This is a genomic window from Kitasatospora sp. NPDC085464, assembly GCF_044541955.1.
In the GTDB taxonomy this organism is placed as follows: domain Bacteria; phylum Actinomycetota; class Actinomycetes; order Streptomycetales; family Streptomycetaceae; genus Kitasatospora.
Map to the genome: position 1 here is coordinate 1 of NZ_JBITTM010000039.1, position 56,471 is coordinate 56,471.

The 56,471-nt window shown below is 74.5% G+C and carries 46 protein-coding genes and 2 pseudogenes (1 of these 48 running past the window's edge); 24 read left to right on the forward strand and 24 right to left on the reverse strand.

Annotated features, from left to right (window positions below):
• Nucleotides 1-141 precede the first annotated feature (141 nt).
• The 4 genes from ACIGG8_RS30430 to ACIGG8_RS30445 all read right to left on the reverse strand — a co-directional run bounded on the left by ACIGG8_RS30430 (nucleotide 142) and on the right by ACIGG8_RS30445 (nucleotide 6,368).
• Nucleotides 142-1,152, reverse strand: coding sequence for a helix-turn-helix domain-containing protein (locus tag ACIGG8_RS30430; RefSeq protein ID WP_396551930.1), 1,011 nt, complete (start codon nucleotides 1,150-1,152; stop codon nucleotides 142-144).
• Nucleotides 1,153-1,218: 66 nt separating this feature from the next.
• Nucleotides 1,219-2,295 (reverse strand): alpha/beta hydrolase, encoded by a 1,077-nt coding sequence (locus tag ACIGG8_RS30435; RefSeq protein ID WP_396551931.1) that lies wholly within the window; start codon nucleotides 2,293-2,295, stop codon nucleotides 1,219-1,221.
• Between the two features lie 192 nt (nucleotides 2,296-2,487).
• Nucleotides 2,488-3,468: a helix-turn-helix domain-containing protein gene (locus tag ACIGG8_RS30440; RefSeq protein ID WP_396551932.1), complete on the reverse strand. Its 981-nt coding sequence runs from the start codon at nucleotides 3,466-3,468 to the stop codon at nucleotides 2,488-2,490.
• A 161-nt stretch (nucleotides 3,469-3,629) separates the two neighbouring features.
• Entirely contained in the window at nucleotides 3,630-6,368 is a 2,739-nt protein-coding gene (locus tag ACIGG8_RS30445) for an ATP-binding protein (RefSeq protein WP_396551933.1), read from the reverse strand.
• Between the two features lie 278 nt (nucleotides 6,369-6,646).
• Here ACIGG8_RS30445 and ACIGG8_RS30450 point away from each other — a divergent pair, with 278 nt between their 5' ends.
• From ACIGG8_RS30450 to dnaE, 4 genes are all read left to right on the forward strand, one after another.
• Nucleotides 6,647-8,707: a phosphocholine-specific phospholipase C gene (locus tag ACIGG8_RS30450; protein ID WP_396551934.1), complete on the forward strand. Its 2,061-nt coding sequence runs from the start codon at nucleotides 6,647-6,649 to the stop codon at nucleotides 8,705-8,707.
• Nucleotides 8,708-8,899: 192 nt separating this feature from the next.
• The gene (locus tag ACIGG8_RS30455; protein WP_396551935.1) at nucleotides 8,900-10,102 is read left to right on the forward strand and encodes an MFS transporter; all 1,203 of its coding nucleotides are present in this window, start codon (nucleotides 8,900-8,902) and stop codon (nucleotides 10,100-10,102) included.
• Nucleotides 10,103-10,193: 91 nt separating this feature from the next.
• Nucleotides 10,194-10,928 (forward strand): class I SAM-dependent methyltransferase, encoded by a 735-nt coding sequence (locus tag ACIGG8_RS30460; RefSeq protein WP_396551936.1) that lies wholly within the window; start codon nucleotides 10,194-10,196, stop codon nucleotides 10,926-10,928.
• Nucleotides 10,929-11,025: 97 nt separating this feature from the next.
• Nucleotides 11,026-14,592, forward strand: a complete 3,567-nt coding sequence (gene dnaE, locus ACIGG8_RS30465; RefSeq protein ID WP_396551937.1) for a DNA polymerase III subunit alpha — start codon at nucleotides 11,026-11,028, stop codon at nucleotides 14,590-14,592.
• A gap of 66 nt (nucleotides 14,593-14,658) precedes the next feature.
• Here dnaE and ACIGG8_RS30470 read toward each other — a convergent pair whose 3' ends face one another.
• The 3 genes from ACIGG8_RS30470 to ACIGG8_RS30480 all read right to left on the reverse strand — a co-directional run bounded on the left by ACIGG8_RS30470 (nucleotide 14,659) and on the right by ACIGG8_RS30480 (nucleotide 16,871).
• Complete coding sequence (locus ACIGG8_RS30470) at nucleotides 14,659-15,060, reverse strand: TIGR03618 family F420-dependent PPOX class oxidoreductase (protein WP_350521001.1); 402 nt, start codon at nucleotides 15,058-15,060, stop codon at nucleotides 14,659-14,661.
• A 93-nt stretch (nucleotides 15,061-15,153) separates the two neighbouring features.
• Complete coding sequence (locus ACIGG8_RS30475) at nucleotides 15,154-15,789, reverse strand: MBL fold metallo-hydrolase (RefSeq protein ID WP_396551938.1); 636 nt, start codon at nucleotides 15,787-15,789, stop codon at nucleotides 15,154-15,156.
• The gene (locus tag ACIGG8_RS30480; protein ID WP_396551939.1) at nucleotides 15,786-16,871 is read right to left on the reverse strand and encodes an S-(hydroxymethyl)mycothiol dehydrogenase; all 1,086 of its coding nucleotides are present in this window, start codon (nucleotides 16,869-16,871) and stop codon (nucleotides 15,786-15,788) included. The genes ACIGG8_RS30475 and ACIGG8_RS30480 overlap by 4 nt, the downstream gene beginning before the upstream one ends.
• A gap of 649 nt (nucleotides 16,872-17,520) precedes the next feature.
• Here ACIGG8_RS30480 and ACIGG8_RS30485 point away from each other — a divergent pair.
• On the forward strand, nucleotides 17,521-18,741 hold the full coding sequence (locus tag ACIGG8_RS30485; RefSeq protein WP_350521004.1) for a cytochrome P450: 1,221 nt from the start codon (nucleotides 17,521-17,523) through the stop codon (nucleotides 18,739-18,741).
• Complete coding sequence (locus ACIGG8_RS30490) at nucleotides 18,738-18,995, forward strand: ferredoxin (protein WP_396551940.1); 258 nt, start codon at nucleotides 18,738-18,740, stop codon at nucleotides 18,993-18,995. Before ACIGG8_RS30485 ends, ACIGG8_RS30490 begins: the two co-directional genes overlap by 4 nt.
• Nucleotides 18,996-19,298: 303 nt before the next feature.
• Here ACIGG8_RS30490 and ACIGG8_RS30495 read toward each other — a convergent pair whose 3' ends face one another.
• Nucleotides 19,299-20,174: a PhzF family phenazine biosynthesis protein gene (locus ACIGG8_RS30495; RefSeq protein WP_396551941.1), complete on the reverse strand. Its 876-nt coding sequence runs from the start codon at nucleotides 20,172-20,174 to the stop codon at nucleotides 19,299-19,301.
• Between the two features lie 59 nt (nucleotides 20,175-20,233).
• Nucleotides 20,234-21,328 (reverse strand): DUF5937 family protein, encoded by a 1,095-nt coding sequence (locus tag ACIGG8_RS30500; protein WP_396551942.1) that lies wholly within the window; start codon nucleotides 21,326-21,328, stop codon nucleotides 20,234-20,236.
• 101 nt (nucleotides 21,329-21,429) lie between these two features.
• On the opposite strand from ACIGG8_RS30500, the gene ACIGG8_RS30505 reads away from it, so the two are divergent.
• The 5 genes from ACIGG8_RS30505 to ACIGG8_RS30525 all read left to right on the forward strand — a co-directional run bounded on the left by ACIGG8_RS30505 (nucleotide 21,430) and on the right by ACIGG8_RS30525 (nucleotide 26,218).
• Nucleotides 21,430-22,806 (forward strand): MFS transporter, encoded by a 1,377-nt coding sequence (locus tag ACIGG8_RS30505; protein ID WP_396551943.1) that lies wholly within the window; start codon nucleotides 21,430-21,432, stop codon nucleotides 22,804-22,806.
• Between the two features lie 27 nt (nucleotides 22,807-22,833).
• Nucleotides 22,834-23,400 (forward strand): hypothetical protein, encoded by a 567-nt coding sequence (locus ACIGG8_RS30510; RefSeq protein WP_396551944.1) that lies wholly within the window; start codon nucleotides 22,834-22,836, stop codon nucleotides 23,398-23,400.
• A gap of 171 nt (nucleotides 23,401-23,571) precedes the next feature.
• The gene (locus ACIGG8_RS30515; RefSeq protein WP_396551945.1) at nucleotides 23,572-24,375 is read left to right on the forward strand and encodes an MBL fold metallo-hydrolase; all 804 of its coding nucleotides are present in this window, start codon (nucleotides 23,572-23,574) and stop codon (nucleotides 24,373-24,375) included.
• A gap of 7 nt (nucleotides 24,376-24,382) precedes the next feature.
• On the forward strand, nucleotides 24,383-24,814 hold the full coding sequence (locus tag ACIGG8_RS30520) for a nuclear transport factor 2 family protein (protein ID WP_396551946.1): 432 nt from the start codon (nucleotides 24,383-24,385) through the stop codon (nucleotides 24,812-24,814).
• Nucleotides 24,815-24,952: 138 nt separating this feature from the next.
• Entirely contained in the window at nucleotides 24,953-26,218 is a 1,266-nt protein-coding gene (locus ACIGG8_RS30525) for an FAD-dependent oxidoreductase (protein WP_350521012.1), read from the forward strand.
• Nucleotides 26,219-26,264: 46 nt separating this feature from the next.
• Here the strand turns inward: ACIGG8_RS30525 and ACIGG8_RS30530 are convergent, their stop codons facing one another.
• Nucleotides 26,265-27,281 (reverse strand): right-handed parallel beta-helix repeat-containing protein, encoded by a 1,017-nt coding sequence (locus tag ACIGG8_RS30530; protein ID WP_396551947.1) that lies wholly within the window; start codon nucleotides 27,279-27,281, stop codon nucleotides 26,265-26,267.
• A 163-nt stretch (nucleotides 27,282-27,444) separates the two neighbouring features.
• Here ACIGG8_RS30530 and ACIGG8_RS30535 point away from each other — a divergent pair, with 163 nt between their 5' ends.
• Together ACIGG8_RS30535 and ACIGG8_RS30540 are read left to right on the forward strand one after the other, a co-directional pair.
• Nucleotides 27,445-27,861 (forward strand): DUF3592 domain-containing protein, encoded by a 417-nt coding sequence (locus tag ACIGG8_RS30535; protein ID WP_396551948.1) that lies wholly within the window; start codon nucleotides 27,445-27,447, stop codon nucleotides 27,859-27,861.
• Between the two features lie 111 nt (nucleotides 27,862-27,972).
• A pseudogene (locus tag ACIGG8_RS30540) lies at nucleotides 27,973-28,131 on the forward strand (short-chain dehydrogenase); the annotation flags it as partial.
• Here ACIGG8_RS30540 and ACIGG8_RS30545 read toward each other — a convergent pair.
• Entirely contained in the window at nucleotides 28,109-29,218 is a 1,110-nt protein-coding gene (locus tag ACIGG8_RS30545) for a Clp protease N-terminal domain-containing protein (protein ID WP_396551949.1), read from the reverse strand. The pseudogene ACIGG8_RS30540 and the gene ACIGG8_RS30545 sit on opposite strands and share 23 nt — an antisense overlap.
• A gap of 168 nt (nucleotides 29,219-29,386) precedes the next feature.
• Here ACIGG8_RS30545 and ACIGG8_RS30550 point away from each other — a divergent pair, with 168 nt between their 5' ends.
• Together ACIGG8_RS30550 and ACIGG8_RS30555 are read left to right on the forward strand one after the other, a co-directional pair.
• Nucleotides 29,387-30,397 (forward strand): S1C family serine protease, encoded by a 1,011-nt coding sequence (locus tag ACIGG8_RS30550; protein WP_396551950.1) that lies wholly within the window; start codon nucleotides 29,387-29,389, stop codon nucleotides 30,395-30,397.
• 112 nt (nucleotides 30,398-30,509) lie between these two features.
• Nucleotides 30,510-30,884, forward strand: a complete 375-nt coding sequence (locus tag ACIGG8_RS30555; protein WP_396551951.1) for a hypothetical protein — start codon at nucleotides 30,510-30,512, stop codon at nucleotides 30,882-30,884.
• Nucleotides 30,885-31,129: 245 nt separating this feature from the next.
• Here ACIGG8_RS30555 and ACIGG8_RS30560 read toward each other — a convergent pair whose 3' ends face one another.
• Nucleotides 31,130-31,546 carry a hypothetical protein gene (locus ACIGG8_RS30560; RefSeq protein ID WP_396551952.1) on the reverse strand — a complete coding sequence of 139 codons (417 nt, stop codon included), beginning with the start codon at nucleotides 31,544-31,546 and terminating at the stop codon, nucleotides 31,130-31,132.
• Between the two features lie 6 nt (nucleotides 31,547-31,552).
• Nucleotides 31,553-32,116 carry a universal stress protein gene (locus ACIGG8_RS30565; RefSeq protein ID WP_396551953.1) on the reverse strand — a complete coding sequence of 188 codons (564 nt, stop codon included), beginning with the start codon at nucleotides 32,114-32,116 and terminating at the stop codon, nucleotides 31,553-31,555.
• 266 nt (nucleotides 32,117-32,382) lie between these two features.
• Here ACIGG8_RS30565 and ACIGG8_RS30570 point away from each other — a divergent pair, with 266 nt between their 5' ends.
• Nucleotides 32,383-32,730, forward strand: a complete 348-nt coding sequence (locus tag ACIGG8_RS30570; RefSeq protein ID WP_350521020.1) for a GntR family transcriptional regulator — start codon at nucleotides 32,383-32,385, stop codon at nucleotides 32,728-32,730.
• A complete protein-coding gene (locus ACIGG8_RS30575; RefSeq protein WP_396551954.1) occupies nucleotides 32,727-33,749 on the forward strand; it encodes a DUF1648 domain-containing protein in 1,023 nt (340 codons plus the stop codon). The genes ACIGG8_RS30570 and ACIGG8_RS30575 overlap by 4 nt, the downstream gene beginning before the upstream one ends.
• Before the next feature lie 111 nt (nucleotides 33,750-33,860).
• On the opposite strand, the gene ACIGG8_RS30580 is transcribed toward ACIGG8_RS30575, so the two are convergent.
• Nucleotides 33,861-35,069 carry a hypothetical protein gene (locus ACIGG8_RS30580; protein ID WP_396551955.1) on the reverse strand — a complete coding sequence of 403 codons (1,209 nt, stop codon included), beginning with the start codon at nucleotides 35,067-35,069 and terminating at the stop codon, nucleotides 33,861-33,863.
• 191 nt (nucleotides 35,070-35,260) lie between these two features.
• Between ACIGG8_RS30580 and ACIGG8_RS30585 the strand changes: the two genes are divergently transcribed.
• Together ACIGG8_RS30585 and ACIGG8_RS30590 are read left to right on the forward strand one after the other, a co-directional pair.
• Nucleotides 35,261-36,010, forward strand: coding sequence for a hypothetical protein (locus tag ACIGG8_RS30585; RefSeq protein WP_396551956.1), 750 nt, complete (start codon nucleotides 35,261-35,263; stop codon nucleotides 36,008-36,010).
• 169 nt (nucleotides 36,011-36,179) lie between these two features.
• Nucleotides 36,180-37,019: an SAM-dependent methyltransferase gene (locus ACIGG8_RS30590; RefSeq protein WP_350521024.1), complete on the forward strand. Its 840-nt coding sequence runs from the start codon at nucleotides 36,180-36,182 to the stop codon at nucleotides 37,017-37,019.
• A 55-nt stretch (nucleotides 37,020-37,074) separates the two neighbouring features.
• Here the strand turns inward: ACIGG8_RS30590 and ACIGG8_RS30595 are convergent, their stop codons facing one another.
• The 4 genes from ACIGG8_RS30595 to ACIGG8_RS30610 form a co-directional block, all read right to left on the reverse strand.
• A complete protein-coding gene (locus tag ACIGG8_RS30595) occupies nucleotides 37,075-37,803 on the reverse strand; it encodes a response regulator (protein ID WP_396551957.1) in 729 nt (242 codons plus the stop codon).
• On the reverse strand, nucleotides 37,800-39,026 hold the full coding sequence (locus ACIGG8_RS30600) for a sensor histidine kinase (RefSeq protein ID WP_396551958.1): 1,227 nt from the start codon (nucleotides 39,024-39,026) through the stop codon (nucleotides 37,800-37,802). The genes ACIGG8_RS30595 and ACIGG8_RS30600 overlap by 4 nt, the downstream gene beginning before the upstream one ends.
• A 369-nt stretch (nucleotides 39,027-39,395) precedes the next feature.
• Nucleotides 39,396-40,037 (reverse strand): maleylpyruvate isomerase N-terminal domain-containing protein, encoded by a 642-nt coding sequence (locus tag ACIGG8_RS30605; protein WP_396551959.1) that lies wholly within the window; start codon nucleotides 40,035-40,037, stop codon nucleotides 39,396-39,398.
• Between the two features lie 64 nt (nucleotides 40,038-40,101).
• The gene (locus tag ACIGG8_RS30610; protein WP_396551960.1) at nucleotides 40,102-41,637 is read right to left on the reverse strand and encodes an MFS transporter; all 1,536 of its coding nucleotides are present in this window, start codon (nucleotides 41,635-41,637) and stop codon (nucleotides 40,102-40,104) included.
• Nucleotides 41,638-41,853: 216 nt separating this feature from the next.
• On the opposite strand from ACIGG8_RS30610, the gene ACIGG8_RS30615 reads away from it, so the two are divergent.
• Nucleotides 41,854-43,920, forward strand: a complete 2,067-nt coding sequence (locus ACIGG8_RS30615) for an MDR family MFS transporter (protein ID WP_396551961.1) — start codon at nucleotides 41,854-41,856, stop codon at nucleotides 43,918-43,920.
• Nucleotides 43,921-44,021: 101 nt separating this feature from the next.
• On the opposite strand, the gene ACIGG8_RS30620 is transcribed toward ACIGG8_RS30615, so the two are convergent.
• From ACIGG8_RS30620 to ACIGG8_RS30630, 3 genes are all read right to left on the reverse strand, one after another.
• Nucleotides 44,022-44,807: a hypothetical protein gene (locus tag ACIGG8_RS30620; protein ID WP_396551962.1), complete on the reverse strand. Its 786-nt coding sequence runs from the start codon at nucleotides 44,805-44,807 to the stop codon at nucleotides 44,022-44,024.
• Nucleotides 44,808-45,026: 219 nt separating this feature from the next.
• Nucleotides 45,027-47,789 carry an SdrD B-like domain-containing protein gene (locus ACIGG8_RS30625; protein WP_396551963.1) on the reverse strand — a complete coding sequence of 921 codons (2,763 nt, stop codon included), beginning with the start codon at nucleotides 47,787-47,789 and terminating at the stop codon, nucleotides 45,027-45,029.
• A gap of 488 nt (nucleotides 47,790-48,277) precedes the next feature.
• A complete protein-coding gene (locus ACIGG8_RS30630) occupies nucleotides 48,278-49,315 on the reverse strand; it encodes an aldo/keto reductase (protein WP_396552003.1) in 1,038 nt (345 codons plus the stop codon).
• 119 nt (nucleotides 49,316-49,434) lie between these two features.
• Between ACIGG8_RS30630 and ACIGG8_RS30635 the strand changes: the two genes are divergently transcribed.
• Nucleotides 49,435-50,181 (forward strand): TetR/AcrR family transcriptional regulator, encoded by a 747-nt coding sequence (locus ACIGG8_RS30635; RefSeq protein WP_396551964.1) that lies wholly within the window; start codon nucleotides 49,435-49,437, stop codon nucleotides 50,179-50,181.
• A gap of 65 nt (nucleotides 50,182-50,246) precedes the next feature.
• On the opposite strand, the gene ACIGG8_RS30640 is transcribed toward ACIGG8_RS30635, so the two are convergent.
• The 3 genes and pseudogenes from ACIGG8_RS30640 to ACIGG8_RS30650 form a co-directional block, all read right to left on the reverse strand.
• Nucleotides 50,247-50,858: an SUKH-4 family immunity protein gene (locus ACIGG8_RS30640; protein WP_396551965.1), complete on the reverse strand. Its 612-nt coding sequence runs from the start codon at nucleotides 50,856-50,858 to the stop codon at nucleotides 50,247-50,249.
• A 674-nt stretch (nucleotides 50,859-51,532) separates the two neighbouring features.
• A pseudogene (locus ACIGG8_RS30645) lies at nucleotides 51,533-52,084 on the reverse strand (TerD family protein); the annotation flags it as partial.
• 155 nt (nucleotides 52,085-52,239) lie between these two features.
• The gene (locus tag ACIGG8_RS30650) at nucleotides 52,240-53,448 is read right to left on the reverse strand and encodes a cytochrome P450 (protein WP_396551966.1); all 1,209 of its coding nucleotides are present in this window, start codon (nucleotides 53,446-53,448) and stop codon (nucleotides 52,240-52,242) included.
• Between the two features lie 69 nt (nucleotides 53,449-53,517).
• On the opposite strand from ACIGG8_RS30650, the gene ACIGG8_RS30655 reads away from it, so the two are divergent.
• The 3 genes from ACIGG8_RS30655 to ACIGG8_RS30665 all read left to right on the forward strand — a co-directional run.
• Nucleotides 53,518-54,777: a pyroglutamyl peptidase gene (locus ACIGG8_RS30655; RefSeq protein WP_396551967.1), complete on the forward strand. Its 1,260-nt coding sequence runs from the start codon at nucleotides 53,518-53,520 to the stop codon at nucleotides 54,775-54,777.
• A gap of 243 nt (nucleotides 54,778-55,020) precedes the next feature.
• A complete protein-coding gene (locus tag ACIGG8_RS30660; protein ID WP_396551968.1) occupies nucleotides 55,021-55,890 on the forward strand; it encodes a hypothetical protein in 870 nt (289 codons plus the stop codon).
• An 81-nt stretch (nucleotides 55,891-55,971) separates the two neighbouring features.
• Nucleotides 55,972-56,471: the beginning of a restriction endonuclease gene (locus ACIGG8_RS30665; RefSeq protein ID WP_396551969.1), read on the forward strand. The gene runs 577 nt beyond the window's last position; only the first 500 of its 1,077 coding nucleotides appear in the window; its start codon is at nucleotides 55,972-55,974; its stop codon lies off the right edge, out of view.

Consider the following 56,471-nt stretch of genomic DNA (forward strand, 5'->3'; position numbering starts at 1 on the left):
GGGCGCCCCCCCCGCGCGGGCGCCCCGGGCCCACCCCCCGCCCCCCCCCGGCCCCCCCCGGGGGCCCCCCGGCCCCCCCCCCCCCCCGCGGCCCCCCGCCGCTTCGGGTCCGGCCCGCCGCTTCGGGTCCGGCCCGTCGGGTCAGACCGCGATGCCGTAGCCGGACGCGCGGGCCCCCGGAGCGGTGCCGGCGCCGGCACCCGCCCCGGCGTAGGCCTGCCACTCGCGCGGCGAGAGCCCGTACACGGCCCGGAACGCCCGGCTGAAGTGACTGGCGCTCACGAAGCCCCAGCGGCTCGCCACCGCCGCCACGGTGGCCCGGCCGCCCGTCCGGCGGGCGAGGTCGCGGCGGCACATGTCCAGCCGCTGGCGCTGGATCCAGCGGGCCAGCGTGACCCCCTCGAAACGGAAGAGCTTGTGCAGGTACCGCACCGACACGTGGTGGGCGGCCGCGATCCGCTCCGGGGAGAGGCCCGGGTCCCCGAGGTTGCGCAGGATGTGGTCCTTCACCCGGGCCAGGACGGCCAGGGCCGCCTCGGGGGCCTCCGCCAGGGACAGGCCGCGGCGCTCGTGGGCGAGCACCGCGAGCAGGTCGAGCGCCGTGGTGGCGAGCCAGCACGCGAGCTGGGGCTCCATCGAGCCGGCCGACCGCGAGAGGCACTCCAGGTACGCGGCCACCAGCCGGGCCGTGCCGTCGGCGCTGTCGAAGACCGTCGTGGTCAGCACCTTCAGGTCCTCGTCCGAGACGCCCACGGCCGTACGCGGCCAGTGCAGGGCGGTGAAGGCGAAGGCCTCCGGCAGCTCCTTGGCGAACGGCCGTCCGGCGTCGGAGACCGCGAACGTACCGGGCCGCAGCACCACCCGGTGGCCGTCCTGCTCCAGGCGGGCGGTACCGCGGTGCTGGAGTGCCAGGGTGAGGTGGTCCTCCCCGCCGCGGGCGATCAGCCCGGCGCTTCGCTCGACCCGCTGCGGCCCGGCCTCCACCAGGGAGAGCTGCACGTCGCCCACGCGGTGGCTGGTGATCGTCGCGGGTGCGGGCGCCCGGTCGAGCAGCGCCACGTCGAGCGGGATGAAGGTGCGGGAGACGGCCTCGTGCCAGTACTCGGCGCGGTCGTCGGACGGAACGTCGGTGGTGTCGAGAACGACGGGCATCAGTGCTCCTCGGAGGGGGTCTGTCCGGTGGGGGTCTGTCCGGTGGGGTGCGTCGGGCGGCGGGTCTCACCACGAACGGCTGTGCAGGGCCATGTGCACGGTGTCGACGACCTGGATCAGCGCGGCCCGGGCGGTGCCGGTGGGGCAGTGCCCGGCGAGCAGCAGGAAGCCGTGCACCACGCCCTGGTAGCGCGTGGCCACCACCGGAACGCCCGCCGCGCGGAGCCGGGCCGCGTAGGCCTCGCCCTCGTCGCGCAGCACGTCGGCCTCGGCGGTGACCACCAGTGCCGGGGGGAGCCCGGCGAGCCGGTCCAGCGGGGCGCGCAGCGGCGCGGCGGTCGGTTCGGCCCGCCCCCGCGGGTCGGGCAGGTAGTCGTCCCAGAACCGGCGCATGTGGTCGCGGTGCAGGAAGTAGCCCGTCGCGTAGCGATGGTAGGACGGGGTGTCGAAGTCGGCGTCGGTCACCGGGTACAGCAGCACCTGGTGGAGCAGCGGGACGTCCCCGTGCTGACGGGCCAGCAGGGTCAGCGCCGCCACCAGGTTGGCCCCCGCGGACTCGCCGACGGCGACGATGCGGCGCCCGTCCAGCCCGATCCCGTGGCCGTGCTCGTGGATCCAGCGGGCCACCGCGAGGCACTGCTCGACGGCCACCGGGTAGCGGGCCGCGGGCGCCCGGGCGTAGTCGACGTACACCACGGCGGCGTCGGTGCCCAGGGCGAACTCCCGGACCAGCCCGGCGTAGCAGGCGGCGTCGCCGAGCGACCAGCCGAGGCCGGGCAGGAACAGCACCACGGGGCTCGGCCCGACGGTGCCGGCGGGTCTGGTCACCTGGACGTGCACCCTCTCGGTCGGTCCGCAGGGCAGGGCGAGCCACTCCGTCGAGGTGCCGTGCGGGTCGTCCGGGTCCGGCTCCCCGTCGGGGCCCCAGTCGAGCCCGTCGTCCGGGCCGCCGTACGGCCCGTCGCCCGGTACCCCCGCCGGGCCGACCGGGCCGGCCCCGCCGACCGCCGGGCCGTCCGGGGTGAGGAAGGAGAGGTCCGGCAGCGGTTCCGTCGCGGAGCGGCCGGCCCGGGCGTCCAGGAACTCCTGGAGGGCCCGGTCGAGCACCGGGCGCGGGTCGGACAGGGGGGTGGGGTCGGACAACGTCTTCGCTCCTGGCTTCGATCAGTGGGGCCGCACGGCATCGCGTGCGTCGCGGCGGGTGCCCGGGTGCGTCGGGCGGGCGGCCCCGCGCACCTCCCCCGGGGGTGCGGCGGCGCCCCGCTCGACCGTACTGCCGGGGCGGTGGCCGCGGTGGACCGGCCCGGGCCGTGCGGCGGCCGGCCCGGCGGCTCGTCAACCGGCGGCACCGCCCGGGGCCTCCCGCCGCTCGCGCCACTCCCGGGGGGAGACGCCGTACGCGGCGCGGAAGCTCCGGCTGAAGTGCGCCGGATTGACGAAGCCCCAGCGCTGGGCCACCGCCGAGACCGTGGGCGCGGTGCGGCCGCGGCGGGCCAGCTCGCGGGCGCACGCCTCCAGTCGGCGCTGCTGGATGAGCCGGCTCACCGTCACCCCCTCCCCCTCGAAGATCCGGTGCAGGTAGCGCACGGAGATGTGGTGGGCGTGCGCGATCCGCTCGGGCGCCAGCTCCGGTTCGGCCAGGTGCTGCTCGATGTACTCCCGCACCCGGCGGACCAGGTGCGCGTTCGGGGTGTCCGCCTCGCCGGCCGGACGGGCGTCGGCCAACTGGGCGACGAGGGTGCTCAGCAGGTCCGCGACGCTGCCGGCCAGCCGGTCGCCGACCGGGGCCGGGTAGGAGTGCGCGGAGGCGGCGAGGACGGCGAGGAACGGCAGGAGCACCGGTCCGCAGCCCTCCGTGGGGCCGAGGGCCGTCGCCGCCGCCTGGCGCAGGTCCCGCTCCGGCACGCCCAGCAGTCGGCGCGGCAGGTGGAACAGGTGGGTGCGGAAACGCTCCGGGTAGTCGACGGCGTACGGACGCGCCGTGTCGTACACCACCAGGCCGCCCGGGGACACCTCCGCCCGACGCCCGTCCTGCTCCAGGACGGCCCGGCCCTCCTCCTGCACGCCGACCCCGATCTGCGGCTCACCGCCCGGGGCCCGCTCGATCAGCGCCGCCGTGCGGGAGAACCGGGCGGCGTCCGCCTCCAGCGTGGAGACCCGCACGTAGCCGAGCCGGTGGGAGACCAGCAGCCCGTCGAACGGCCGCGGGGTGAGCGGGTGCACCTCGACAGGGACGACCGTCCGCGACACCGCCCCGTTCCAGTACGCCGCCTTGTCCTCGTCCGCGACCGAAGCGGTCGTCACCCGCACGCCCATCTGCCCGCCCCTTCCGCCGAATCCTCGCGATCCCAGCCTGGGGCGGGTGGGCGGCGGACGGTTAGGTCATCTGACTGCTCTTTCCGGCAGTACCCCGCGGGCCCGCCGGGGCACCCGGGGCGGCGCCGGAACGGGCCCGGCCGGGCGGGCGTCAGCGCAGGTCAGACGCTGTCGGGTGCGGTGTCGAGCGCGTGGGCGAGCGCGGCCCGGGAGGTGATCCCGAGCTTCGGGAAGATCTTGTAGAGGTGGGCCGCGACGGTACGGGGCGACAGCTGGAGCCGACGGCCGATGTCCTTGTTGGTCAGACCGGTCGCGGCGAGCCGGGCTATCCGCAGCTCCTGGCCGGTGAGGCCGGACGGCGCCTCGGCCGGTGCCCCGGGCGGCGGCGCCACCGGGTCGCCGGCGGCCCGCAGCTCCGCCTCGCAGCGCTGTGCCCAGGGCTCCGCCTGCAGGCGGCGGAACACGTGGTGGGCGGCGCGCAGCGGCTCCCTGGCGCCGGGCCGGTGACGGCGGCGCAGCCACGAGCCGTGGGCGAGCCGCAGCCGGGCGAGGTCGAACGCCCACCGCTCCGCGCCGGGGACGGCGTACACGGCCCGGTAGGCGGCGTCGGCGTCGGCGTCCTCGGCGGCCAGGGCGGCGGCGGCCGAGCACAGGAAGGCGTGGCGGTCGGAGATCTCGGCGGAGCGGGCCGCCCGCCCGGCCTCCAGGTGGGCCCGGGCCTCCTCGTGCCGGCCGGTGTGCACGGCGGCCGTGACCAGGTCGAGGACCAGCGCGTGGTGCCAGGGCGGGCCGCCGGGCAGCCGACCGGGCGGGGTGATCTCGCAGAAGTGCGCGTACGCCTCCTCGTGGCGCCCGTGGGCGAGCGCGGCCAGTCCGCGCAGGTGGGTGAGGCGGTCGAGGACGTAGCGCATCCGGGCCCGGGCGGCGGTGGGCCGGATGGCCCGTTCGACCTCCCGCAGGCCGGCCTCGTCGCCGCGGCCGGCCAGGTAGTGGGCGTAGTACTGACGGAACATCAACGCGTTGGTGTGGTAGCCGAGTTCGTCGGCGATCTCGGCCTCGCGCAGGCAGACGGCGGCCTGGTCCCAGTGGCCGAGCAGGAAGTCCTGGTGGCACTTGGCCTTGGCGATCGAGCCCTGGGTGGCGAAGCCGTGCAGTCCGGTGAAGCGGTGCCACAGGTCGCTGTCGGGGCAGTCGAGCGCCGAGGCGGTCCACAACAGCAGCCAGGCCGCGCCGGCCTCCTGTTCCTCGGTCATGCCCTCGGCGACGGCCCGGAGGGTGGCGGTGGTGTCCGGGCCCGGGTCGGTCCAGGCCCGCAGGCACAGCCGGCCGGCCTCCGAGACCTCGCCGCGGTGCCGTTCCAGGGCCCGCCAGGCCCAGGGGTCGTCGGTGTAGGTGGCGGCCAGGAGCAGTTTGAAGTAGACCTGCTCGGTCAGCCCGCCGAAGGTGTCGGCGCCCGGGGCGGTGAGCGCGTCCAGGGCGGCGGGCAGCAGCGCGGCGGAGGACTCGAAGTCCACGTGGTGGCTCTGGTCGGCGTAGACGACCGCGTACGCGAACAGCGGGGCGGCGTCCTGCGGCACGCTGCTGCTCTTCAGCTCCTCCACCAGGGCGGCGGTGTGGCGCAGTTGCCCGCCGCGGGCCGACATCACCGCGGCCCAGGCGAGTCTGCGGACGCGGTCGCAGGAGCTGGGGCTGAGGACGGCGGCGCGTTCGAGCAGCAGGGCGCCCTCCGCGTCGCCGCCGCGGCGGGCGAGGTCGCGGCCGGCCTCCTGCAGGCGGCTTGCGAGGCCTTCGTCGGGCAGCAGGGCGGCGGCGGCCTCGTGGACCAGCCGCCGGGGGTCGTCCGGTGCGAGGGCCTCGGACAGGGCGCGGTGGGCCTCGCGGCGCGCGGTGTCGGAGGCCGCGGCGACGACGGCGGTACGGACCAGGGGGTGGCGGAAGACCAGCTGGCCGGCCGGGTCCAGCCGGGCCAGGCCGGTGGCCTCGATCCCGTCCGGGATCTCCCCGGCGTCGCCGTCCGCGGCGGCGCGCAGCCAGCCGCCGTTGGTGAAGTCCGGGCCGGTGGCGAGGGCACCGAGCAGCAGGTAGCGGCCGACCTCGGGCGTCACCGCGTCCAGCCGGTCGGCGAACATCCGCTCCAGCTTCTCCCCGAGCGGCAGCCGTTCCGGCAGCGGGGCGGTCCCGCGCTGCTGGGCGGCCTCCAGCTGGCGCGGCAGTTCCACCAGCGCCAGGGGGTTGCCGGCCGCCTCCGTCAGGACGCGGTCCCGGGCGGCGGCCGCGAGTTCGGGGTGGTGGGTGCCCAGCAGCAGGGCCGCGTCCGTCCGGGGCAGGGCCCGGACCTCGACGGCCTCGGCCGACCAGGTCTGGGCGGCCGGTCCGTCCGGCCGGGTGGCGCCGACGATCACCACGGGCAGGTCGGCGCAGCGCCGGTGGAGGAAGGCGAAGACGGTCGCGCTCGACGAGTCGACCCAGTGCAGGTCGTCCAGGAGCAGCAGCACGGGGGCGGTGCGGACCGCCTCCTCCAGCAGTGTCAGGGCGGCGGCGCCGACGGCGAAGCCGCTCGGGGTTCCGGCGCGGATGCCGAGCGCGCTCTCCAGGGCCTCCCGCTGGTGGGCGGAGAGGAAGGCGGAGCGCTGGAGCAGCGACCGGAAGGCCTGGTGGAGCGCGCCGAAGGCGAGGTCCGTCTCCGCTTCGGCGCCGACGGCCCGCAGGACGGTGAAGCCGCGTTCGCGCGCGGCGTGCTCCACCCAGGACAGCAGGGTGGACTTGCCGACGCCGGGCTCGCCGCGCAGCAGCACGGTGCACCCGCTGGCGCCGTCCTCGGCCTGCACCAGGGCGGCGGTGAGGAGCTCCGTCTCCCGCTGCCGCCCGACCACGGCCGGTCCCCGGCTGTCGTGCACCACTCTTCTGTTCCCCTCGCGTCGGTCCCCCCGCCACGGGAAACCAAGGTTAACGCCCGTCAGGACCAGCCGTTACCACGCTGGGTGTGGCCCCGACCACATGCGGCGACGTGCTCGCGGAGGCGGCCGGCCTCCCCGGCGGCGGCCGAACGTGTTCAGCCAACTCAAGGCGTTCGTCCGCCGTACAGCGGGCAGTCATGAGTGGTCCGCCGGGCAGTACCCCGCAGCCGCTGTCCTTGGGGTGCCGTCCTCCACCCCCGTCCTCCAGAGGTCACCCACCCATGGCAGAGCTGAACCGCCGCCGTTTCCTCCAACTCGCGGGCGCCACCGCCGCGTTCTCCACGCTGTCGCAGAGCATCGCGCGCGCTGCGGCGATCGCCCCGCAGGGCGCCACCGGCACCCTCCAGGACGTCGAGCACATCGTCGTCCTGATGCAGGAGAATCGTTCCTTCGACCACTACTTCGGTGCGATGAAGGGGGTCCGCGGCTTCGGCGACCCCCGCCCGGTGACCCTCCCGAGCGGCAAGTCCGTGTGGCACCAGACGGACAGCGGGAAGAAGGAGGTGCTGCCGTTCCGCCCGCAGGTGAACGACCTGGGCATGCAGTTCGTCCAGGACCTCAACCACGACTGGGCCGGCGGCCACAAGGCCTTCAACAACGGCAAGTACGACCAGTGGGTCCCCGCCAAGACGGCCACCACCATGGCCTACCTGACCCGCCAGGACATCCCGTTCCACTACGCCCTCGCCGACGCCTTCACGCTGTGCGACGCCTACCACTGCTCGTTCATCGGCTCCACCGACCCGAACCGCTACTACATGTGGACCGGCTTCACCGGCAACGACGGCACCGGCGGCGGCCCCGTCCTCGGCAACCAGGAGGCCGGGTACGGCTGGACGACCTACCCCGAGCGGCTGGAGAAGGCCGGGGTCTCCTGGAAGGTCTACCAGGACGTCGGCGACGGCCTGGACGCAGCCGGCTCCTGGGGCTGGATCAGCGACGCCTACCGCGGCAACTACGGCGACAACTCGCTGCTCTACTTCAACAGCTACCGCAACGCCAAGCCCGGCGACCCGCTGTACGACAAGGCCCGCACCGGCACGAACGCCAAGGCCGGCGACGGCCTCTTCGACCACCTGCGCCGCGACGTCCAGGCCGGCACGCTCCCGCAGATCTCCTGGATCGCCGCCCCCGAGGCGTTCACCGAGCACCCCAACTGGCCCGCCAACTACGGCGCCTGGTACGTCTCCCAGGTGCTGGACGCGCTCACCTCCAACCCCGACGTGTGGGCCCGCACGGCGCTGTTCATCACCTACGACGAGAACGACGGCTTCTTCGACCACGTGGTGCCGCCGTTCCCGCCCTCCTCCGCCTCCCAGGGCCTGTCCACGGTGTCCACCACCGCGGACTACTTCGCCGGGAACATCTCCAACGCGGCCGGCCCGTACGGCCTCGGCCAGCGGGTGCCGATGCTGGTGGTCTCCCCCTGGAGCACCGGCGGCTTCACCTGCTCGGAGACCTTCGACCACACCTCGATCATCCGCTTCATGGAGCGCCGCTTCGGCGTGCTGGAGCCCGACATCTCGCCCTGGCGGCGCGCCATCTGCGGCGACCTCACCTCCGCCTTCGACTTCACCGCCTCGAACACCGCCCCGGCCGCGCTGCCCTCCACCGCCGGCTACCTCCCGCCGGACCGCAACCGGCACCCCGACTACGTGCCCACCCCGCCCGCCACCGGGACCATGCCGAAGCAGGAGGCGGGCTCCAAGCCCACCCGCCCGCTGAAGTACGCCCCGTCCGTCGACGGCGCGGCCGACACCGGCACCGGCAAGTACCGCCTCACCTTCAGCGGCGGCGCGGCGGCCGGCGCCCAGTTCCTGGTGACCTCGGCCAACCGCACCGACGGCCCGTGGACGTACACCGCCGAGGCCGGCAAGACGATCTCCGACGCCTGGAACACCACCTACTCCAAGGGCGTCACCGACCTCACCGTGCACGGACCCAACGGATTCCTGCGCCGCTTCCGCAACCCCGGCAAGACCGCCGGGCCCGAGGTCACCGCACGCCACAACCCGACCACCGGCAGCCTCGACCTCACCCTCACCAACGCGGGCACCGCCGACGCCGTGCTCACCGTCGCCAACGCCTACGCCGGCACCCCGCAGACCGTCACGGTCCGCCGGGGCGCCACGGTCACGTACACCGTCGGCCTGCGCACCTGCCGCAACTGGTACGACGTGACGGTCACCTCCACGGCGACCGCCGACTTCGTCCGCCGCCTGGCCGGCCACGTCGAGACCGGCGCGCCGGGCCTGTCGGACCCGGGTCTGCTCACCTACTGACCCGGGCCCGCCCACCTGCCGACCCGGCCGGCCCCGCACCGGCCCGACCCCGCCACCACCGACACCGGCGGCCCACCCCGGGCACCTCACCCGCCCGGGGCGGGCCGCCGGGCCCGGTGGCGGCGGCCATTCGGCGCAGTGCGACCCCGCACGGCGCGGGCCCGGCCCGGGCGGCGTGCCTATCGTGGGCGGATGACCGACCGTCGGACCGCCCGGCCGGCCGAGGGCCGCTTCCACTACCTGGTGGCCGCCGCCGCCTTCGCCGTCTGCATGACCGGCACCACCCTGCCCACGCCGCTCTACGGGCTCTACCAGGAGAAGATCGGCTTCTCCGAACTGACGGTGACGGTGGTGTTCGCCGTCTACGCATTCGGCGTCATCGGCGTCCTGCTGCTGATCGGCAACGTCTCCGACACCGTCGGGCGCCGCCCCGTCCTGCTCTGCGGGCTGGGGTTCGCCGCCGGCAGCGCCGTCGTCTTCCTCGGCGCGGACAGCGTGCCGCTGCTGCTCCTGGGCCGGCTGCTGTCCGGCTTCTCGGCGGGCCTGTTCACCGGCGCCGGCACCGCGTACGTGCTGGAGCTCGCCCCGCCCGGGCAGCGGGCCCGCGCGGGCTTCGTCGCCACCGCCGCCAACATGGGCGGCCTGGGCTTCGGACCGCTGCTGTCCGGCTTCCTCGCCGAGTACGCGCCGCGGCCGCTGGTCCTGCCGTTCGTCGTCCACCTGGCCCTGCTCGCGGTGTCCTTCGCACTCACCCTGCGCCTGCCGGAGACGGTCGCCGGGGCCCGCCCGCTGCGCACCGCGCGGCCCGACCGGCCGTCGCTGCCGCCGGAGGTCCGCCGGGTGTTCGTCCCGGCCGGGATCGCCGCGTTCGCGGGCTTCTCCCTGCTGGGCGTCTTCACCTCGGTCAGCCCCGCCTTCCTCACCACCGACCTCGGCGTCGACAACCACGCCACCGTCGGCCTGATCGTCTCCTCCGCCTTCTTCGCCTCCACCCTGGGCCAGCTGGCGGTGCCCCGCCTGGGCACCGCCCGGGCGATCCCGCTGGGCTGCCTGGTGCTCATCGCCGGGCTGGCCCTGCTCGCCGCCTCGCTCGCCTGGACCACCCTCGCGCCGCTGGTGCTCAGCGCCCTGGTCGGCGGCGCCGGGCAGGGCATGGGCCTGCGCGGCGCCGTGGGCGAGATCGCCGCGGCCAGCCCGGCCGAGCACCGCGGCGGCGCCCTGTCGGCGCTGTTCGTGGTCGCCTACTTCGGCATCTCGATCCCGGTCATCGGGGTGGGCCTGCTCAGCGAGCCGGTCGGCCTGGCCGACGCCGGCCTGGTCTTCGCCGCCTGCATGGCCGTCCTGGCCGCCGCGTCCGGCGCCTACCTGGCGCGCCGGGCGAGCGCCGGGACCTGACCCCCTGTTCCGCCTGCCGGTGCTTGCCGCCCGACCCCGGGACCGATAGACACGGTCCCGACACCGAGCGTGACACCCGGAGGTCTCCGCCATGAGCGTGACGAGTCGGTACAGGGACGCCTGGGAGGGCTTCTGGCGCGAGGCGCCCGAGGAACCGGGGGCGGTGATCTGGGACGCCGAACCGGCCGTCACCGCGGAACGCCACCTCGCACTGTTCCGCCCCCACCTCGCCGACCCGGAGCTGCCCCTCGTCGACCTGGGCTGCGGCAACGGCACCCAGACCCGCTTCCTCGCCGACCGCTTCGCACGCGTCCTCGGGGTCGACCTGTCCGTGGCCGCCCTCGACCACGCCCGGCGCCGGGACCCGGCCCGGCGGGCCGAGTTCGCCCAGCTGGACGCCACCGACGCCGACGCCGTCCGGGCGCTCCACGGGCGTCTCGGCGACGCCAACGTCTACCTGCGCGGGGTGATCCACCAGAGCGAGCCGGCCGACCGCCGACCGGTCGCCGAGGCCGTCGCCGCACTGGTCGGCGAACGCGGCCGGGCCTTCCTGGTCGAACTGGCCGAGTCCGCCAAGAAGGTCCTGGCCGACCTCGCCCACGACCCCGCCGGGCCGCCGCCGAAGCTTCGCCCGGTCTTCGCGCACGGCCTCGCCCCCGCCGAGGTCGCCGACGCGGCCCTCACCGCCCTGCTGCACACGGCCGGCCTCACCGTGCTCGCCTCCGGCGACCTGCCGCTGGCCACCACGGAGTCCGCCCCCGACGGCCGGCCGATCGAACTCCCGGCCCGGTGGCTCGTCGTGGGTGCCGGACCGGGCCGCCCCTGAGCCGCCGCCGATCCCCATTACCACGGCGCGTCGCCGGGCCCGACCGGCTAGCCTGGACCGCTTCCGAGACCGACACCCGTCCGAGGAGCACAGCGCCGTGTCCGACAGCTTCGCGCATCTGCACGTCCACACCGAGTACTCGATGCTGGACGGTGCGGCGAAGAACGGGAAGCTCTTCGCCGAGGCGCAGAGACAGGGCATGCCCGCCATCGCGATGAGCGACCACGGCAACATGTTCGGGGCGTACGAGTTCTTCCACGCGGCCGCCAAGACCGACGTGAAGCCGATCATCGGCATCGAGGCGTACGTCGCACCGGCCTCCCGCTTCCTGAAGAAGCAGGTGTTCTGGTCGCCCGGCGGCCAGCGCCCGACCGGCGCCGACGGCGAGGGCGGCAAGGACGTCTCCGGCGGCGGCCGCTACACCCACATGACCATGTGGGCGCAGAACGCCACCGGTCTGCGCAACCTCTTCAGGCTCTCCTCGCTCGCGTCGATGGAGGGCTACTACATGAAGCCCCGGATGGACCGCGAGCTGATCGCCGCCAACGCGACCGGCATCATCGCCACCACCGGCTGCCCCTCCGGCGAGGTGCAGACGCGGCTGCGCCTGGGCCAGTACGAGGAGGCGGTCAAGGCCGCCGGCGCCTACCAGGACATCTTCGGCAAGGAGAACTACTTCCTGGAGCTGATGGATCACGGCCTGGACATCGAGAAGGACGTCCGCGAGGACCTGCTCCGCCTGGCGAAGCAGCTGAACATCCCGCTGCTGGCCACCAACGACTCCCACTACGTGACCGCCGACCAGGCCGACGCCCACGACAGCCTGCTCTGCGTCGGCGTGGGCAAGAACAAGGACGACCCGAACCGCTTCAAGTTCCAGGGCACCGGCTACTACGTGAAGACCGCCGAGGAGATGCGCGAGCTCTTCCGCGAGCTGCCGGAGGCCTGCGACAACACCCTCGCGATCGCCGAGCGGATCGAGTCGTACGAGGAGGTCTTCACCTACGTCGACCGGATGCCGCAGTTCGACGTGCCCGAGGGCGAGACCCAGGCGTCCTACCTGCGCAAGAAGATCGAGATCGGACTGCAGCACCGCTACGGCGACAGCCCCAGCCAGGAGGTGCTGGACCGGATCGAGCTGGAGATGGGCGTGATCACCCCGATGGGGTTCGACGCCTACTTCCTCGTGGTCGCCGACATCTGCCAGTACGGCCGGGACAACGGCATCCCGGTCGGCCCGGGCCGTGGTTCGGCGGCCGGCTCGATGGTCGCCTACCTGACCGGGATCACCCAGCTGGACCCGCTGGAGCACGACCTGCTCTTCGAGCGCTTCCTCAACCCCGAGCGCATCAACCCCCCGGACGTCGACATCGACTTCGACGACCGCCAGCGCGACCAGATGGTCCGCTACGTGACCGAGAAGTACGGCGCCGCCTACACGGCCCAGGTGAACACCTTCGGCACGATCAAGGCCAAGGCCGCCGTGAAGGACGCCAACCGCATCCTCGGCTACCCGTTCGCGATGGGCGACCGGATCACCAAGGCGATGCCGCCGGACGTCATGGGCAAGGGCGTGCCGCTGGCCGACCTGTTCGACGAGAAGCACGCCCGCTACAACGAGGGCACCGAGATCCGGGCGCTCTACCAGAACGAGCCCGACGTCAAGAAGATCATCGACACCGGGCGCGGCATCGAGGGCCTGATCCGCGGCACCGGCGTGCACGCCGCCGCCGTCATCCTCTCCTCGACCCCGCTGCTCGACCTGATCCCGCTGCACATGCGGGACAAGGACGGCGTGATCATCACCGGCTTCGACTACCCGTCGTGCGAAGCCATGGGCCTGATCAAGATGGACTTCCTGGGTCTGCGGAACCTGGGCATCATCGACCACTGCATCAAGATCGTGAAGGCCAACCGGGGCATCGACGTCGACATCGAGAAGATCCCGATCGACGACCCCACCACGTACCAGCTGCTGGCCCGCGGCGACACCCTGGGCGTGTTCCAGCTCGACGGCGGCCCCATGCGCGCCCTGCTCAAGCTGATGAAGCCCACCGAGTTCGCCGACATCTCCGCCGTCTCCGCGCTGTACCGGCCCGGCCCGATGGGCATGAACTCGCACACCAACTACGCGCTGCGCAAGAACGCCCAGCAGGAGATCATCCCGATCCACCCCGAACTGGAGGAGCCGCTCAAGGACGTCCTCGGCCCCACCTACGGCCTGATCGTCTACCAGGAGCAGGTCCAGCGAGCCGCCCAGGTGCTGGCCGGCTACTCGCTCGGACAGGCCGACCTGCTGCGCCGCGCGATGGGCAAGAAGAAGAAGGAGGTGCTGGAGAAGGAGTTCGTGCCCTTCCACGCGGGCTGCAAGGAGCGCGGCTACTCCGACGAGGCGATCCAGGCGGTGTGGGACGTCCTGGTCCCGTTCGCCGGCTACGCGTTCAACAAGTCGCACTCCGCCGCCTACGGCCTGGTCTCGTACCAGACCGCCTACCTGAAGGCCAACTACCCCGCCGAGTACATGGCCGCGCTGCTCACCTCGGTCGCCGACGACAAGGACAAGATGGCGGTCTACCTGGCCGAGTGCCGGCAGATGGGCATCAAGATCCTCTCCCCCGACGTCAACGAGTCGGTGGTCGACTTCACCGCCGTCGGCAGCGACGTCCGCTTCGGCCTCAAGGCGGTGCGCAACGTCGGCGTGCCGGTGATCGAGTCCCTGGTCGGCACCCGCGCGGAGAAGGGCAAGTACACCTCCTTCGCCGACTTTCTGGACAAGGTCGAGCTGGTGGTCTGCAACAAGCGCACCGTCGACTCCCTGGTCAAGGCGGGCGCCTTCGACTCGCTCGGCCACACCCGGCTCTCACTCAGCACCGTGCACGAGAGCGCCATCGACGCCGTCACCGGGGTGAAGAAGCAGCAGGCCATCGGCCAGGACGACCTGTTCGGCGCCCTCGACGACGGCACCGACGGCGGGCCCGCCATCGGCCTGGACTTCCAGCTCACCGACAACGAGTGGCCGCGCCGCCAACTCCTCGCCCTGGAACGCGAGATGCTGGGCCTCTACGTCTCCAGCCACCCGCTCGACGGCGCCGAGCACATCCTCTCCCAGAACCGCGACACCTCGATCGCCGAACTCCTCGGCTCCGGGCGCTCCGAGGGCGAGGTCCGCCTCTCCGGCCTGATCACCGGCGTCGACCGGCGCATCAACAAGGCCGGCAACGCGTGGGCGATCATCACCCTCGCCGACCGCGATGGCTCGGTCGAGGTGCTGTTCTTCCCCGCGACCTACAACCTGATGGCCGAGCAGATGATCGAGGACAACGTCATCTCGATCCGCGGCCGCCTCAACGAGCGCGACGGCTCGCTGAGCGTCTTCGGCCAGGAGATCACCACCCTCGACGTCTCCTCCGCCGAGCTCGGCACCAAACCGCCCGTCCAGATCACCGTCCCGGCCTCCCGGATCACCCCCGAGGTGGTCGCCGAACTCAAGCTCGCCCTCCAGGCCCACCCCGGCGACGTCCCGATCCGGCTGCTCACCACCAACTGGGACAAGAGCACCCTCTACGAGCTGGGCTTCCGGGTGAACCCCGACAACGGCCTCGCCTCGGACGTCAAGACCCTCCTCGGCAACCGCGCCTGGGCCGGCGCGGCCACCCGGGCCTGAACCGCGGACGGCCGTTCTCCTGCCCGGGCAGGAGAACGGCCGTCCCGGTGCGCGGATCCCGTGGACTCAGCCGCGGCCGAGGACCCGGTCCACGGCGATCTCGATGACCACCCGGTCCGGGTTCACCCGCGGCTGGCGGTAGCGCTCGGCGTAGCGCCGCTCGGCGTCCGCGACCTGCTCGGGCTCGTCACGGACGACCGCGACGCCCTCCAGGGTCGCCCAGCGGGCGCGGTCCACCTGGCAGACCGCGACCCGCAGGCCCTGCGGCCCGGCCGCCGCGACGTTGAGCGCCTTGCGGCTGGTGCGGCTGGTGATCACCCGGGCGGTCGCCGTCTCCGGCTCGAACGTGACGCCGACCGGCACCACGTGCGGCGTGCCGTCCGGGCGGGTGGTGGTCAGGGTGGAGATGTGCCGTTCGCGCCAGAAGGCGAGCATGGCGTCGTCGAGGTCGCGCGGGTCATGGGCCATGATCGCGATCGTACGGCCCCCGGGGAACGATCAAGCCCCCGGGGGCCGTTCGCGTCGCACCCCGGTGTCCCCGGGGGCCGTACGGGCGGTGCCTCAGTGCCCGCGGGCGACCCACTCCGGCAGGGCCGGGGCCTCGGCGCCGATGGTGGTCGGGTCGCCGTGGCCGGTGCGCACCACCGTGTCGGCCGGGAGCGTCAGCAGGCGCTCGCGGATCGAGTCGATGATGGTCGGGAAGTGCGAGAACGACCGGCCGGTCGCGCCCGGGCCGCCCTGGAAGAGGGTGTCGCCGGTGAAGACGGTGCCCAGGTCGGGCGCGTACAGGCAGACCGCGCCCGGGGCGTGGCCCGGGGTGTGCAGGACGGTCAGCTCGGTGCCGGCCACCTCGATCCGCTGCCCGTCGGCCAGCTCGCCGTCCGGGAGGCGGTCGGGGTGGGTGAGCTTCCACAGCGGCAGGTCGTCCGGGTGCAGCAGGATCGGCGCACCGGTCCGGGCCGCGAGGGCCGGGGCCGCGTCGATGTGGTCGTTGTGCGCGTGCGTGGAGACGATCGCCCGCAGCCGGCGCCCGGCGAGCGCCGCCTCGATGGCCCCGGCGTCGTGCGCGGCGTCGATCACCACCGCCTCCTCGTCGTCGCCGACGATCCAGACGTTGTTCTCCACCTCCCAGCTGCCGCCGTCGAGCTCGAAGGTCCCGGCCGTCACCAGCCGGTCGACACGGGCGGTGGAGGTCACAGGATCACCACCGAGCGGAGCACGTCGCCCTGGTGCATGCGCGCGAAGGCCTGCTCCACCGCGTCGAGTTCGATCGTCTCGGTGACGAAGGCGCGCAGGTCCAGGCGGCCCTGGAGGTAGAGGTCGATGAGCATCGGGAAGTCCCGCGAGGGCAGGCAGTCGCCGTACCAGGAGGACTTCAGGGCGCCGCCGCGGCCGAAGACGTCGAGCAGCGGGAGCTCCAGCCTCATCTCCGGGGTCGGCACGCCGACCAGGACGACGGTGCCGGCCAGGTCGCGGGCGTAGAAGGCCTGCCGGTAGGTCTCGGGCCGGCCGACCGCCTCGACGACGACGTCCGCGCCGTTGCCGCCGGTCAGCTCCCGGATGGCCTCGACCGGGTCGGTCGTGCGGGAGTTGACGGTGTGGGTGGCGCCCAGCGTACGGGCGGTCGCCAGCTTGCGGTCGTCGATGTCGACGGCGATGATCTTCGCCGCCCCGGCCAGCCGGGAGCCCATCACGGCCGCCCCGCCGACGCCGCCGCAGCCGATGACGGCGACCGAGTCGCCGCGCCCGACATTGCCGGTGTTGATCGCGGCGCCGATGCCCGCCATCACCCCGCAGCCCAACAGGCCGGCGACGGCCGGCTCGGCCGCCGGGTCGACCTTGGTGCACTGGCCGGCCGCGACCAGGGTCTTCTCGGCGAACGCCCCGATGCCCAGCGCCGGGGACAGCTCGGTGCCGTCCAGCAGCGTCATCTTCTGCTTGGCGTTGTGGGTGTCGAAGCAGTACTGCGGACGCCCGCGCCGACAGGCACGGCACTGGCCGCACACCGCACGCCAGTTGAGGACCACGAAGTCACCGGGCGCGACCTCGGTGACGCCCTCGCCGACCGACTCCACGACGCCCGCGGCCTCGTGGCCCAGCAGGAACGGGAACTCGTCGTTGATCCCGCCCTCCCGGTAGTGGAGGTCCGTGTGGCAGACACCGCAAGCCTGGATCCGGACCACCGCCTCACCCGGACCGGGGTCCGGCACCACGATCGTGGTCACCTCCACGGGCGCGCCCTTGGCGCGCGCGATCACTGCCTTGACCTGCTGGGCCATCCGATTCCACCTCCGACGGCCGGTGCGGCTCTGCACCGGCGTGACCTGCGACGACACGACTGCAGTAGGACTGCAGAAGCACTGCCCACGAAGCGTAGCGCCCGCTCCGGCGGCCACCGGCGGAGCGGGTCGGCGATCCGGCGCGATCCGGCGTGATTCGCCTCACCGCACGTGCCGACGACATGTTCCCGACGTTCCGGCAGCTCACGGCGCCTCACCCGGCACATGCCACGGGCCTACCCGCGGGACCGCCCGCCGACGGCCCGGCACGGCCCCGGAACGGGGGCGCACGGACGGCGCTGAGCGCTCGTCAGCGCGCCTCGAACCGCCCGGAAAGCACCGGTGTTGGCTGGAACTGCCGCAGACGGGCGCCCCGCGGCCCACGTACGGTCGTAGCTGAGACGGTCCACGCGACCACGCTCAGCACACCCGCCCCACCTGACGGTGCGCCACCGCACACCGTCCGTGCCCGGCGCGCACCGAACGTACGCCCCCGCACATTTCGCGCCACCCCGCAGCAGATGCCCTACCCAGCCCCGGCACGTGTCGAGCCGCCAGCCGGCCGCACCACCCGTCCCCGCACCATCCTCCGATCCACCCCCCGTCGGGCCGCGCCGAGCGGCCCACCGCCCTGGAGTCTGGAGTACGGATGTCCACCGAGAACAGTGCGACCGGTGCCGGGCCCGGCACCGCCCCGCTCCCCCCGCTGCACTGCCTGCGCCACCTGGAACCCGGACCGCCGCGGCTCGCCGCGCTGCCCACCGGCACGCCGGTCTGGCTGGTCAGCCGGCACGCCGACGTGCGGCAGGTGCTGACGGACCCGCGCCTGGGCCGCGCCCCGCTCTACGCGCCGGACGCGCCGCCGGTCACGGTCACGCCCAACATCCTGGACGACCCGCAGAGCATGCTGAACATCGACGGCACCGAGCACCAGCGGCTGCGCCGCACGGTCCAGCGGGCCTTCACCCCGCGCGCGATAGCCCGCTGGAAGCCGTGGGTCGCCTCGGTCGTGGAGTCGCTCATCGACGAACTGATCGACCAGGGCTCCCCCACCGACATCGTCGCCGCCTACACCCGGCCGCTGCCGGTCGCGGTGATCAGCCGGCTGATGGGCCTGGACAACCTGGACACCAAGCGGCTCGCCCACTGGAGCGACCACGCGCTCTCCACCACCGCCTACCCGGCCGAGGCGATCGTCACCGCGATGAACGAGTTCTCCGCCTTCGGCGCCGGGGTGATCGCCGAACGCCGTGCCGAACCCGGCGACGACCTGGTCAGCAGCCTGCTGACGGCCGCCGCCGAGGACGGCTCGATCACCGAGGGACAGCTGGTCGCGCTGGTCGTCGGCCTGGTCGTGGCCGGCCACGAGACCACCATGACCAGCCTCGGCAACGCCCTGGTCTACCTGCTCCACGACGGCCGCGAGGCCTGGCAGCAGCTCGCCTCCGACGAGGCCAGCGCCGCCGCCGCGACCGAGCAGCTGCTGCGCGCCGTCCCGCTCGGCGACGCCCACGAGCACATGCCCGGACTGATGCGCCGCACCGTCGAGGACGTGGAGATCGGCGGGGTGGTCATCCCGGCCGGCAGCGTGGTCGCCGCCGACACCGCCGCCGCCAACCAGGACCCGGAGGTCTTCACCGGGGACCTGCGCACCGAGCTGTTCTCCCCGCTGGCCGCACCGATGCTCACCTTCGGGGCCGGGCCGCACCACTGCCTGGGCGCGTGGCTGGCCCGGATGGAGCTGGAGCTCGCCCTGCACCGGCTGGCCCGCCGGCTGCCCGCCCTGCGGATGGCCGACCAGGTCGAGCGGATCGACTGGCGGCGCGGCCTGCTCACCCGCAGCCCGAACTCCCTGCAGGTGACCTGGTGACGCGCGGGGCGGACACCGAGCTGGTGGTCGTCCGGGTCGACCGGGACCGCTGCATCGGCTCCGGGATGTGCGCCCTCAGCGCGCCCGACTCGCTGGCCCTCGGCGCGGACGGACTGGCCGCGCCGCTGGCCGACTTCGCCGACGGCGGTGCGGAGTTGACGGACGGGCTGACCGAGGCCGTGGACTGCTGCCCGGTCGAGGCACTCACCCTCCACTCGGCCCGCGGCGGCTACCGGATCGACCCGGCGGACTGAACCCGCCCCGGTGGCGCCCGCCGCCGCGACCCGCTCGGGCGGGTGCGCGGCCGGCGCCACCGGGAGCCGGGCCGCCGTACGCCCGGATCGATCAGCCGGGCTCATGGATGGAGCTGATCCACCTCAAGGCCGACCGGGCGACCCTGGCGCAGCGCCTCGCCGTCCGCAACGGCCGGGAGGGCGCCAACGCCGTCACCGTGCGGCGCCGAGCTGTTCGCCCGCTACCTGGCCCACTTCGAGGAGCCGCGGGGCGAGGGCGAGCAGGTCCTGCTGCAGCCCTCGCCCTGACGGCACGCCGCCGCGTCAGTCGATCGCCACGCCCGTGCCCGAGACCCGCACCCGCGGGTCCTCCGCCCGCAGTTCGACCCGCAGCACGCCGGGGCGGCCCAGGTCCTCGCCCTGGTGCAGCGTCAGCACCGTCGGGGCCTCCACCGCGCCCAGCTCCCGCAGGTACGCGCCGAAGGCGGCCGCGGCGGCGCCGGTGGCCGGGTCCTCGACCACGCCGCCGACGGGGAACGGGTCGCGGACGTGGAAGACCTCGGGGGCCTCGCGCCAGACCAGCTGGAGGGTGGTGAGGTCCCGGGCCCGCATGTAGGCCGCCAGGCCGTCGAAGTCGTAGTCGAGGCGGGCCAGTCGGCCGCGGGTGTCGGCGGCGAGCACGAGGTGCCGGGCCCCGGCGTAGGCGACCCGCGGCGGCAGGGCCGGGTCGAGGTCGGCCGCGGACCAGCCGAGCAGGGCGAGCGCCTCCTCGACGCCGGCCGCGGTGACCTCCTCGACCTTCGGCTCGACGCTGGTGAGCGTGGCCCGCAGCAGCCCGTCGGCGCCGCGCTCGACCTCGACCGGGACGTCCCCGGCCGCCGTCGCGAAGAGGTACCGCCCGGGGCCGGTGCGCTCGGCGAGCGCGACGGCGGAGGCGACCGTCGCGTGCCCGCAGAACGGCACCTCGGCCAGCGGGCTGAAGTACCGTACGCGGTACGCCCCTTCGGCCGGTCCGGTGGTCAGGAAGGCGGTCTCGGAGTACCCGAGCTCGGCGGCGATGGCGAGCATCCGGCGGTCGGTCAGCCCGGTGGCGTCGAGTACCACGCCGGCCGGGTTGCCGCCCTCGGGGCGGGTGGCGAAGGCGGCGTAGCGGAGGATCTCGGGCGAGGGGGCGGCGGAGACTACAGCGTCGTCGGTCATGCCCGGACGAACGCGTTCCGCCCGGCTGCTGTTCCCGACCGCCGTCGCCGTCCGCCCGGTCACCGCAGGACCGCCTCCAGGAAGTCCGAACCGAGACGGGCGCTGCCCGCCAGGTCGAGCTGGTAGAGCATGTACCGCCCGCGCCGCTGCGTGGTCAGCAGCCCCGCCTTCCGCAGCACCGCCAGGTGCCGGGACACCTCGGGCGCGCTGAGCTGCCAGGCGGAGGCCAGTTCGCCGGTGGTGTGCGGGCCGCGGGCCATGGTGCGGGCCAGCCGCAGCCGGACGGGGTGGGCCAGCGCCTCCAGGCGCTGTTGGACGAGGGCGAGCGAGACCGGTTCGGGCAGGCCGGCCTCGGCGACGGGGTACTGGAGGACGGGCCGCCAGCCGGACGCGTGGACGACCAGGAGGTGGGGGCGGCCGAAGGCGGTGGGGATGAAGGTGACGCCCCCCTTGTCGGCGGCGCTGGTGGTGCTGTCCTGCAGCTTGTCGATGACGATCCGCCGCCGCCCGCCGCCCTGGTCGAGACTGACGGAGGGTGAGACGGCCGCGAGCGTCTCACCGAGGCCCCGGCGGGCCAGCAGGTCGGCCTTGCGCCGGGCGTCGGCGGCGAGGTCGGGCAGGACGCGCTGCCAGGCGTCGGCGAAGAACGCGGACACGCAGTCCTCCAGCATCCGCCGCACCAGCGCCCGCACGGCGGGCGGGTCGGCGAGCAGCCGGTCGGCGAAGGCGGCCTGCCGGGGGCCGCGGGCGAGGGCGAGTTCGCGGGCCCGCTCGTTGGCGGCGGGGTCGGTGAGCGGGGAGGTCTTCCGGAAGGTGAGCCGCGAGGAGCCGCAGGTGGTGATGAGGGCGCCGGCCACGAACAGCTCGTCGTCGAGCCGGTCGACGGCGTCGAGCTCCTCGGCGAGGGTCGCGCCGGGCAGGCCGGGGACGAGGAAGTCGGCGCGCGAGGAACGCCAGAGGAAGTCGGCCTCCAGCAGCCGCTCGGCCAGCTCCGGCGGGATCGCCGCGGTGGTACTGCTCGCCCAGCCGCTCAGCGCCGGGTGGTGCGCCGGCTCGGCGAGGACGTGCAGCATGGCGTTCAGCTCGGCCAGCGGGGAGGGCGTGAAGAGCAGGCCCTCGTCGGACAGTCCGGTGATGTCGATGGTCACACTCACGCAGGAGATCCTGTCACCCGATCCGGTGACGCCTGCCGCCGATTGACGGGAACCGTCAATCCACGTGCCAGGCGGCCGGGCCAGGGCGGACGGTACCGGCCATGAGCCTGATCCAGGAGAAGTCCGTCCATGACCACGCCGCCGCCCGCACCGGCGCGCCGCCCGCCCTGCCGGTCGGCACCGGTCGCGGCGGCCCGTCCGCGCTGCTGAGCCTGCTGACCGCCGCCGGCGGGTCCCGGTACGCCGCCGCGCTCGCGGTGGACGCGGTGGGCGGCGGCATGCTGCGGCCGTTCCTGCTGCTGTACGGGATCGGCATGCTGCACCTGGGCGCGGGGGCGGTCGGGCTGGCGCTGTCCGCCGGGATGGTCGCGGGCCTGCTGGTGGTGCCGCTGACCGGCCGCTGGATCGACCGCGGCGCCCGGACCCTCCCCGCGGCCGTGACCCTGTTGCTGCGGGCGGCGGGCGCACTGACGCTGCTGCTCGCGGACGGCCTGCCGGTGTTCACGGCCGCGGCGGTGCTGTTCGGGGTGGGCAGCCAGTCCTGGCCGACCACGCACGCGGCGGTGGTGAGCACCCTGACGGAGGGTCGGCTGCGGGACGCGGCGCTCGCTGCGGGGCGGTCGGTGCGCAATGCGGGGCTGGGCCTGGGCGCGCTGCTGGCCACCGTGGCGGTGAGCGGCGGCGCGGGCGCGATCCGGCTGCTGGCCGGGGTGACGGCGGTGGCCTGCCTGGTCGCCGCCGCGCTGGTCGGCTCGCTGCGGGTGCGGGCGCACCGGGAGGCGCCGCGCAGGGCCGTACGGGCCGACGCCCACGCCCACGCCGACACCGACGCCCACACCGACACCGACGCCCACGCCCACGCCGACACCGGCGCCGACGCCGGCGCCGGCGCCGGCGCCGGGGAGCGGCGCGCACCGCTGCGCCGGATCAGCCTGCTGAGCCTGGCCAACCTGCCGTACGCGTTCTGCTTCGACGTGCTGGAGGTGGCGCTGCCCACGCTGCTGGTGCTGCAGCTGCACGCCTCCCCGGCCTGGTCCTCGGGCCTGTTCGTGGGCAACACGGTGCTGGTGATCGCCCTGCAGCTGGCGCTGGTGCTGCGGCTGGCGGACCGTTCGCGGCGGGCCGTGCTGGCGGCCTCGGGCGCCCTGCTGTCGCTCTCGTACCTGGGCTTCTGGGCGGCCGGGGCGCTGGGCGGCACGCCGGGGGCGGCGGGCATCGCGGTGGTCTCGGTGCTGTACACGCTGGGCGAGATCCTCTACACCGGCTCGGGTACGGCGCTGGTGGCGGCCGTCGCCCCGCCGCACCTGCTCGGGCGCTCGCTGGCCCGCTGGGAGCTGTCGATGGGCGTGGGCCGGGCGGCCGCGCCGGCCGTGGTGACGGCGCTGCTCGCCGCCGGTCCGGGCGCGCTGTGGCTGCCGCTGGCCGCCGCCACCGCGCTGGGGGCGCTGGCGGTGCTGCGGCTGGGCCCGGCGCAGTAGCACCGGCCCGGTGGGATGATCGGCTCCATGGCCCTGACCCCGTACCAGCAGCACCTGCGCGACCGGATCCTGGCCGCCTCGGTGACCGCGCCGCCGGAGCCGTGGCGGCCGGTCGGCCGGGGGACGATCCCGGTCGGCGGGCTGCTCGGCATCGGCTTCGCCGTCCACCCGGAGAGCGGGCACGACCTGGTGCTGACCGTGTCGCACGGCGGGCACGGACTGTTCGACGCCGTGACGGGCCTCAAGCTGGCGCGCGACCACGACCCGGCCGAGGACCCGGACGGCCCGGACCTCTGCTGCCCCGGGCTCGGCCAGGTCACCGACGTGCGGATCCCGGTGGCCGGGACGTGGGGCGGCGGCCTGCACGCCGACGCCGAGGGCGGCTGGCACGTCGAGGTCGCCGCCCCGGAGTGGCCGCACCACCGGGTGCTGCTCGCGACCGGCCGCGGACCGTGGCAGGGCGAGCACGGCGAGAGCTGGTGGCAGGTCTTCGACTCCAGCTGGTCCACCCTGCGCGCCGCGGGCTTCTCCCCCACCGGCCGGACCCTCGCGGTGGCCACCAGCAGCGACCTCACGCTCTGGACCCGCGCCTGAGGTCCCGCCCTCCGGCGGCGGGCGCCGTACGGGCACGGATCCCGGGCGGACCCGGGCGCCGTACGGGCAGGGGCGCCGGCCGGCTGCGGCCGCCTTCCGGATGCGCCCGGGACGCCCAGCGCCGATGCTGGCGGCGAGGCGTGCCAGGCCCGAGGAAGGACACCCGATCCCATGAGTGCGCTCGACTTCGAGATCGTCGACAGCCCCGACAGCTCGCTCAACAAGACCTCCGTCCTGGTCACCGGCCCGCACGACGCCATGCTGGTGGACGCCGGGTTCACCCGCTCCGACGGCCGCCGCCTGGTCGAGCGGATCAGGGCCACCGGCAAGCGGCTGACCACCGTGTTCGTCAGCCACGGCGACCCGGACTTCTACTTCGGGGCCCAGGAGGTGCAGGACGCCTTCCCGCAGGCCCGGTTCCTGGCCACCGCCATGACCGTCGACCACATCCAGGAGACGTGGGAGGACAAGCTGCGCGCCTGGTCCCACCTGGGCCCCGAGCTGGCCACCCGGCTGGTGCGGCCCGAGGCGCTGCACGGCGACGAGATCGTCTTCGAGGGCCACCGCTTCGAGGTGCGCGGCGCCGACTTCCACCTGCCGGACCGGCACTACCTCTGGCAGCACCACCACCGCGCCGTGCTCGGCGGGGTGCTGCTCTTCGAGGGCCTGCACGTGTGGACGGCCGACACCCCCACCGCTGCCCAACGGGCCGCCTGGATCGACCTGCTGGACGGCATCGAGGCGCTCCACCCGACCTGGGTGGCGGCCGGCCACCGGGTCGCCGACGCCCCCACCGACCTGAACGCCGTCGACCACACCCGGGCCTACCTGCGCGCCTTCGAGACCGAGATCGGCCGGGCCGCGGACGCGGCCGCCGCCAAGGAGGCCCTGGAGCGCCGCTTCCCGGAGCTGGGGCTGCGGATCGCGGTGGACATCGGCACCAAGGTCGTCATGGGCGAGATGGCCTGGGGGTGAGCGAGTCGTGATCGAGATCCCGAGGGACGTGGCCGGCTTCGCCGAGTCCTCCGCGCCCGCCGACGTGGTCCGCCGCCAGTACCTGGCCGCCGCCCGGGGCGACCTGGCCGCGCTGCGCGCCACGCTCGCCGAGGACGTCGAGTGGACCGAGATGGCCGGTTTCCCGCTGGCCGGCACCTACCGAACCCCCAAGGGCGTCACCGCGAACGTGATGGAGCGGCTGGCCGCCGAGTGGCACGACTGGACGGCGCACGACGACACCTACGTGGTGGACGGGGAGGAGGTGGTGGTCCTGGCCCGCTACACGGCCGTCCACAAGACCACCGGAAAACCACTCGCGGTCCGGGTCGCCCACCACTTCACCGTGCGCGGCGGACGCATCGTCCGGTTCGAGCAGTTCACCGACACCGCGCTGGTCAGGGACGCGATGACGCCGTAGCGCCGCCCGGTCCCCCCCGGACCCGCCGTTCACCCGTACGGGCGAGCGGGGCGCGACGCGCCCGCCACGGTCTCGACACACCACCCGGACGGCGTCAGGCTGACCCCGTTTCCACGGCCGGACAACGAGGAGTCGAGCATGGCGGGCACGGACATCGGCACCACCGGAGCGGGCGGCGGGCAGGACCGCCCGATCGTGATCGTCGGCGCCTCCCTGGGCGGCGCTAAGGCGGCCGAGGCGCTGCGCGAGGCCGGGTACGAGGGCGGCGTCGTCCTGATCGGCGAGGAGCACGAGCGCCCGTACGAGCGGCCGCCGCTGTCCAAGGGCTACCTGCTGGGCAAGACGCCCCGGGAGAAGATCTACGTCCACCCGCCGCAGTGGTACGCCGAGCACGACATCACGCTGCGCCTGGGCACGGCGGTGGCCGCGATCGACCCGGCCGGGCACACCGTGACGCTCGCCGACGACGGCCGGGTGGAGTACGCCAAGCTGCTGCTGACCACCGGCTCGGTGCCGCGCCGGCTGCCGGTCCCGGGCGCCGACCAGGACGGCGTGCTCTACCTGCGCCGGGTCGACGACAGCGACCGGATCAAGGCGGCGCTGCGGCCGGGCGCCCGGATCGTGGTGATCGGCGCGGGCTGGATCGGCCTGGAGGTGGCGGCCGCGGCCCGCGAGTCGGGTGCCGAGGTGACGGTGCTGGAGGCGCTCGAACTGCCGCTGCTGCGGGTGCTCGGCCGGGAGGTCGCCCAGGTCTTCGCCGACCTGCACCGGGACCACGGCGTGGACCTGCGCCTCGGCGTCAAGGTGGCCGAACTGACCGGCGACGGCACCACGGTGAGCGGGGTGAAGCTCGCCGACGGCACGACGGTGGCGGCCGACGCGGTGGTGGTCGGCATCGGCATCGCCCCCGCCGCCGGACTCGCCGAGGCGGCCGGCCTGGAGGTCGACAACGGCATCAAGACCGACCGGCAGCTGCGCACCTCCGACCCGGACGTCTACGCGGCCGGCGACGTCGCGAACGCCTACCACCCGCTGTTCGACCGGCATATCCGGGTCGAGCACTGGGCCAACGCCCTCAACCAGCCGCAGACCGCCGCCCGCGCACTGCTCGGGCAGCCGGACGCGGTCTACGACCGGATCCCGTACTTCTTCAGCGACCAGTACGACCTCGGCATGGAGTACGTCGGCTACGTCGAGCCCGACGGCTACGACCGGGTGGTGTTCCGCGGTGACCCGGCCGCCCGCGAGTTCATCGCGTTCTGGCTGTCCGGCGGCCGGGTGCTCGCGGGGATGAACGTCAACGTCTGGGACGTCACCGACCCGATCCGCGAACTGGTCCGCTCCGGGCGGGTGGTGGACGCCGACGCGCTGGCCGACCCGAAGGTCCCGCTCGGCGAGCTGTAGCCGTCCGGCGTCACGACCACCCGTGCACCCCGGCGTCCCGGTGCGGTCAGCCCACCGGGACGCCGGGGTTCGCCACGCCCCGGCCCCCGGTGACGGTGTTGCCCGCGCCGATCGTCACCGGGCACTTCACCGCGTCGTAGTTCGTCACGTCGATCGCGTAGCGGTCCGCTCCGGTGGCGCCGGTGAGGTCGGAGCGGTTGCCCCGGAAGACCGTGCCGCAGCCCCAGCCCGGCTGGACGCTGTGGGTCTGGTAGCCGTCGTCGGTGGTGCGCCTGCCGGTGTTGTTCTCGATGACGTAGCCGTTGCCCTTCACGTCGACCCAGGAGTCGTCGTAGTTGCGGCCGGTGAGGCCGTCGCCGTCGAAGGAGTTGCCGGAGACCAGGCCGCCGGTGGTGCCCTCCTTGAGGTCGACGTTCTCGGCGCCGATGTTCGGGCCGAAGGTGTTGCCGGTGATCTGCACGTGGTCGCTGCGGTCGGTAAGGGTGCCGGCGGTGCCGACGTACACGCCCTCGCCCAGGCCGTCCCGGTTCAGACCGGTGTCGTGGATGCGGGAGTTGCGCAGCGTGCCGTAGCTGCTGGAGTTGCGGAAGTGCACGCCCTCCATGGTGGTGTGGTGGACCGTCACGCCGTCGATCACCACGTGGTTGGCGGCGTCCGCCATGATGCCCTTCTGGGCGCCGGTGACGGTCAGGCCCTGGACGGTCCAGTAGCTCGCGCCGTCGAGGTGGAGGCCGTAGCCGCCGCCGGTGGGGGTGGTGAGCACGGCCTTGGCGGAGCCGGTGAGGGTGATCCGGGCGGCGGCGGTGCCGGGCACGGTGGCCTTGAAGCTGCCGGAGTAGGTGCCGTCGGCGAGCTGGATGGTCCGCCCGGGCACGGCGGCCGCGAGCGCGGCCTGGAGCTGCTTGGCGGTGCCGACCTTGACGACGGTCGCGGCCGGGGCGGCCGTCGCACCGGGGGCGGTGCCGACGGCGAGGGCGGCGGTGGCGACGGCGACGGCGACGGCGACGGCGACGGCGACGGCGGTGAGGGTGGCGCCGAGGGCGCGGGGAGACGTCGGTTTCATGGACGGTGCTCCTTGCGGGACGGGTGGTGACAGGAACATGCCGTCGATCACACTGGACTGGACCATTCCGAAGCGTCAAGGGTGCCGCCGTCGGGCGATACTGGGATCCGGGGGGAGCCTCGGACGGCTTCTGGAAACCATCGGGCGGGGGCAGGGAGGCACGGTGGGCGGGACGGCCGGATTCGCCGTGGTGGTGTTCGGTGCGCTGGGCGGAGTCGTCGCCTACCTCGCCGGAGTCGTCGGGCTGCGCGAGCAACGCCGGCTGCGCCGGGTCGGCGTCCCCGCCTCGGCCCTGGTGCGCGCCCGCATCCGGGGGCCGGAGGACCACGCACTGCCGCCGCGTCCGCTGCTGCAGTTCGAGACGACCGACGGCCGGGTGGTCGAGATCTTCTCCCCCGTCCCCTCCACCACCCGCCACCCGCTGCCGGACGGCCGCTACGTGCCCGTCCGCTACGACCCGGCCGACCCCCGGCAGGTGCTGGTCGACGGGCGGGAGCGGACGGGGCTGGAGTACGGGTTCCTCGCCCTGGGGGTGCTGGCCGTCCTGGGCTCGATCACCATCGCCGCCACGGCGCTCTAGGCGGCCGGCGCGCCGCGCCTTCCGGGACGGGCCCTACGGGCGCTCCCGGCCCGCGCGGAGCCCCGCCGGGGTGAGGCCGGTGTGCAGGCGCATGGTGCGGGTGACGGCGGCGGCAAGGTCATCACCATCGTGACGTCGCTGCTGGCCGCCTTCACCGACGGCTACTCCACCTACGCCGGCGCCAAGGCCCCGGTGGAGCACTACACGCGGGCCGCGTCCAAGGAGTTCGCCGCCCGTGGCATCTCGGTCAACCCGTCGCCGCCGCCTCCTGGCCGTTGGAGCCGGTGTGGCCCCCCTCCCGGGCCGCGCCCCCGCCCAGGGCCTCGACCAGCCGCCGGGCGCGGGTGTCCTCGTCGAGCAGCGCCCGCACCAGCGGGCCGGGGGCCGCGCCCGCCAGGTAGGCCTCGACGGAGCGCGGATCGGCCGGGAGGGCGACCGTCCCGGCGGTGAGGGCCGCACGGGCACGGGCGTAGTCCAGCCCGACCCAGGCGAGCAGCTCGCCTCCGGTGTCGTCCACGTCCGGCTGCGGCCGGTGGCCCAGGACTTCGTGGACGGCGAGGAGGGCCAGCAGGACGTGTTCGGTGCCCGGCGTCCGGCGGCCGAGGCGCAGCGCCTGGCCGTCCGTCTCCCGTCGGATCCAGTCCGCGGACGGCGCCGCCGGGCCGGCCGCACCGGGCTTCAACAGGCGCTTCCAGAGCGGGAGTCGGTGCGACCGGCGGCCGAGCAGGGCATCCCGGGTGGGATGCAGCAGCGGGTCCAGCGCGTCGGAGGCGCCGTCCGGGGCCGTGGCCTCCGGTACGGGCGGTGCCGTCGGCGCAGGTGGTGCTGCCGGTGGCGCCTCCCGCGAGGCCTTCGGCCCGGGGTGCGTCGCGTCCAGCCGGTCCCGGACGGCCTGCGGCGCGACGCCCGCCGCGCGCAGCAGTTCGGCGGCGCGGGTGCGGTCGTCGGCCAGCAGCGCGCGCAGGACGTGCTCCGCGGTGAGCTGCCGCCCGCCGCCGCGCCGCACCGCCGTCACCGCGGCGGACAGTGCGCGGGCCGCGGCGCCGGTCAGGACGAGGTCCGGGGCCCTGGTCGAGCCCAGGATCTCCCGGGCCGGCACACCGGCGTCGGCCTCGTCGTCCGCGGCCCAGCCCCCGCCGCGTTCGCGGTCGGCGCCACCGTCGCGCCCGCCGTGACCGTGGCGGTCGCGGTCACGCAACAGGGTGCGCAGCTCGCTCTCGGTGGCCCCGGCAGCAGCGAGGGCCGCACCGGCCGGGCCGCTCGACCCCACCACCGCGGTCAACAGGTGCTCCGTACCGAGCCGGCCGCCGCCCGTCGTGCCGAGCGTGCGCCAGTCCGCTTCCAGCGTGGTCTCCATCAGGCCCTCCCCGCACAGGTGGCTTTGCCCACACCATACGCTCGCTTTGCCTTCTCTTTGTAATGGGCCGCCCGTCCGGACGGCATCGCGAGCCCGTGGCGGAAGCATCGGCGACGCAGCGTTGTTGGAGAGCGGGAGAAGCCGCGCCGGCGAAAAGGGGTGAGCACCGTGGCCGACACGCTCCCCGGGCCCGAGCACGTACCCGACGGCGGCACGACCGGCCCCGACGGCGGAGCCGCCGAGGCGCTGGACGCCTACTCGCGGATCGTCACCACCGTCGCCGCCGCGGTGACTCCGCGCGTCGCCGCTCTCCAGGTGCCCCGGCGCGGCCGGGGCGGCTGGTTCAGCACCGCGCTCGGCTCGGCGGTGGTCTTCACCGACGACGGCTTCCTGCTGACCAACGCCCACGTCGTCGGCCACGCCGACGCCGGGACCCTGGCCTTCGCCGACGGCACCACCTCCCCCTTCCACACCATCGGCGCCGACCCGCTCTCCGACCTGGCCGTGCTGCGCGCCGACGGCCCGACTCCCACCCCGGTGCGGCTCGGCGATGCCACCGCGCTGCGGGTCGGGCAGCTCGTCGTCGCCGTCGGCAACCCGCTCGGACTCGCCGGGACGGTCACGGCGGGCGTGGTCAGCGCCCTCGGCCGCTCGCTCCCGGCCCGCTCCGACACCGCCGTACGCGTCATCGACAACGTCATCCAGACCGATGCCGCCCTCAACCCCGGCAACTCGGGCGGCGCACTGACCACCGCGACCGGCGAGGTCGTGGGCATCACCACGGCCGTGGCCGGCAACGGGCTCGGCCTGGCCGTCCCGATCGACGCCACCAGCCGGCAGATCATCGCCACCCTGCTCACCGACGGCCGGATCCGCCGCGCCTACCTGGGCCTCGCCGGCGTGCCCGCCCCGCTGCCGCCCACCCTGCGCCGGCGCGCCGGGCAGCAGACCGGCCTGCGGATCGTCGAGGTCGTCCCCGGCGCCCCCGCAGACCACGCCGGACTGCACGAAGGCGACCTGCTGCTCACCGCCGCCGGCGAACCGATGACCAGCGCCCGCACCCTGCAGCACCTGATGCTGGCCGACGGCATCGGCCGCCCGCTGGCCCTGACGGTGCTGCGCGGCGCGGCCCTGGTCGACGTGATCGCCGTCCCGACCGAACTGCCCTCGGACGACTAGGCCGTGGTCCGGACGCGGCCACGGTGAACTCGACGAAGGCGGGTCCGAAACGTGACGGGCGCCGTCTCACGGGTGGTCGCGCGCGGGTTCGGCGTCGGGGGAGAATCGGCGGGTGACCGAGGTGAACGTGGTGCACGTCTTCCTCTCGCGCGGCCGGTTCTCCTCGTACGACGACATCCGCGACCACGTCGACGAGGTGTGGTCGGAGAACGGGGACGCGGAGCCGTCCGCTCTGATGCGCGAGGTCGGGATCGCCGAACTCGAACCGATGGGCGTCGAAGTCGTCCACGCCCGGGACGACGGCCACCCCGCGCCGGTCGCCCCCGAGGTGCTGCTGCACGACGCCTCGTACGCCGACCAGTGGCTTCCCCAGGTGGAGTCGGCCGAGCCGGCCGACGCTGCGATCTGCGTCTTCGCCCCCAACGTGGTCACCGACCCGCGTGGCACCTCCCTGCACTACCTCGGCCGGTTCACCTATCGGGCCTGAGGGCCTTCGACCGGGACTGCCGGCACCACGCGTCGAGGCAGCCGGGCGGGGTGCGCGGAGCGGATCGCCGGGCCGCCCCTGACGGGTGGCCCCGGTCCGAACGTGCGGCCCGCTCCGCGCACCCCGTTTCCTGTGTCCCACCGCTTCGGCGGGGAGCTCCGGAGTACCGGCCGGAGCCCCCGGCCTCGCGGTGTGGTCCGCCGCCGGCGCACGGGGAGGCCGGCGGCGGACCGTTCGGGAGCGCCTCAGGGCCGGTGGTCGAGGCGCAGCGTCGACACCCGTACGGTGCGCCGTGGCAGCGCCGCGGGCAGGGCGACCAGCAGGGCGGTGGCGGTGAACACGGCGTAGTGCGCGCTCTCCGGCCAGGGCCCGGACCAGCCGAGTTCGGCGTGGCGGTGCTCGGCGAAGGCGTTGCAGCAGAGCCAGGCGGCCAGGCCGACCACCGGCGCGGCCCGGGGCCGGGAGAAGCCGCCGACCAGACCGCACAGCGCCACGTACGCCACGAAGGCGAGGCCGCCGGAGTGCAGTTCGCCGAGCCCGCCGAGGCCGAGCGCCAGCAGGCCGCCCGCGAGCAGGGCGACCGTGCCCGAGGTGCCGACCGGCAGCCGCTCCGGCACGGGGCGGAAACGGCCGGCACCCGGGCGGGCCGCGTACATCCGCACCGCGGACTACCGCTTCGCCGCGAGGAGTTCGGGCGTCGGGCCGACCGGCAGGTGCCAGCGGGCGCGGCGTTCCCGCGCCTCCAGCTCGTGCAGGTCGTGGAGCAGTGCGGGCACCGGGACGGTCAGCACCGGGCAGCCCGCCCGCCGCGCGCAGTACGCGGACACCGAGCGCCGCAGCCGGCGGCGCAGCAGGCCGCCGCTCTGCCCGAGGACCAGCAGGTCGCCGGGCCGGTCGGCGACGTCGACCAGGGCCGGGCCGGTCTCGCCGCGGATCACCACCGGGCGCAGCGGCACCGCGGGGTCGTTGCCGCCGAAGGCCTCGTCGAGGGCCCGGTGCAGGCGCTGTTCGGCGGCGTCCCGGACGGCCGCGAGCAGCGGCGGGCAGGGCGAGCGGCGGTAGCCGTGCTCACCGCCCGGGGGCTCCCAGGCCAGCACGGGCAGGAGTTCGGCGCCCCGCTCACGGGCCTCGGTCACCGCCCGGTGCAGCGCCGCCAGACTGCCCAGCGACCCGCTGACCCCGACCACCACCCTGGGTGTCCCGCCGTCCTCGTGCCGCTCGATGCCGTGCATGACCCGTCCTCGTGTCGTGGTGGCCGCACCGTGTCCCGGCGGCCGTACTCGTTCACCCAACCGCCGGTCCGGGCGCCCACCGGCACTTCTTGACGGCTCCCTGACGCCCGGTGCGGCGATCCCAACGCACTCCATACGGCGAGGGGCCGGGGTGGCGCGGCTCCCGCACCCGGGGCACCGCCCACGGCCCGCACTCCGCGGTCCGCAGCCCCCGCAGCCCGCAGCCCGTAGCCTGCGGGATGAATGGTGCTATCGTCAGTAGCACCATGTTGCTGAAGCTGGACGTCGGGGACACCCGACCACTGCACGAGCAGGTCGCGGGCGCGATCAGACGGGCCGTCGCCGAGGGCGAGTGCGCCCCCGGGGACAAGCTGCCGCCGGCCCGGGAGCTGTCCCGGGCGCTGGGCGTCAACTCCAACACCGTGCTGCGCGGGCTGCGCACGCTGCGCGACGAAGGGGTGCTGGAGTTCCGCCGGGGCCGCGGTGTCACGGTCGCCGCGGGGGCCGACACCCGCTCCGAACTGGTCGACCGGGTCAGGCAGTTGATCGAGGACGCGGCCCTGGCGGGCTACAGCAGGAACGATCTCGTGGACATGATAAGGGGGATGTCGTGACGGACGAAGGATCAGGAACGCACCGGCCGGGGGCCCGGAAGCGTGACGGCTGGGGCGGCCGGGGCGGCCTGTGGGCCGCGCTCGCCTGGTCACTGGGGGTGCTGGCCCTGCTGGTCGCGCTGCCGCTGGCGGCCCGCCACCGGCTGCCGGACCCGCTGGCCACCCACTGGGGCGGGCGGGACCCGGACGGTTCGATGTCGCTGACCGGAGCCGTGCTGGTCCCGGCGCTCCTCTGGCTGGTCCTGGTGCTGGTCTCCGCGCTGCTGCAGCGGTACTACGGCGAGCGGACGCCGGGCTGCGGGGCGGCGGCACTGGCGTCCGGCGGGGTGCTGCTCACGGGGGCGCAGACCGCCGTGGTGCACGCCAACCTGGACCGCGCCCGGTGGCAGGACGCCGCGCCGATGGGCATCGAGGTGGTCCTGGTCCTGCTGGCCACGGCCGCCGCCGGCGTGCTGGCCTGGCTGGCCGGCCGCCGGTTCGGGGCCCGGGCCGAGGCGCTTCCGGCCGCCGGGGCACCGGTGCTGGACGTGCCGGAGGGCGAGGAGTTCGTCTGGCTCTCCTGGGCGACGAACCCGTGGCTGCAGCTGCTGGCCGCCGTGCTCGGACTGGTCACGGTGGCGGGTGTGCTGGCTGCGGCGAGCGGGCTGGCAGGCCTGGACTGGTCGCTGGTGCTGCCGTTCGCGCTGCCCGCCGTCGCCGTCCTCGTCTGCTCCTCGGTGCAGGCGCGGGTGACCGCCCGCGGCCTGACCGTCGGCTTCGGCCCGTTCGGCCGGCCCGCCCGGCACTGGTCGCCCGCCGACCTCGTCTCGGCCCGCGTCGAGCAGCGCACCGCCGCGCAGGCGGGCGGCTGGGGCTACCGGATCAACGGGCTCGGGACCACGGTGATGCTGCGCGGCGGCACGTGCCTGGTGGTGCGCACCCGCCGGGGCACCGACTTCGCGGTCAGCGTCGACGACGCCGAGCGCGGGGCGGCGCTGCTCAACGCGCTGATCGCGCGCGCCGGGCAGCCGACGGGCTGAGCCCGGGCGCCGGCCGCGCCGGTCCGGTCGGCGGGTCCGGCGCCGGGTCCGGACGGCGGACCGGTCCTGCCCGCCGGTCGTTCCCACCCGCCGGCCGGCCCTGCCCGTCGGTCAGTCCTGCCAGTAGAACAGCAGGGTGTCGACCTTCAGTGGCCCGCGCTCGCCGAAGTAGTAGACGCAGAGCCCGGTGACGACGGTGTCCCTGGTGGCCTGGTCCACCCAGCGGAAGCCGGCCCCCTCCAGGACCGGGCGGGCCGGGGCGTCGTCCGTGTCCGTGCCTCCGGCGAAGGGGCCGAGGGTGCTGACGAACAGGCTGTCCTCGTCGAGCTCGATCACGTGGTAGGTGCCCTCGCCCTCCCCGTTGTCCTCGTGTGCGGAGACCGGCGGGTCGAAGTCGATCCCGGCGGCCTCCAACGCCTCGGTGACGCGGCGCAGTCGGCCGTCCGCGTCGACGGGCGCGGGCGGATCGGTGCGGAGCGCCTCGACGCGCCAGCGCGGGTCGGTGTCGCGCTCGCAGCGCGCGGCGTACTCGTGGACGATCGCGTGGCGCATCTCCTCGGGCAGGCCGGGGACTTCGACCCGGGGGCGGCCGAGGCGGTCGTCCCACGCGCGGGCCTCCGCGGTGTCGCCGGTGAGGCGGTGCAGCGCGCAGACCGCCCACAGCGCGGCCTCGACGGGCCGGTCCGAGGCGAGGAGGGCGCGCAGCCGCTCGGGGTCGGCCGCGAGGGTGTGGGCCTGGTGGGCGACCAGGCGGTCCGGGTCGGCGAGGGAGTCGGTCACGTCCTGCCCGGCCCGGTGGCGCAGCCGGTCGCGGGCCAGCCGGTCCTCCGGGCGGGCGTCGCCGAGGTCGGCCAGCACGGCCGGGAGCCCGTGGCGGTCGGCCAGCGCGTCCAGCCCGGCCTCGCCGAACTCCCGCCAACGCGACCAGGGGTGGGCGGCGAGGGTGGCGAGTTCGGCCGTTGCCGTGCGGTCGCCGAGGACGCCGCGGGCCTTGAGGAAGGCCTGGCACAGCCCGTACTGCCCGTCCCGGTTCCGGTCCGGGTGCCGCAGCCAGGGCAGCAGTTCGGCGCGGTCGGCGAACAGGTCGAGCAGGGCGACGCGCAGCTCGGCGGTCTCCCCGTGGTTCCTCAGGACGTCGAGCAGGGCGGGGGCGTGCGGCTCCGGCACCCGGCCGGCCAGGGCCTCGACGCAGGCGCGGCGGCGGTACCAGTGGCGTTCCGGGTCGGCCGCGTAGCGGGCGAGCTCGTCGGCGTCGCGGGCGCGCAGGGCGGCCGCGTCGTACGGCCGCTCGAAGGGGATCAGGTCATCGATGCTGGTCACCGGGGGGATATTAGGCGGCCGGAGCGCCGTAAACCACTCAAATCAGTGGTGCTTCGAACGCCAATACGGGTACACAAGTTGACGGCCACTCAGGTTCGGGCGGCGCCCCGTCGACACCGCCCCCGTCCTGTCCCCGGTGGCCGAGAAGTCAGCGGGCGCCCGCGCGCCCGCACCCAAGCAAGGAGGCGTCCGTGACTCACGACTCACGCGCGCAGGACTCCCCGGACACCCGGCGGGGCGTCCAGGACCAACGGACGGTCACGTTCCTCCGCCTCGGCGTCGGGCTGATCGGCATCCTGCTGCCGCCGACCCTGCCGTTCGGCAACTGGCTGGCCGCCGAGGTGACGGGGCGCAGCACGGACGGCTTCTGGCCGGGCTCGATGAGCGCCTCGTACTACACCGACACGCGGAACGTCTTCGTCGGCGCCCTGTGCGCGCTCGGGGTGTTCCTGATCTGCTACCGCTTCGACCGCCGGGACGACCGCTGGAGCACGGCGGCCGGGGTCTTCGCGGTCGGGGTGGCGCTGTGCCCGACGTCGCCGGACGGCGCGTCGGACGTCCAGCGCACCATCGGAGTGTTCCATCTGGTCTTCGCGAGCCTGCTGTTCGTCATGCTGGCGATGTTCTGCCTCTACTCCTTCCGCAATCCCCGTTCCACCCAGCCGGCCCGGGTGGGTACGGCCTACCTGGCGGCGGGGGTGCTGATCCTGGTCGCACTGCTGCTGTCCGTCGTGGCCGGGGTGACGGGCATCGGCGACGACTGGTCGGTGCAGCCGCTGTTCCTCTGCGAGTGGCTGGCGACGTGGTCCTTCGGTGCGGCCTGGATCGGGGCCGCGCTCGAACTGGCGGCGCACCGCCGGGGCGGCTCCGAGACGGCGGCCGTGCCCCGGCAGCCGGGCGGGGCGCTGATGGAACCGCGGCAGCCGGAGGCCCAGTCCTGAGGGCCTGAGAGCCTGAGCCCGGTCAGCCTGGGCCCCCGGCCGACCGGCTCAGGCCCAGAGCCATACCCAAGGGTTCGTCATATCGTCGCACCGGCCGACCGTTACCATGCGCACCAAGGACCGCCACCGAGGCGGCCGGTGACGGATCCCCAGCAACGGGAGGACGAGCATGGCGAACGAGGTCGGGGCGCAGCGCGGTCCACAGGAGGACTACCCGTCGGTGGACCTGCGGATGGATGTTCCGCACTCCGCCCGGGTCTACGACTTCCTGATCGGCGGCAAGACCAACTTCGAGGCGGACCGGGTCGCCGCGCACGCCTCGGTGAAGGCCTGGCCGTCACTCCCGATCTCGATGCGCACCACCCGCGACTTCATGCAGCGTTCGGTGCGCCACCTCGCCGAGCAGTACGGCGTACGGCAGTTCCTGGACATCGGCACCGGCATCCCCACCTCGCCGAACGTGCACGAGATCGCCCAGGCGGTGGCGCCGGATTCGCGGGTCGCGTACGTGGACAACGACCCGATCGTGCTGACCCACGCCCGGGCGCTGATGGACAGCACGCCCGAGGGCCGCACCTGTTACGTGGACGCCGACTTCCGCGACCCGGAGTCGATCATCGGCAACGCCCGGCTGCGCGAGGTGCTCGACCTCTCGCAGCCGGTGGCGCTGTCGCTGATCGCGATCGTCCACTTCGTGCTGGACGAGGACGACCCGCAGGGCATCGTGCGCCGCTTCATGGACGCGCTGGCGCCCGGCAGCTTCCTCGCGCTGACCGTCTTCACCGGCGACACCGACCCCGTCGGGGTGGGCGGCGTCGGCCGGGAGTACAACGCGCGCGGCATCCCGCTGCAGATCCGTGACAAGGCCGAGACGGAGGCCTTCTTCGACGGCTACGAGCTGCTCGACCCGGGCGTCACGCTGGTGCACCACTGGCGCCCGGACGCGGACGCCGCGCCCGTCCGGGACCAGGACATCGCGATGTACGCGGGCGTGGCGGTCAAGCGCTGAACCCCTCTCCCACGGCGGCCCCGCAGCAGCCCACGGCGGGCCGCGGCGGGCCCGGTCACCCGGGGACGGAGACCAGGCCCGCCTCGTAGGCCAGGATGACCAGCTGCACCCGGTCCCGGGCGTCGAGCTTGGCGAGCAGCCGGGTCATGTAGGTCTTGACGGTGGCGATGCCGAGCACCAGCTCGGCGGCGATCTCGGTGTTGGACAGGCCCCGGCCGACCAGCGTGAGGATCTCCCGCTCCCGGTCGGTGATCGCCGCCAGCCGGCCCACGGCCTCGTTCCGCGCGCCGGGACCGGTCGGCCGGCCGGGAAGGGCCCCGGGCAGTCGGCCGTCCCGGGAACCGCCCCATGAGCCGGGCGGACGGCCGGCGGCGAAGGCACCGATCAGCCGCCGGGTGACGCTCGGCGCGATCAGCGCGTCCCCGGCGGCGACCACCCGCACCGCGCCGAGGATGTCGTCCAGTGCCATGTCCTTGACCAGGAACCCGGACGCCCCGGCGTGCAGCGCCGCGTAGACGTGCTCGTCCTCGTCGAAGGTGGTGAGCACGACCACCCGGGTCGGACCGCCGGCGGCGGTCACCAGCCGGGTGGCCTCGATGCCGTCCGTCCCTGGCATCCGGATGTCCATCACCACGACGTCCGGGCACAGTTCGGCCGCCAGCCGGACGGCCTCCGCCCCGGTGCCCGCCTCGCCGACCACCTCGATGTCGGTGGTCTCCGCGATGACCATCTCCAGCGCGGCCCGTACCAGCGGCTGGTCGTCGGCCAGGACGACCCGGATCACGCGCGCACCTCCCCCGCGACCGCAGGGACCGTGACCCCGACCGGGATCGGCACCGGGATCGGCAGCGTGGCCGCGACCCGGAAGCCGCCGTCGGCGCCCGGCCCGGCGTCGAACCGGCCGTGCAGCAGGGCGACCCGCTCGCGCAGCCCGGCCAGCCCGAAGCCGCTGCCCGGGTCGCTGCCGTGCCCCCGGCCCCGGTCGGTGACCTCGACGGACAGCTCCCCCGCCGTCCGGGAGTCGACCCGGACCACGCAGGCGTCGGCGTCCGCGTGCCGGACCACGTTGGTGACGGACTCCTGGATGATCCGGAAGGCCGCGAGGTCGATCTCCGGTGGCAGCGCCCGCAGTTCGCCGTGCCGCCGGACCTCCACCCGCACCCCCGCCGCCGTGGTCGCCCCGGCCAGCCGGTCGAGGTCCGCCAGGCCCTGCGCGCCGGTGCCCGGGCCGTCGCCGTCGGCCCGGCGCAGGACGACGAGCATCCGGCGCAGCGCGGCCAGGGTGTCCCGCCCGGCGGCCTCGATCTCGCCGAGCGCCGCCTTGGCGCGTTCGGGCCGGCGGTCGATGACCCGGCGGGCGGCACCCGCCTGGAGCGCGACGATGCCCAGGCTGTGCGCGACGGTGTCGTGCATCTCCCGGGCGATCCGCAGCCGTTCGGCGGTGACCGCCTCGGCGGCCGCCCGGCTGCTCAGCGCCTCGGCGTGCTCCCGGTTCTGCCGCACCGAGCGCCCGACCAGCCAGGCGACCAGCGCGAGCAGCGCGGCGCCGTCGGCGGAGCCGATGTGGGTGCCGGTGAAGATGCCGACGGTGTTGCCGCGCACCAGGCCGATGTGCAGCACCAGGAAGCCCATGACGAGGGCGAACGCGGCCCGCGAGGTGCGGCGCGGCCGGGTGGCGGTGATCAGGCAGAGCGCGGTGTCCACGGCCAGCAGCGCGCCGGGCGGCACCTGGGCGCCGCCGGACCAGCCGTCGGTCTCGGTCCAGGTGGCGATCAGCAGCAGGACGACCGACAGCACCGGCAGCCGGCGCACCGACGCGGCGCCCGCGAAGGCCACCGCCGTGTCGGCCAGGGTGAACGCCCACCCGCCGTGCGCGGCGGCGCCGTGGTGCTGCGCGGAGCCACCGAGCCGGACGGCGGGGTAGGCGGCGGCCACGCACCAGGCGAGCCCGACCCAGACCTCGGGCGGGACGCGCCGGAACAACGGCGGGGTGGGGGTCGACGGCATGGTCCACGATCGTAACGGCGGCCCGACGAGCCGTCATCCGACCGTGGTTGTACGGCCGGGGGTGACCTGCGCGTACGGCCGGGGGTGACCCGCGTTTCTTCCTCCCGTCCCTCGTCACCGAGCGCTACCGCTGGACCGCCGACCTGCTGCACGCCCTGCCGCTGCCCGCCTGGCAGCGCCTGGCCCGGATCGCCTGGCCGGCTGGCGCCCCAGCGCCTACCCCGCGACCGTCGCAGGCTCCTGGATCACCCTCGCGGCCTGGTCGTTCGCCTCGGTGGCGATCGCGGCACTGGTGATCCACCGCCGGGACCACTGACGGCCGGGGAAGGCCCGAACGACCGGCCACTGCCCGCGCCGACCTGCCACGGCTCAGAACGCCGCGATGCTCCCCGGTGCCCGCTCGGCCCGGCTGAGCGCCCGCAGCATGCCCACCCACCCGTGCCGCCGGACCGCCAGCCGGGCCAGCAGTGCGGCCACGGAGTCGGCGGTCTCCGGCGGGAGTCCGGGGGTCGGGACGCCCACGCTGACCGCCAGGTCGTCGGCGTGGACGGCCAGTTCCATCGTCCGGGTCGCCAACAGGTCGTCGAGCGTGAGCGACCACGGCCCCCAGAACGGCAGCCGGGCCGGGCGGGTGCCGTCCGCCGCCGCCAACGCGGTCGTCAGCTCCGCGACGGCGGCGTCGACCCGGCGGTGCAGTGCGGCCGGACCGTCGGCGGCGAACGCCTCGCTGCCCTGCCGGATCCGGACGTTGATGTCCGCGTCGAGCTCCGCGCCGACCCATGCGACCCGGGCGTAGTGGTCCAGCAGGCCGATCGTCGTCTCGGTCGGCGGCGCGGCGGCCAGGGCCTCGGACACGCACAGGACCTGGAAGGCCAGGTGCCCGGCCAGCCCGCCGACGCTCCACTCCGCCAGCGCGCTCGGCCGCCGCCAGGCCTCGGCCACCTCGGGGGCGCGCAGCAGCTGCTCGGCCGCACGGGCCGCGGCCAGGAAATCCGCTCGGGAATCGCTCACGATCCGCTCCCTACCGCACCACGGAGGCCCGGAAACCGGACCCCACCGACCGCACCGCAGCCGTTCACGATCCACCGCCGCCCGGTCGGCCGGACCCACCGGATCCGTCCGACCCACCCGACCCGGCCGGGGTGGGCGGCGCTCCCGCCGCGGTGTCCACCAAGGCCACCAGCAGAGCCGTCAGCACCAGCCCCGCCGCGACCGTCACGCCCAGCTGGAAGGCCGTCGCCCAGTCCGGGTACCGACCGCGCGCGTGGGCGAAGAACACCGACCCGACGACCGCGATGCCCACCGCCGAACCGACCCGCTGCGCGGTCTGCAGCACGCCGCCCGCACTGCCCGCCCGGGCGACCGGCACCTGCTGGAGGGTCAGCGTCTGGTTCGGGGCGATCACCAGCCCGCTGCCCACCCCGGCGACCAGCAGCGGCAGCGCCGTCGTCCAGCCCACCCGGGGCCCCGACCACAGCTGCACCGCGAGCGCCGCGGCCAGCAGGCCGGCCAGCACCAGCAGCAGCCCCACCACCACCAGCCGCCTGCCGAGCCGGCTCACCAGCCGCCCGCCCACCGCCGCGGCCGCGCCCGAACCGATCGCGAACGGGGTGATCGCCACGCCCGCCACAAGGGCCGAGTAGTGCAGGCCGACCTGCAGGTACAGCGTGAAGATGAAGAAGATCGCGGTGAACCCCGCGAAGTACGCCAACGACAGCAGCACCCCCGCCGCGTACGGGCGCACCGCGAACAGCGCCATGCTCACCAGTGGCTCGTGCCGCCGCCCGTAGTGCACCTCCCAGCCGACGAAGGCCGCGAGCAGCACCGCCGACACCGGCAGCAGCAGCCACCGCGCCGGGCTGTGCCACTGCTGTGCCTGGACGAACGGCAGCAGCAGCGCGACCGTGCCGGCGCCGAGCAGCACCAGGCCGACCGGGTCGAAGTCGCGGTGCCCGGCACGCTCGGCGGCCGGCGGGGGTGCCGGGAGCAGCCGGTGGGCGATCGGCAGGGCGGCGACGCCGATCGGCAGGTTCACCAGGAACACCCAGCGCCAGCCGTCCTGCGGGCCGGACAGGTGGATCAGCAGCCCGCCGAGCAGCGGTCCGACGGCGGTCGACAGCCCGATGGTGGCGCCGAGCGCGCCGAAGGCCCGGCCGCGGTCGGCGCCCCGGAAGAGGGTCTGGATGAAGCCGGACACCTGCGGGACGAGCACGCCACCCGCCGCGCCCTGGAAGAGCCGGGCCAGCACCAGCCACTCCTGGCTCTGCGCCGCGCCGGCCAGCGCGCTGGCCGCGGTGAACAGGGCGAGTCCGGTGAGGAAGACGGCGCGCCGGCTGCGCGCGTCGCCGAGCCGTCCGGCCGGGACGAGCACCAGGCCGAAGGCCAGCGCGTAGCCGCTGAGCACCCACTGCAGGCCGCTCTCCGACATGTGCAGCCCGGCCCGTACGGTCGGCAGGGCGACGTTGACGATGCTGACGTCCAGCAGGGTCATGAAGCCGGCGACCAGGCAGACCGCGAGCGCCCGCCAACGCCGCGTGTCGGCCCGGCCGCCCGCGGCGGAAGCGCCGGGCGGGTTCGGGTGCGCGGTGGCGGACGGGGCGTCGGGGGTCATGGGAGCCTCTTCCCGGTGTCCGGGGCGGCTTGCTCGCCGCCCGGCCGGTGGTCGGCGGGCTTCGCTCGGCTCATCGTCGCCCCGCCCTCCGGGTACCGCCACCCGGGTCGTACCCGGGCAGCGCTCCCTTCCGCTCCCCCGGCCGCCTCCCCCGCAGCCTCACCCGAACGGTCGAACCGGATCGCGATCGGTGCCCGGACCCCAGAGGCTGACGGCATGACCGTCGCCACCGAGAACCCGCCGCTCGCCCCACCGGTGCTGGACGTTCGGCAGCGGAACGTCGTCTTCGCCACGATCGTGCTCGGCATGCTGCTGGCCGCCCTCGACCAGACCATCGTCGGCACCGCGCTGCCCACCATCGTCGCGGACCTCGGCGGGGCCGCGCACATGTCCTGGGTGGTGACCTCCTACCTGCTGGCCGAGACGGTGGCCACCGTACTGGCCGGCAAGTTCGGCGACCTGTACGGACGCAAGCTGATCTTCCAGATCTCGGCGGTCGTCTTCGTCGCCGGCTCGTTCCTGTGCGGACTGGCCACCAACATGACGCTGCTGATCGCCTGGCGGGCGGTGCAGGGCGTCGGCGCGGGCGGGCTGATGGTCACCGCCATGGCGCTGATCGCGGACGTCATCCCGCTGCGCGAGCGCGGCAAGTACCAGGGCGCGATCGGTGCGGTGTTCGGCGTGGCCACTGTGATCGGGCCGCTGCTGGGCGGGCTGTTCACCGATCACCTGTCCTGGCGCTGGGCGTTCTACGTCAACGTGCCGCTCGCGGTCGTGGTGGTGATCGCGGCCGCCCGGACCATCCCCTCGGTGCGCTCGGCGACCCGACCGGTGATCGACTACCTGGGCATCGCGCTGGTCGCGGTCGGCGCCGGCGCGCTGATCCTGGCGACCAGCTGGGGCGGCAACCAGTACCCCTGGGGCTCCGGGGTGATCATCGGCCTGTTCGTCGGCGGCACGATCGCCCTCGGGCTGTTCTGCTGGACCGAGACCCGGGCCGTCGAACCCATGCTGCCGATGCGGCTGTTCCGCAACCCGGTGTTCACGGTCTGCTCGGTGCTCAGCTTCATCGTCGGCTTCGCGATGCTCGGCGCGCTCACCTTCCTGCCGACCTTCCTGCAGTACGTCGACGGTGACTCGGCGACGGTCTCCGGCATCCGGATGCTGCCGATGGTCATCGGCCTGCTGCTCGCCTCGATCGGCAGCGGCACCGCGGTCAGCAGGACCGGCAAGTACCGGGTGTTCCCGATCGTCGGCACGGCCGTCATGGCCCTCGGCCTCTACCTGCTCTCCCGGCTCGAACCCGGCACCGGCACCGCGCTCGCCTCGCTCTACATGTTCGTGCTCGGCGTCGGCATCGGACTGAGCATGCAGGTGCTGACGATCGCCGTGCAGAACACCGTCGACTACGCGGACCTCGGCACCGCCACCTCCGGGGTCACCTTCTTCCGGACCATCGGCAGCTCCTTCGGCACCGCGGTGTTCGGCACCATCTACACCAACAGCCTCACGACCGAACTCCGCGGGGGCGTCGCCACCGCCGCCCGGCTCACCGGCGCCGACCCGGCCGTGCTCGCCCGTGCCGCCGAGAGCCCCCAGAGCCTGCACGGGCTGCCCGCCGACCAGGCCGCGCCGATCGTGCAGGCCTACTCCGACGCGCTGCACACCGTGTACCTGTGGACGATCCCGGTGGCCGTGATCGGCTTCGTCGTCGCGCTCTTCCTCAAACAGGTACCACTGCGCGACACCGCCCGGGCCGGCTCCACCGACATGGGCGAGGGCTTCGCCCAGCCGACCACCGCCGACTCCGACCCGCACCTGGAGTACGCGGTCTGCAAGATCGTCCGCGGCGTGGACCTCGACACCGTCCGGGCCATCGTCTCCGACGCCGACACCCGGGTGGACCTCGGCGGCGCCTGGGCACTGATGGAGGTCGCCCAGCACACCAAGGTGATCGGCCGCGCCGACCTCGACCTCATCGCCGCCCGCAAACGGATCCCGCCCGAGGTCCTGGAGCCCGTCTTCGACCGGATGGCCGCCGAGGGCTACCTCGTCCGCGACGGAGGCGTCCTGGTGAACACCGAGACCGGCACCCGCGAGGTCCGGGCCCTCGCCCGCGCCTGGTCCGACTGGCTCAACGCCCGCCTCGACGCCGACGCCGGCCGACCGCGCAGCCCGCAACTGCGCACCGCCGCGGACGCCATCGCCTGGCGCCTCCTGGTCGAGGACCTCGCCAACGGCCTCCCCGCGAAGGCCCGTTCGACGGACAGCGCACGGGTCTAGACGGTCCGCCGCCCGCGCTTTCCGTTCGCCGTCGGATCGATCGGTTTCGGGGCCTCTGCTGCGCCGTCGTGACGCCGCGTCGTCGGGTGACGCGGTCGGCGTCAGCCGGCCAGCCAGGGGGCCTCGGGGAGCTTGGCGGCGGCGTCGTGGCCGGAGAAGTCCGCCGTGGTCGGCGTGCCCAGGCCGGCCATCCGCATCGTCACCCGCCGCAGCGCGCCGTCGCCGTCGACCCAGTAGGTCAGTGGCGAGCGCCCGCCGTCGGGTGCGGAGCCCTGGGCACGCGGCCCGGCGATGCGGTCGTAGCCGCGGCCGTCGATCCGGTCGCGGCCCAGCCAGCGCGCCCCGGACTGGGCGAGCAGCAGCGGGTTGTCGGGGCGGTCCGCGCCGAGCTGGACCACCAGGCTGAGCCCGGAGTCCAGGGGGTCCGCGGTGTAGGAGCGCGGCGACCAACCCTGCCGCGGCACGTGCTCGGCCTGCTGCCACGCCGGGCCGTCGACGCCGGCCGGTTCCGGGGCCAGGCCGAGGCCGCCGGTGTCCCAGATGATCAGCCCGTGGTCGAGCGGGCCGCTCGCCCCGGTCGTCCGGTAGCGGCCCACGCCGCGGTGGGTGCGGTAGTCCACGACGCCCTCCACCCGGATGGTGACGCCTCCGCCCTCGGCGGCCGTGAGCGTCACCCCGACCGGAGCGGCCTGGTAGAGGTTCAGCCGCGACAGGGCCAGCCGGGAGGCCTCGTCGCTGGTCACCGGCCGCTCGTCGGCCTCGTCGGAGACGGTCCGGTAGACGACGAGACCGCCCGCCGCGGTGCCGCACACCGCGATCGCGGCCAGGGTGAGGAGCCAGCGGCGCCGCCACGGCCTGCGGGTGTCGTCCTTCGTCCTCCGGGCCATGCGGGTGCCTTCTCTCGTGGGTCGGTGTGCGGTCGGTGTGCGGTCGGTGTGCGAGCAGTGAGTGGTCTGCGTGCGGCCGGTTGCCCGCAGCCTGGGCCGGTCACGACAGTCGGGCGGGTTCGGGGACCAGTGGTCCGCGAACCCGCCCGATCCGGCACCGGCACGGATCGCCGGTGCCGGTCTGCCCCTGCCGGGGGTTGCCAGCCCGGCCTGGGGTTGCTAGCCCTGCCGGAGCGCCCTGCGCCTACGGACCAGCAGCACCAGCGCCGCACCGAGGGTGATCAGCGCCGCCGCTCCGGCCACGGCGAACGGGATCGCCGCGCCCGCACCGGTGTTGGGCAGGTGCCCGGGTCCGGGAGCCGGCGGGGCCGGGGGCGCCGGGACCGGGGTCGACGTCACCGGCGGTGTCTCGGTCGGTGTCGACGTCGGGGTGGGTGTCGGCGTCGGCGTCGGCGTCGGGATCAGCCGGTTGACGGCCGTCACCTCGACCCCGTCGTCGAGGTTCCCGCTGGTGAGCACCAGCGGCCCGAGCACCGTGACCTCCGGCGCCGAGTAGCCCGCCGGCGGGCTCAACTCCTGCCAGTAGTACGTGCCCACGACGCCCTTGCCCTGGCAGAGCCCGTCGGCCCCGGTGGTGCACGGTTCGCCCACCTTGGTGTCGGGCTTGTCACCGGTCGGCTGCAGCCCGTCCGTGCCGTTCGTCTCGTGCCACAGCTGGAACTTGGCGCCCGCCAGCGGCCTGCCGTCCTGGTCGTGCTTGATCAGGCGCAGCGCGCCCTCCTGCTGGCGGAAGCCGAAGTCGTAGGTGTGGTCGTTCTGGCCCGGTCCGCCGGTGGTCAGCCCCCGTTCCGGGTACTTGCCGCCGTCCGGGACGATGCCCTTGGAGTCGATGAAGTGGTTGTCACCGACGTCGTGTTCGGTGGGCACCCACTGGAACAGCGGGCCGTCCTTGGCGTAGTCGGCCGGGTTGTCCAGCTTGATCGTGTACTTGGTCCTCGGCTTGAGGCCGCCCTCGACGTTGCTGTCGTCGAAGTAGTACTCGCCGCGCGCCGTCGTCTTCGTCGTACCGACGAGCTTCCCTGACTCGTCGTACAGGTGGACGGTGACACCCGGCACCGGGCGCTGGCCCGGCAGCTGGAGGCCGCTGCGCTCGGGGTCGTACCAGACCCGGTTGCCGATCTGCAGCGGCGCCTGGTCGCAGAGCACTTCGAGGTCGCCCATCGCGGCGCCCTTGCCGAACGGCGGCAGCGGCCCGACCGGGTTGAGGCGCAGGCCGCCGTCGGCCTTGCCGTCGCGCTTCTCGAAGGCGGCGCCGTAGCCGAAGGCCATGCCGTTGGTGTCGTAGCCCGAGGTCGCGATGGAGTCCTCGACCTTGGAGAACGCCATACCGGCGTTCAGGGCGTTGTTGTGGCCGATGCGGTTGTTGTCGAAGAACCGGGTGCCCCGGGTCGTGGCCCCACAGCCGTTGTTGGTGTCCAGCACGTAGGCGCCGTTCACCGGGCAGGCCTTGTTGAGGTCACCGCCGGGCAGGACGTTGGCCATGGTGCCGGCCGTCGGTCCGGCCGCCGACTGGTCGCCGAAGCGGTCCCGGAAGGCGAGCACCATCGAGCCGTCGGTCTCGAAGGCGATCTCGGCCACCGCCGGTTCGGGGTTGGCCATGTAGCCGGTGCAGGTCTGGCCGTTCTGCGTGGCCGGGAAGGTGTCCTGCCACGGGAACCAGCCCGCGCCGGGGCACGGGCCGCCGACGGTGCTGCCGCGCGGATAGTCGAGCTTCTGGTCCAGCACGGCCTTCTTGAACGTGCCGGTTTCCGGGTCGAAGGGCAGCACCACGGCCCGCAGGTCCGCGGTCTTGCCGGTCGACTCGCCCGAGCAGACGCCGCCGAGGTAGCCGGTGCCGTCCTGCAGGCCGAGGCCGTACGGGCGCCAGTCCCCGGCCGCCGGGCAGCCCGGGTCGGGGATCGGGTAGGCGGCCTTCGGCTCCGCCGCCGTCGGCCCGGTGGCGTCGTAGCGGTAGAGCTTGCGGTCGTGGAGGTTGACGACGAACAGGTCCTTGCCGTCGTCGGAGATCTTGACGGCGCCAAGGCTCTCCTTGCCCACCGCGGGCAGGAAGGCGTCGTCGTTGTCCGGGCCGTGCGGCGTGCTGCCGGCGTCCGGAACGGTCGTGAAGAGGGCTGTCGTCTTCTTCACCGGGTCGGTCACGTAGATCGCGCCCGGGCCGCCGGGGCCGTACGCCGTGGTGCGCTTGGCCGAGGCGGCGGAGAAGATCCGCTTGTCCGCCCGGTTCCACGCGATGCCGTAGATGTTGCCGGTCTGCTCGGCCGTGGCCAGGTCGGTCACGGTCGCGTCGGTGCCGGCCACGCCGCGGGCGCTGTACGGGAAGGAGACCAGCGTGCGCGCCGATGCGCCTTCCCGGGGCGCCGGCTGGCAGGTCGACACCAGCGGCGCGTTCTTCTGGCAGTAGTCACCCGGGCTCCACAGGCCCGTGGTGAGCTCGACCTTCTTGCCGCCGCCGAGGTCGACGAACTCCTCGTTGCTGCTGAGCTGGTTCGGCGCGCCGGTCAGGCCCTGGCGCGAGGCGAAGGCCGGGAACAGCACGCCCGGCTTCGGGTTCACCACCTGGATCCGGTACTTGCCGCCGGTCGCCTTGCTGGCGGCCGGTGCCAGTGTCACCGTGCCGTCGGCCGCGGTGGTGCCTTCGATGCCGACACCCGCGTCGTCGGTGAGCGTCACCTTCACGCCCGCGATCCCGGGTTCCAGCACGGGGGTCCACACCCCGGTCGTGTCCACGGCCCGGATCACCCGGACCGTTACGGTGCCGTCGCCCGTCTGCGGAAACGCCGACGGGGCCGCGGCCAACGAGCAGGCGCCGATCGCGACGGCGACCGCCGCCGCGCCGCCTGCGGTGCGGCGGCCGAGCCGAGCCGGTCGCCACCGGTCCGGGTCGCGCGCCGCGCCGACTGTTCGTTCACTTGTCGTCGTCATCCCTGCTCTCATCGTCACGTTGGGCATGCGTCCGGTGGGGGCCTGCCGCCCGACCTCGCACGGGGTTCGCGAGTGGCGGAAAGCCGCCATTGTTAACGGGAGCTTAAAGCGGACGCGAGAAGTTCGCAGGAAAACAAGGAACCTTGACGGGGCGTCAGACGTTTCGACGGCGGTCGCACCAACGCGCCACCCTTCCGGAAGCAGGCCGCTGACCTGCACGGGAGCGTCACCCGGGGGTCCGTCGCCCGCCGAGAAGCATTGCATGAACCTGTCGACAATCGAACACAGTTCCTGCCGAACCTGCACACACCGTGAACCAAACCACCTACGCCACCGACGACTTCCGCACCGCCCCGGCCTCCCCCATCCGGCCGAAACCCCCCTGGCGCAACGACCCCCCACCGCCCACACGACTGGGCGCAGCCCGAGCTGCCCCAGGCTGCGCCCAGTCGTGCGGGGCGGCCCTCGAACCAGTCCCGCGCCGGGCGTCAGCCGGCCATCGGCGGGTCGAGGCGGGCGAAGGCCGCCTGGCGGCGGTACGGGAAGTACGGGTACGGGGCGGTGCGGGCGCTGGCGGCGTCGAGGCGGGCGATCTGGTCGTCCGTCAGCGACCAGCCGACCGCGCCGAGGTTCTGGCGCAGCTGCTCCTCGTTGCGGGCGCCGATGATGACCGAGGAGACGGTCGGGCGGCGCAGCAGCCAGTTGATGGCGATCTGCGGGACGGTGCGGCCGGTCTCGGCGGCGATCTCGTCGAGGGCGTCGACCACCCGGTGGAGCAGCTCGTCCTCGACCGGCGGGCCGTAGTCGGCGGTGTCGTGCAGGCGGCTGCCGGCCGGGAGGGGCTGCCCCCGGCGGATCCGGCCGGTCAGGCGGCCCCAGCCGAGCGGGCTCCAGACCAGGGCGCCGACGCCCTCCTCCCGGGCGAGCGGCATCAGCTCCCACTCGTAGTCGCGGCCGACGAGGGAGTAGTAGACCTGGTGGGCGGCATAGCGGGGGCGGCCGTGGCGGTCGGCCAGGGCGAGGGACTTCATCAGCTGCCAGCCGGAGAAGTTGGAGACGCCGGTGTAGCGGATCTTGCCGACCCGGACCAGGTCCTCCAGGGTGGCGAGCACTTCCTCGATCGGGGTGTCCGCGTCGTAGGCGTGGAGCTGGAAGAGGTCGAGGTAGTCGGTGTCGAGGCGGCGCAGCGCGTCGTCCACCGAGCGGACCAGGCGTGCGCGGGAGGTGCCCGCGTCCTGCGGGCCGTCGCCGGTGGGCAAGCCGGCCTTGGTGGAGACGAGGACCTGGTCGCGGCGGCCGCGGATCGCCCGGCCGAGTACTTCCTCGGAGGCGCCGTCGGAGTAGACGTCGGCGGTGTCGAAGAGGGTGACCCCGGCGTCGATGGCGATGTCGAGCAGGCGGCGGGCCTCGTCGACGTCGGTGGTGCCCCAGGCGCCGAACAGCGGGCCGCGGCCGCCGAAGGTGCCGGTGCCGAGGCTGAGCGCGGGGACCTTGAGTCCGGACGCGCCGAGTCGGCGGTATTCCATGTCGGTGGTGGCGATGCCCATGGTGTTCTCCCCTCGAAGCCCCTAATGGGACTCCCGTTCCGTTAGGATGCTCTGAACCTAGCAGACCCCTCGCGACTAATGGAACAGGAATCCCGTTAATGGCTGCCAGATCCGTCGACCCCGGCGAATCCGTCGACCCCGCCGAGCCCGTGGGCACTCCCGAGCCCGTGGGCACCGCAGAGTCCGTGGGCACCGCGGAGTCCGTGGGCACCGCCGCGTCCGTGGACACCGCCGAGCCCTTCACGCCCGGTACCGTCCGCCCCGGCGGCCGGACCGCCCGGGTGCGCACCGCCGTCCTGCGGGCCGTCGAGGACGCCCTGGTCGAGCACGGCTTCAGCGGTCTCGACCTGGGCGACATCGCCCAGCGGGCCGAGGTCGGCCGCACCACGGTCTACCGCCGCTGGGGCAGCACCACCGCGCTCGTCGCCGACCTCCTGGCGGACATGGCGGAGCAGTCGCTGCCGCGCACGCACACCGGCTCCCTCGCCGAGGACCTGCGGGCCAACGCCCGGCTCGTCCGGCGCACCCTGGCCGACCCCCGGCAGGGCGCGCTGTTCCGCGCGGTCATCGTGGCGGCGAACTGCGACGCGGACGCCGCCGAGGCGCTGCGGCACTTCTACCGGCGCCGGGTGGAGGAGTGGGCGCCGTGCGTCACCGAGGCCGTCGAGCGCGGCGAGCTCCCGGCGGACACCGACGCGTCGGAGGTCGTCCGGGCCGTGTCGGCACCGCTCTACTACCGGATGCTGACCACCGTCGAACCTCTGGACGAGGCCGCCGCCGACCGGGCCGCGGCCGCCGCCGGGGCCGCCGCCCGCGCCGGGGCGTACCGGCTGCAGGGTTCCTGAAACGCGAACGGCCGCACAACGCCTGTGCGTTGTGCGGCCGCCCGGTGCGGAGGGGACGGAGAGGGTCAGTCCTCCTCGTCCAGTTCCTCGTACTCCTCCCGCAGGTTCACCGCGATCTGGCACCAGAGGTCCGACTCGTCCGGCCCCTGGCCCAACTGCTCGACCAGGGCCTCGAACTCGTCGAGCGCGGCGTTCGCGTCGCCGCCGACGACCCGCTCCTCGAAGCCGGCCAGCAGCCCCAGGGCGCCGATCACCGCGGGCAGCGAGTCGGCCGCCCAGCCGCCGTAGCCGCGCGCGTGGTCCCAGCCGTCCGCGTTGTAGATCTTCACGGCGCCGGATCCGGCGTCGACCATCAGGTGCCACTCGTCGAACGTCCCGACGCAGTACCCCCAGTTGCTCGGCGGGGTCTCGTCGTCCGGCGTGCGGTTGCCGAACAGGTCGTCCAGGTCCGCCTCCCACATCCCGCGCCTGGGCAGGTCCGTCGCGTCGAAGCCGACGAAGTCGAGCCCGACGGCCGGCAGGCCGACCTCGGTCAGGAACGCCCGGGCGGCGGGCGACTCCAGGCGCTCGGGCAGCACCTCGGGCCGCCACAGCGTGCCCGGGCCGAAGCAGGACTCCAGCCAGGCCGCGGTGGGATGGCGGGCGGCGTCGAGCAGCTCGGCTTCGGACGTGGTCATCGGTGCGTCTCCCCCGGTCAGAACGTGCGGCGACGACCATTCAAACGCACGGCACCGACAGCACGGGCCGCCGGGGTGGTCCCCGACGGCCCTTCAGGAGCTGCGCCTCCCCGCCGCCTGACGGCTTGCCCGGCGGTTCGCCCGACGGTCTAGAAGAGGCCGTCGTCCTCGTAGTAGTTGTTGACGACGACCTCGGGCCCGTCGTCGTCGAAGGCCTCGTTGAGCAGCGCGCCGCCGACCAGGCCCGCCGCGCCCGCACCGATCAGCGCGCCGGTGCCGAAGCGCCGGCCGCCGCCCTGCGCCGGCTGGCCGGGCGCCTGCGGGTAGCCCTGCTGCGGGTAGCCCTGCTGCTGGACGGGCTGCGGGTACCCCTGCGGCGGGGTGTAGAACGGCGGGACGGTCGTCTGCACCCGCTGGGCACAGGCGGCGCAGGTCTCGATCTGGCGGGGCACGCCCCACTGCGGCGACCACAGCACCGCCGTCGTGCCGGCGCCGTGCGAGGGGTCGAAGAAACACGTCACGGGGGAACTCCCTGTTGCCGGTGGGGTCTGCGGTACGGGGGGCAGTGCGGCGGGCACCGCCGGCGGGGCGGCCGGCACGGCGGGCTTCACCGGAGCCGGAGCCTGCGCCGATGCCGGAGCGGGCGGGACCGCGGGAGCGGGAGCGGGCTGCAGGACGTCGACGCCGAAGTCCGTCGCGATGCCCGCGAGCCCCGCGGCGTACCCCTGCCCGACCGCCCGGAACTTCCAGTCCGCGCCGTGCCGGTACAGCTCGCCGAACACCATCGCGGTCTCGCTGCCCGCCACGGACGCCACGTCGTAGCGGGCCACCTCGGCGCCGCCGTCCGGGTCGGTGACGCGGACGTACGCGCCGCGGACCTGCCCGAAGTTCTGCCGTCGCTGCGCCGCGTCGTAGATCGCCACCGCGAAGACGATCTTCTCCACGTCGGCGGAGACCTCCGCGAGCCGGACCTCGATCTGCTCGCGGTCGGGCCCGCCGCCGGAGCCGCCCTGGTGGCGGACCGAGCCGTCCGGGCTCCGCAGGTTGTTGAAGAAGACGAAGTTCCGGTCCGAGCCGACCTTCCCGTCCGCCCCGCACAGCAACGCGCTGGCGTCCAGGTCGTACCCGGCCGCGGCCGTCCAGCCGAGGCCGATCCGGACCACCTGCAGTCCGGGTGCCTGCTTGCCCAGGGAGACGTTGCCGCCCTTCGTCAGGGCCACACTCATGGGACTTCCTCCACGACCGTACGAGTACCGCTGTTCGACTACGACAACGCTGTAGAAGTCGAGCCGGTTCCCGCTCCCGCCGTCAGGATCGCGTCAGCCCCGGACGCCCCCGGAGGCTCCCCGGATCGACTCGAACGCCCCCGAGCCGCCCCGGCTCAGTACCGGACGGGCAGTTCCAGCAGGCCACGGGCCCGCAGGGTGGGGCGGTGGCGCAGCTGCTCGACCGGCACGTCCAGGGCCAGGTCGGGGAAGCGGCGCAGCAGGGCGTTCAGCGCGACGGCGGTCTCCATCCGGGCCAGCGGCGCGCCGAGGCAGTAGTGGATGCCGTGGCCGAGGGCCAGGTGGCCGGTCTCGCGGCGGCGCAGGTCGAGGCGGTCGGGGTCGGTGAACTGCGCGGGGTCGCGGTTGGCGGAGCCGAGGGCGAGCAGCACGGTCTCCCCCGCCGGGACGGTGACGCCGCCGATGGTGACGTCCTCGCGCGGGAAGCGGCGGATGGCGAGCGGGGCGGGGCCGTCGAAGCGGGCGAACTCCTCGACGGCGCCGTCGATCAGCTCCGGTTCGGCGCGCAGGGCGGCGAGTTGCTCGGGGTGGGTGAGCAGGGCGAGGACGGCGTTGGCGATGAGGTGGACGGTGTTCTCGTAGCCGGCGAAGAGGATGAGGAAGGCGAGCGAGGTCAGTTCGTCCTCGGTGAGGCGGTCGCCGCCTTCCGCGCCGCCGCGGACGGACTCGTCGCGCACCGTGGTCAGGTCGGACAGCAGGTCGTCGCCCGGCTGGGTGCGCTTGCGCTCGATCAGGCCGGTGAAGAAGCCGAGCATCGCCTTGACGGCGGCGCGGGTCGCCTCCGGGCGGTCGGGGTCGGGGGTGATGAGGCTGTCGGTCCAGGCGCGGAAGTCGTGGCGGTCGTCCTCGGGGACGCCGAGGAGGTCGCAGATGACGGTGATCGGCAGCGGCGCGGCGTAGGCGGCGAGCAGGTCGGCGCGGCCGGCCGGGGCCATGGCGTCCAGCAGTTGCCCGGCGACCTTCTCGATCGGGGCGCGCAGTGCGGCGATCCGGCGCGGGGTGAAGGCCTGGGAGACCAGTCGGCGGATCCGGGTGTGGTCCGGCGGGTCCATGTTGAGCAGGTTGGCGTCCAGCGCGGGCGGCAGGGCGAAGCCGCGGTAGTTCCCGGGCGCGGCGTGTGCCTTGTCGAGGGCGAGCCGCGGGTCGGCGAGGGCCTGGCGGACGTCCGGGTAGCGGGTCACCAGCCAGAAGGGCAGGCCGTCCGGGCCGACGACGCGGTGGACGGGCGCGTCGGCGCGCAGCCGGGTGTAGCCGCCGTACGGGTCGGCGATCAGGGAGGCGAGGTCGAGGTCGGGCGCTGTCACCGGGCCAGCCTACGGGCGTCGCGGCGGTACCCTGGCGGGGTGTCAGGTCTGAACCTATTGTCAGGCGACATGACATTACTTCGCCGTACCGCCGGCCTGGCCGCCGCCCTCACCGGAACGCTCGCCGCCCTGCTGGCCCCGGCCGCCGCCCAGGCCGACCCGGCCGGCTGCCGCACCGCCGCCACGGTGTCGCTCGACGCCGAGCAGGCCCGTCTCCAGGACGCCCGCACGGCCGCCTTCACCGAACGGTCCGGCCTGGGCGACCTGCTCCGGGGCTTCCCGGCCGCCCTGTGCTCCGCCCGCACCGCCCACCGCGCCGAACGGGTGGTGGACGCCTGGGGCCGGGCGCTGTGGCAGGCCGGCGTGGACCGCGCCCAGGGCCGCCGGCCCGGCGGCGAACTGCCCGCCGCGGACGACCGCCCGCTGTACTGGACCAGGCTCGCCATGACCGTCCGGCTGGCGCAGTGGCAGCCCGGGTTCGCCGTCGACCGGGCCGGGCTGCGGGCCCGCTTCGAGGACGCCTCGCGCGGACTGGCGGACGGCTTCAGCGCCGCCCACGGCCTGCGGCGGATCTTCGTCAGCGGCTTCGACCCGTACGGCCTGGACACCGAACCGCGCCGCGCCAACCCCTCCGGCTCGGCCGTCCTGCAGCTGAACGGGCGGCGGATCACCCTCGCCGACGGCAGCACCGCCGAGGTGCGGGCCGTCGTCCTGCCGGTCCGCTACGGCGACTTCGACGGGGGGATCGTGGAACGCGCCTTCGGCCCGCACCTGGTGCCCGGCCCGCAGTCCGCCGACCTGATCACCAGCATCAGCCAGGGCTACCCCGGAAAGTTCACCCTGGAGGACTGGGCCGGGCGCGCCCGCTCCGCCGACCCGGCCACCGACAACGTCGGCGCGCTCTCCGGCGGCACCACCCGGCACCCGGTCGACGCCCCCGGGCTGGCCGCCGGGCCCCAGTTCGTCCGCACCACCCTGCCCACCGACGCCATGACGGCGGTGCAGCAGCCCTACCCGGTCCTGCTCAACACGCCCGTCACCGAGATCCCCGCGGGCGCCACCGACCCCGTCGTCCGCGCCGACGGCCCCACCCCCGGCTCCCGCGCGGTCGCCGGCGGAGGCGGCGGCTACCTCTCCAACGAGGTCGCCTACCGCTCCAACCGCCTGCGCCTCGACCTCGCACCCGGCCTGCCCGGCGGCCACCTCCACACCCCGGTCCTCACCGGCCTGCCTGCCGACGGCGACCTGCTCACCGCACCGGAGTTCGAGCAGAACGAGGCCGCGATCGCCGACCAGGTCCGCGCGATCCTGAGCAGCGCCCGCCTCTGAGCCCGCCTCCGAGCACCCACCGGGGCGGGCCGACACCGGCCCCCGGCGGCCCGCCCCGCCCGCCCTCGCCCGCCGACGTCCGCCGACGTCCCCCTCGGCCGCCCGGACGCGCTCCGAAACAACGCGCTCCCAACACAGCCGCCTCCGTTCGGCGGAGTCCACCGGGCGGAGTCCACCGGAACGTACCCGACGGTTCGCGTCGCGCTCGGCGGGAGTTGTCGGACACGCCCTACCATCCGGACCATGGGCAGCCGGCACGTCACGGTCACGGACCACCATCGCAGGAGCGGCGGCCGGCCGCAGGGACGCCCGGAAGGGCCGCTGGCCCGGCGGGACGGGCTGGATGTGCACGGCCGCGACGGCGAGCTCCGCTGCGTCGACGCCACCGGCCGGGTCCACTGGCACCGGCCGTGCCCGGGTCGGCCGAACGCCGCGCACCTCTCCGCCGGCCGGGTCCTGGTCACCACCGACTCCTTCGACTACACCGCCCGGGGCCACCTCGGCCCCGCCCTCCTGCTGGACCTCGCCGACGGCGCGCTCGTCGCCGAACTGCGCGGCGAGCGCGGAGCGGCCCTCGGCGGCGGCCGCTTCGTCCTCGGCCTCCAGGGCTACGACGCGTTCGACACCCGGGCGTACGACCGGGACGGCACCCCGGTCGACTCCTGGCGCAGCTACGGCCACTACGTCGTCGGCAGTGGCCTGCGGGTGGTCGAGACGGACCGCCGCCACCCGACCGGGAGCCGGGCAGTGCGGCTGCTGCCCGGCGGCCGGATCGAGCACGGCCCGCTGCTCGCCGACCCGCAGGCCCCCGAGCCGCTGGTGCTGCCCGACGGCACCCTCCTGGTGCTCGACGCGGGGACGCTGCGCGCCGTCGGACGCGGCCTCGACGACACCGTCCTCGCCGAGCTGCACCCCCTGGCCCCCGACCGGCAGCACCGCTTCACCGGCTCGCTGCGCCGCACGGCCGACCGCCTCGACGTGACCCTGGTCGAGCGCCACCCGACCCGCATGGGCTCGTACACCACGCACGCCTGGACCCTCGAACTGCACCCCCCGCAGCCGGCCCGGAACCCCTCCCCACCTCGCCAGGTCTCGATTGGGCAGCGGAACTGACGGGGTGACGATCCGTCGCCTGCGATTCCCCTACGGTGACGCCTACCTGCACGAATCGTCACCTGCAAGAGGGGGCACTCCATGTCCCGGAGCCGGAAACTCCACCGCCTCGGCAACCCCGACGCCGACGAACGCCGCGCCCAGCGCGTGCTGTTCCGCCACCTGCGCGACGACACCAACGCCAACCGCGGCCGGATGGCCAGGCGCGTCCGCGAGCTCCAGCTCCTCATGGCGATGGACCCCGTCGAGTTCGAGCAGCTCGTGGCCCGGCTGATGGAGGCCATGGGCATGAAGGTCGAGCTGACCGCCCGCTCCCGGGACGGCGGCGTGGACGTCCGCGGCATCGACACCGACCCGTTCCGCGGCGGGAACGTGATCGTGCAGGTGAAGCGGTACCGCGACACCGTGCCGCCCTCGGCGGTGCGGGACCTCTACGGCACGCTGCGGCACGACGAGGCCGCGACGAAGGCCGTCCTCGTCACGACCAGCAAGTTCGGCCCGAGCGCCCACCAGTTCGTCACCGGCAAGGCGGTCACCCTGATCAACGGCGCCGAGCTGGTCGGACTGCTCAAGCACCACGG

What these genes read in the sequence shown, in the direction of transcription:
- ACIGG8_RS30495 (WP_396551941.1), bottom strand. Translation starts at nt 20,174, where the DNA reads ATGACCGACGACGCTGTAGTCTCCGCCGCCCCCTCGCCCGAGATCCTC.
- ACIGG8_RS30530 (WP_396551947.1), bottom strand. Translation starts at nt 27,281, where the DNA reads ATGAAACCGACGTCTCCCCGCGCCCTCGGCGCCACCCTCACCGCCGTC.
- ACIGG8_RS30565 (WP_396551953.1), bottom strand. Translation starts at nt 32,116, where the DNA reads ATGCACGGCATCGAGCGGCACGAGGACGGCGGGACACCCAGGGTGGTG.
- ACIGG8_RS30525 (WP_350521012.1), top strand. Translation starts at nt 24,953, where the DNA reads ATGGCGGGCACGGACATCGGCACCACCGGAGCGGGCGGCGGGCAGGAC.
- ACIGG8_RS30600 (WP_396551958.1), bottom strand. Translation starts at nt 39,026, where the DNA reads ATGCCGTCGACCCCCACCCCGCCGTTGTTCCGGCGCGTCCCGCCCGAG.
- ACIGG8_RS30655 (WP_396551967.1), top strand. Translation starts at nt 53,518, where the DNA reads ATGACATTACTTCGCCGTACCGCCGGCCTGGCCGCCGCCCTCACCGGA.
- ACIGG8_RS30545 (WP_396551949.1), bottom strand. Translation starts at nt 29,218, where the DNA reads ATGGAGACCACGCTGGAAGCGGACTGGCGCACGCTCGGCACGACGGGC.
- ACIGG8_RS30430 (WP_396551930.1), bottom strand. Translation starts at nt 1,152, where the DNA reads ATGCCCGTCGTTCTCGACACCACCGACGTTCCGTCCGACGACCGCGCC.
- ACIGG8_RS30480 (WP_396551939.1), bottom strand. Translation starts at nt 16,871, where the DNA reads ATGGCCCAGCAGGTCAAGGCAGTGATCGCGCGCGCCAAGGGCGCGCCC.
- ACIGG8_RS30515 (WP_396551945.1), top strand. Translation starts at nt 23,572, where the DNA reads ATGAGTGCGCTCGACTTCGAGATCGTCGACAGCCCCGACAGCTCGCTC.
- ACIGG8_RS30470 (WP_350521001.1), bottom strand. Translation starts at nt 15,060, where the DNA reads ATGGCCCATGACCCGCGCGACCTCGACGACGCCATGCTCGCCTTCTGG.
- ACIGG8_RS30660 (WP_396551968.1), top strand. Translation starts at nt 55,021, where the DNA reads ATGGGCAGCCGGCACGTCACGGTCACGGACCACCATCGCAGGAGCGGC.
- ACIGG8_RS30620 (WP_396551962.1), bottom strand. Translation starts at nt 44,807, where the DNA reads ATGGCCCGGAGGACGAAGGACGACACCCGCAGGCCGTGGCGGCGCCGC.
- ACIGG8_RS30640 (WP_396551965.1), bottom strand. Translation starts at nt 50,858, where the DNA reads ATGACCACGTCCGAAGCCGAGCTGCTCGACGCCGCCCGCCATCCCACC.
- ACIGG8_RS30460 (WP_396551936.1), top strand. Translation starts at nt 10,194, where the DNA reads ATGAGCGTGACGAGTCGGTACAGGGACGCCTGGGAGGGCTTCTGGCGC.
- ACIGG8_RS30505 (WP_396551943.1), top strand. Translation starts at nt 21,430, where the DNA reads ATGAGCCTGATCCAGGAGAAGTCCGTCCATGACCACGCCGCCGCCCGC.
- ACIGG8_RS30570 (WP_350521020.1), top strand. Translation starts at nt 32,383, where the DNA reads ATGTTGCTGAAGCTGGACGTCGGGGACACCCGACCACTGCACGAGCAG.
- ACIGG8_RS30485 (WP_350521004.1), top strand. Translation starts at nt 17,521, where the DNA reads ATGTCCACCGAGAACAGTGCGACCGGTGCCGGGCCCGGCACCGCCCCG.
- ACIGG8_RS30615 (WP_396551961.1), top strand. Translation starts at nt 41,854, where the DNA reads ATGACCGTCGCCACCGAGAACCCGCCGCTCGCCCCACCGGTGCTGGAC.
- ACIGG8_RS30590 (WP_350521024.1), top strand. Translation starts at nt 36,180, where the DNA reads ATGGCGAACGAGGTCGGGGCGCAGCGCGGTCCACAGGAGGACTACCCG.
- ACIGG8_RS30610 (WP_396551960.1), bottom strand. Translation starts at nt 41,637, where the DNA reads ATGACCCCCGACGCCCCGTCCGCCACCGCGCACCCGAACCCGCCCGGC.
- ACIGG8_RS30455 (WP_396551935.1), top strand. Translation starts at nt 8,900, where the DNA reads ATGACCGACCGTCGGACCGCCCGGCCGGCCGAGGGCCGCTTCCACTAC.
- ACIGG8_RS30630 (WP_396552003.1), bottom strand. Translation starts at nt 49,315, where the DNA reads ATGGAATACCGCCGACTCGGCGCGTCCGGACTCAAGGTCCCCGCGCTC.
- ACIGG8_RS30450 (WP_396551934.1), top strand. Translation starts at nt 6,647, where the DNA reads ATGGCAGAGCTGAACCGCCGCCGTTTCCTCCAACTCGCGGGCGCCACC.
- ACIGG8_RS30635 (WP_396551964.1), top strand. Translation starts at nt 49,435, where the DNA reads ATGGCTGCCAGATCCGTCGACCCCGGCGAATCCGTCGACCCCGCCGAG.
- ACIGG8_RS30510 (WP_396551944.1), top strand. Translation starts at nt 22,834, where the DNA reads ATGGCCCTGACCCCGTACCAGCAGCACCTGCGCGACCGGATCCTGGCC.
- ACIGG8_RS30625 (WP_396551963.1), bottom strand. Translation starts at nt 47,789, where the DNA reads ATGACGACGACAAGTGAACGAACAGTCGGCGCGGCGCGCGACCCGGAC.
- ACIGG8_RS30440 (WP_396551932.1), bottom strand. Translation starts at nt 3,468, where the DNA reads ATGGGCGTGCGGGTGACGACCGCTTCGGTCGCGGACGAGGACAAGGCG.